Annotated in this window: 37 protein-coding genes and 1 pseudogene; 13 read left to right on the top strand and 25 right to left on the bottom strand. The window is 38.7% G+C overall.

From position 1 onward, the window contains the following. Nucleotides 1-137 precede the first annotated feature (137 nt). Nucleotides 138-998, bottom strand: coding sequence for a hypothetical protein (locus QSE00_RS21185; protein ID WP_286107408.1), 861 nt, complete (start codon nt 996-998; stop codon nt 138-140). Nucleotides 999-1246: 248 nt separating this feature from the next. On the opposite strand from QSE00_RS21185, the gene rpsO reads away from it, so the two are divergent. From rpsO to QSE00_RS21145, 8 genes are all read left to right on the top strand, one after another. Next, nucleotides 1247-1516, top strand: a complete 270-nt coding sequence (rpsO, locus tag QSE00_RS21180) for a 30S ribosomal protein S15 (protein ID WP_031442673.1) — start codon at nt 1247-1249, stop codon at nt 1514-1516. A 227-nt stretch (nt 1517-1743) separates the two neighbouring features. Further along, nucleotides 1744-3963, top strand: a complete 2220-nt coding sequence (locus QSE00_RS21175; protein WP_286107407.1) for a polyribonucleotide nucleotidyltransferase — start codon at nt 1744-1746, stop codon at nt 3961-3963. A 186-nt stretch (nt 3964-4149) separates the two neighbouring features. Next, on the top strand, nt 4150-5013 hold the full coding sequence (locus tag QSE00_RS21170; RefSeq protein ID WP_031442671.1) for a sigma-70 family RNA polymerase sigma factor: 864 nt from the start codon (nt 4150-4152) through the stop codon (nt 5011-5013). A 332-nt stretch (nt 5014-5345) separates the two neighbouring features. Further along, on the top strand, nt 5346-7547 hold the full coding sequence (locus QSE00_RS21165) for a B12-binding domain-containing radical SAM protein (protein ID WP_110355652.1): 2202 nt from the start codon (nt 5346-5348) through the stop codon (nt 7545-7547). Nucleotides 7548-7616: 69 nt separating this feature from the next. Then, entirely contained in the window at nt 7617-8852 is a 1236-nt protein-coding gene (locus QSE00_RS21160) for a DEAD/DEAH box helicase (RefSeq protein WP_110355651.1), read from the top strand. Nucleotides 8853-8952: 100 nt separating this feature from the next. Further along, a complete protein-coding gene (gene rpe / locus QSE00_RS21155; RefSeq protein ID WP_110355650.1) occupies nt 8953-9612 on the top strand; it encodes a ribulose-phosphate 3-epimerase in 660 nt (219 codons plus the stop codon). Continuing rightward, nucleotides 9612-10592, top strand: coding sequence for a YpdA family putative bacillithiol disulfide reductase (locus tag QSE00_RS21150; protein WP_286107406.1), 981 nt, complete (start codon nt 9612-9614; stop codon nt 10590-10592). Before rpe ends, QSE00_RS21150 begins: the two co-directional genes overlap by 1 nt. Nucleotides 10593-10801: 209 nt before the next feature. After that, nucleotides 10802-11968, top strand: a complete 1167-nt coding sequence (locus QSE00_RS21145; protein WP_286107405.1) for an IS4 family transposase — start codon at nt 10802-10804, stop codon at nt 11966-11968. A gap of 28 nt (nt 11969-11996) precedes the next feature. Here the strand turns inward: QSE00_RS21145 and QSE00_RS21140 are convergent, their stop codons facing one another. From QSE00_RS21140 to QSE00_RS21075, 14 genes are all read right to left on the bottom strand, one after another. Beyond that, the gene (locus QSE00_RS21140) at nt 11997-14687 is read right to left on the bottom strand and encodes a DUF5695 domain-containing protein (RefSeq protein ID WP_286107404.1); all 2691 of its coding nucleotides are present in this window, start codon (nt 14685-14687) and stop codon (nt 11997-11999) included. A gap of 53 nt (nt 14688-14740) precedes the next feature. Beyond that, on the bottom strand, nt 14741-17797 hold the full coding sequence (locus QSE00_RS21135) for a beta-L-arabinofuranosidase domain-containing protein (RefSeq protein ID WP_286107403.1): 3057 nt from the start codon (nt 17795-17797) through the stop codon (nt 14741-14743). A gap of 188 nt (nt 17798-17985) precedes the next feature. Continuing rightward, a complete protein-coding gene (locus QSE00_RS21130) occupies nt 17986-19605 on the bottom strand; it encodes a sodium:solute symporter (protein WP_110357325.1) in 1620 nt (539 codons plus the stop codon). Nucleotides 19606-19613: 8 nt separating this feature from the next. Continuing rightward, a complete protein-coding gene (locus QSE00_RS21125; protein WP_286107402.1) occupies nt 19614-20795 on the bottom strand; it encodes an aldose epimerase family protein in 1182 nt (393 codons plus the stop codon). A 12-nt stretch (nt 20796-20807) separates the two neighbouring features. Beyond that, entirely contained in the window at nt 20808-22319 is a 1512-nt protein-coding gene (araA, locus tag QSE00_RS21120; RefSeq protein ID WP_286107401.1) for an L-arabinose isomerase, read from the bottom strand. A gap of 15 nt (nt 22320-22334) precedes the next feature. Continuing rightward, nucleotides 22335-23036, bottom strand: a complete 702-nt coding sequence (locus QSE00_RS21115) for an L-ribulose-5-phosphate 4-epimerase (protein ID WP_110357328.1) — start codon at nt 23034-23036, stop codon at nt 22335-22337. Nucleotide 23037: 1 nt separating this feature from the next. Next, nucleotides 23038-24711, bottom strand: a complete 1674-nt coding sequence (locus QSE00_RS21110) for a ribulokinase (RefSeq protein ID WP_286107400.1) — start codon at nt 24709-24711, stop codon at nt 23038-23040. A gap of 172 nt (nt 24712-24883) precedes the next feature. Further along, on the bottom strand, nt 24884-26860 hold the full coding sequence (locus tag QSE00_RS21105; protein WP_286107399.1) for a glycoside hydrolase family 127 protein: 1977 nt from the start codon (nt 26858-26860) through the stop codon (nt 24884-24886). 386 nt (nt 26861-27246) lie between these two features. After that, a complete protein-coding gene (locus tag QSE00_RS21100; RefSeq protein ID WP_286107398.1) occupies nt 27247-30519 on the bottom strand; it encodes a CRTAC1 family protein in 3273 nt (1090 codons plus the stop codon). 23 nt (nt 30520-30542) lie between these two features. Beyond that, on the bottom strand, nt 30543-33890 hold the full coding sequence (locus tag QSE00_RS21095) for a VCBS repeat-containing protein (RefSeq protein WP_286107397.1): 3348 nt from the start codon (nt 33888-33890) through the stop codon (nt 30543-30545). Beyond that, entirely contained in the window at nt 33887-34474 is a 588-nt protein-coding gene (locus tag QSE00_RS21090; protein WP_286107396.1) for a hypothetical protein, read from the bottom strand. The genes QSE00_RS21095 and QSE00_RS21090 overlap by 4 nt, the downstream gene beginning before the upstream one ends. Before the next feature lie 10 nt (nt 34475-34484). Then, nucleotides 34485-37865, bottom strand: a complete 3381-nt coding sequence (locus tag QSE00_RS21085; protein ID WP_286107395.1) for a VCBS repeat-containing protein — start codon at nt 37863-37865, stop codon at nt 34485-34487. An 82-nt stretch (nt 37866-37947) separates the two neighbouring features. Further along, nucleotides 37948-39474 carry a RagB/SusD family nutrient uptake outer membrane protein gene (locus tag QSE00_RS21080; RefSeq protein WP_286107394.1) on the bottom strand — a complete coding sequence of 509 codons (1527 nt, stop codon included), beginning with the start codon at nt 39472-39474 and terminating at the stop codon, nt 37948-37950. 16 nt (nt 39475-39490) lie between these two features. Beyond that, nucleotides 39491-42442, bottom strand: coding sequence for a SusC/RagA family TonB-linked outer membrane protein (locus QSE00_RS21075; protein WP_286107393.1), 2952 nt, complete (start codon nt 42440-42442; stop codon nt 39491-39493). Nucleotides 42443-42670: 228 nt separating this feature from the next. Between QSE00_RS21075 and QSE00_RS21070 the strand changes: the two genes are divergently transcribed. Then, nucleotides 42671-43363, top strand: a complete 693-nt coding sequence (locus QSE00_RS21070; protein WP_110357330.1) for an NUDIX hydrolase — start codon at nt 42671-42673, stop codon at nt 43361-43363. Between the two features lie 54 nt (nt 43364-43417). Here QSE00_RS21070 and QSE00_RS21065 read toward each other — a convergent pair whose 3' ends face one another. Beyond that, nucleotides 43418-43783, bottom strand: coding sequence for a nuclear transport factor 2 family protein (locus tag QSE00_RS21065; RefSeq protein ID WP_286107392.1), 366 nt, complete (start codon nt 43781-43783; stop codon nt 43418-43420). 607 nt (nt 43784-44390) lie between these two features. Here QSE00_RS21065 and QSE00_RS21060 point away from each other — a divergent pair. Both QSE00_RS21060 and QSE00_RS21055 read left to right on the top strand, forming a co-directional pair. Further along, nucleotides 44391-44861, top strand: coding sequence for an Hsp20/alpha crystallin family protein (locus QSE00_RS21060; protein ID WP_110357332.1), 471 nt, complete (start codon nt 44391-44393; stop codon nt 44859-44861). 94 nt (nt 44862-44955) lie between these two features. After that, nucleotides 44956-45321, top strand: a complete 366-nt coding sequence (locus tag QSE00_RS21055) for an Hsp20/alpha crystallin family protein (RefSeq protein WP_286107391.1) — start codon at nt 44956-44958, stop codon at nt 45319-45321. 4 nt (nt 45322-45325) lie between these two features. Here the strand turns inward: QSE00_RS21055 and QSE00_RS21050 are convergent, their stop codons facing one another. The 4 genes from QSE00_RS21050 to QSE00_RS21035 form a co-directional block, all read right to left on the bottom strand. Next, complete coding sequence (locus QSE00_RS21050; protein WP_286107390.1) at nt 45326-46174, bottom strand: IS3 family transposase; 849 nt, start codon at nt 46172-46174, stop codon at nt 45326-45328. Next, complete coding sequence (locus QSE00_RS21045; protein WP_286107389.1) at nt 46171-46449, bottom strand: transposase; 279 nt, start codon at nt 46447-46449, stop codon at nt 46171-46173. Before QSE00_RS21045 ends, QSE00_RS21050 begins: the two co-directional genes overlap by 4 nt. Nucleotides 46450-46506: 57 nt before the next feature. Further along, on the bottom strand, nt 46507-47376 hold the full coding sequence (locus QSE00_RS21040; RefSeq protein WP_286107388.1) for a hypothetical protein: 870 nt from the start codon (nt 47374-47376) through the stop codon (nt 46507-46509). Between the two features lie 228 nt (nt 47377-47604). After that, complete coding sequence (locus QSE00_RS21035; RefSeq protein ID WP_286107387.1) at nt 47605-48330, bottom strand: hypothetical protein; 726 nt, start codon at nt 48328-48330, stop codon at nt 47605-47607. A 191-nt stretch (nt 48331-48521) separates the two neighbouring features. Here QSE00_RS21035 and QSE00_RS21030 point away from each other — a divergent pair, with 191 nt between their 5' ends. Together QSE00_RS21030 and QSE00_RS21025 are read left to right on the top strand one after the other, a co-directional pair. Further along, nucleotides 48522-49265 carry a hypothetical protein gene (locus QSE00_RS21030; protein WP_286107386.1) on the top strand — a complete coding sequence of 248 codons (744 nt, stop codon included), beginning with the start codon at nt 48522-48524 and terminating at the stop codon, nt 49263-49265. A gap of 325 nt (nt 49266-49590) precedes the next feature. Continuing rightward, the gene (locus tag QSE00_RS21025; protein WP_286107385.1) at nt 49591-50178 is read left to right on the top strand and encodes a thermonuclease family protein; all 588 of its coding nucleotides are present in this window, start codon (nt 49591-49593) and stop codon (nt 50176-50178) included. Between the two features lie 71 nt (nt 50179-50249). On the opposite strand, the gene QSE00_RS21020 is transcribed toward QSE00_RS21025, so the two are convergent. From QSE00_RS21020 to QSE00_RS25385, 5 genes and pseudogenes are all read right to left on the bottom strand, one after another. Then, nucleotides 50250-50855, bottom strand: a complete 606-nt coding sequence (locus QSE00_RS21020) for a DUF4468 domain-containing protein (protein WP_286107384.1) — start codon at nt 50853-50855, stop codon at nt 50250-50252. A 101-nt stretch (nt 50856-50956) separates the two neighbouring features. Further along, entirely contained in the window at nt 50957-54160 is a 3204-nt protein-coding gene (locus QSE00_RS21015) for a type I restriction endonuclease subunit R (RefSeq protein ID WP_286107383.1), read from the bottom strand. A 13-nt stretch (nt 54161-54173) separates the two neighbouring features. Continuing rightward, on the bottom strand, nt 54174-55424 hold the full coding sequence (locus QSE00_RS21010; RefSeq protein ID WP_286107382.1) for an McrC family protein: 1251 nt from the start codon (nt 55422-55424) through the stop codon (nt 54174-54176). After that, nucleotides 55417-56937, bottom strand: a complete 1521-nt coding sequence (locus QSE00_RS21005; protein ID WP_286107381.1) for an McrB family protein — start codon at nt 56935-56937, stop codon at nt 55417-55419. The genes QSE00_RS21010 and QSE00_RS21005 overlap by 8 nt, the downstream gene beginning before the upstream one ends. 27 nt (nt 56938-56964) lie before the next feature. Beyond that, nucleotides 56965-57061 (bottom strand): annotated as a pseudogene (locus QSE00_RS25385) (IS982 family transposase); the annotation flags it as partial.

Raw genomic sequence — 57061 nt, 5'->3', positions numbered from 1 at the left:
TTGCGTCTGATTATTGGTCTTCCAAACGACATTGCTTTTCATACCATTAAGATAAGAAAATCGATACTTTTTTTAAAATCATAAACAAAAAAAAGAGACTGCCTTTTTAGACAGCCTCTTTTTAATTGTGCTATCCCCTACTTATTGAACCTTCTTAAAAGAATTTCCTTGGTTTCTCCATTTGGAAAGGTCAACGTTCCTTTAGCGTCACAAGTGCCGTCCCCAAAATCGAGGCTAATAGCAGTATCGTTTTTAGCAATTTCCATTACCCCGCTAACAATAAACCTACAGGACAATTCCCTTCTAAGCAAGCTTTTGGTTTCCCTGGAATATACAACGCCCGTCTTATTGGTATAGCTGCCCTTCCCGGAAATAAGAAAAACATTATCGGTCCAAATCCCGGAACCATAACCCGCTACCCATTCCCAGCTTCTATTTCCTGTAAAACTGGCAACACTTCCATCCGGCCATACCCCGTTATAACTGGCTACTACATCGGACTGGGGGTTACCATTACCATTGAAACGTTTCCTCACCAAGGTTGCTCCCCCTGTCACAGCCACTCCGTTAAAAGTGAAATCCTCCAAAGAAAGAACAATGGTCTTGGTTGCCACATCCAGATCCTTGGCATAACTTAAATGGATTATTCCACTTAATAGATTGCCATTGGCCAGCTCGCAACCCTCTCCAAAATCTATGGCTGCTTCCTTGGTCTCATTGGTAACCACTGTTGTTATAGTGACGCATTCCGGCAAATAATTGGAAAGAAAGAACGATTTTGAGGTAGCCCTGATCTCCTCGGTGGCATACACATCCTCAACTATGCTGGCTATTTCCTCCGAAATTAAATCGGCCTCATCGCTAGCGACAAGTTCCGCCACCTCAAAAGCCGTATCCTCTTCCTGATTGTTGGACTCTTCATTGTTACAGGAACCCATTACCAAAAAGACCAATAGCAGCCATCCTGTTACGTTCAATTTTTTGAGACTTTTTTTCATCTGTTTTGATTTTAATGTTTGCAATAAGTAAAATTTCAATTCCATCGCCGGCCAGCGCTCAGATCTGTCATTACAATGAGGCAATAACATTTCTTTAACGTTTTATATTAGGACGAACTATTTTAAAAAAAGTTTAATCCACACTTCAAAAAACATTGGGATGGCTCTAGGTTTCTAAAAAAAAGTCTATCTTTGCCCCCTGATTGAAAATCAATCATGTACATAAAAATCATTAAAATAATATTGGAATGTATTTAACTAAGGAAGTAAAGGCCGAGATTTTTAAGAAACACGGCGGGGAAGAAAAAAACACAGGTTCCGCTGAAGGGCAGATTGCCTTGTTCACCCACAGAATCAACCACTTGACCGAGCATTTGAAAAAGAACCGTAAGGATTTTAACACCGAACGCTCATTGGTAAAACTGGTAGGAAAGAGAAGATCTCTTTTAGATTACTTGATTAAGAAGGATATCATTAGATATCGTGCCATAATTAAAGAATTAGGAATTAGAAAATAAGTTACCAAAAGGGGAAAGTTTTACTTTCCCCTTTTTTACAATATCAATATTATTGATTTCAATACTATTGTAAAGTCCCATAGGCATACCTTAGGGCACAAACAAAAAGCTTGCACATAGTTTTTCATTGGTCAACAACACACAACTACAACACAACAACACGTCTATAACAGACGAAAGACCATTGTTTAACAAACCTGTAATGAGACAGGTTTTAATTCGTATTTATGATACCAAAAGTATTTAAAGAGGTCATTGACCTTGGGGACGGTAGGGAAATTTCTATCGAAACCGGAAAATTGGCAAAACAGGCCCATGGTTCTGTTGTTGTTCAGTCAGGAAAATGTATGTTGTTATGTACAGTAGTTTCCAATTACAAACAAAGTGATGTGGATTTTCTTCCACTAACGGTAGATTACCGTGAAAAATTTGCAGCTTCGGGACGTTACCCAGGAGGTTTCTTCAAAAGGGAAGCAAGACCGAGTGACGGAGAAGTATTGACAATGAGATTGGTGGATCGCGTTTTACGCCCACTTTTTCCTAAGGATTACCATGCTGAAACCCAGGTGATGATCCAATTAATGTCCCATGATGAGGATGTTATGCCCGATGCTATGGCAGGATTGGCCGCTTCTGCAGCCATTCAACTTTCAGATTTCCCATTTGAATGTGCTATTTCCGAGGTGCGTGTAGGTCGTATTGATGGTGAATTCATAATCAATCCAACCAGAGCCCAATTATTGGTATCCGATATCGATATGGTTATTGGAGCTTCAGCAGATTCTGTGATGATGGTTGAAGGTGAAATGAAAGAAATTTCCGAAGAGGAAATGGTAGAAGCCATTAAATTTGCCCATGATGCCATTAAGGTACAATGTGCCGCCCAAATTAGGCTGGCAGAAGCATTTGGCAAAAAAGAAGTACGTGAGTACGAGTCGGAAAGGGAAGATGAGGAATTGGCCAAGAAAATCCACGACATGGCGTATGACAAAGTATATGCCATTGCAAAAGCCGGTTCGGCAAAACACGAAAGAAGTGCTGCCTTCGACGCCATAAAAGAAGAGATTAAAGCTACTTTTTCCGAAGAAGAATTGGCAGATTTCGGGGATTTGGTTTCCAGATACTACTACAAGGCCGAAAAAGCCGCGGTTAGGGACCTTACCTTGAACGAAGGACTTCGTTTGGACGGTAGAAAAACAGATGAGATTAGACCCATTTGGTGTGAAGTGGATTATTTACCTTCCACACATGGTTCCGCTATTTTTACACGTGGAGAAACCCAAGCTTTGGCTACGGTTACTTTGGGAACTTCAAGGGAAGCCAACCAAATAGATATGCCTTCTTTTGAAGGAGAGGAAACTTTCTACCTGCATTACAACTTCCCACCTTTTTCAACAGGGGAAGCCAGACCTATTAGAGGTACTTCCCGTAGGGAGGTAGGACATGGTAACTTGGCCCAACGTGCCCTAAAAGGGATGGTGCCAGAGGATTGTCCTTATACGGTCCGGGTTGTATCCGAAGTATTGGAATCCAATGGTTCGTCTTCCATGGCTACGGTATGTGCCGGAACTATGGCATTGATGGACGCCGGGGTGCAATTAAAGAAACCCGTGTCCGGTATTGCCATGGGATTGATATCCGATAGCGAATCAGGAAAATACGCTGTATTGTCCGATATACTTGGTGATGAGGATCATCTTGGGGATATGGACTTTAAAGTTACAGGAACTGCAGACGGAATTACTGCTTGCCAAATGGACATTAAAGTAAAAGGTTTATCCTATGAAATTTTGGTCAATGCCCTTAAACAGGCAGGAGCTGGACGTTTGCACATACTTGGTAAATTGGTAGATACTATTGCTACACCTAATGCAGATGTTAAACCACATGCTCCCAAGATGGTCACCAGAGTTATTCCTGGCGAATTCATTGGAGCATTAATTGGGCCTGGAGGAAAAGTAATCCAAGAATTACAAAAAACTTCCAAAACAACCATCGTTATCAATGAGGATCCGGTTACCGAAGAAGGTATTGTTGAAATACTAGGTACTTCACAAGAAGGAATCGATATGGTTCTTGCAAAAATAGAATCATTATTGTTTAAACCAGTAGTAGGTAGCGCATACGAAGTAAAAGTCATCAAAATTTTGGATTTTGGTGCCGTTGTGGAATATACGGAGGCCCCCGGTAACGAGGTATTGCTTCACGTATCCGAATTGGCTTGGGAAAGAACAGAAAATGTTTCCGATGTGGTAAACATGGGAGATGTTTTTGATGTTAAATACTTTGGTGTAGACCCAAGAACAAGAAAAGAAAAAGTTTCACGTAAGGCTTTATTGCCAAAACCTGAAGGTTATAAGGAAAGACCACCACGCGAAGATCGCGGTAGAAATGACAGGGGCAACGATAGAAATAGAGATAGGGATCGTAAGCCAAGAAGGGACTAGTTTTTAAATAACGGTCACAATACCAAAGCCATGTTTTACCTTTTTTAAGGTAGAGCATGGCTTTTTTCATGTATTTTATCTAAAAAAGCAAAATAAAACGGACCAATTGTAACATTTCCAACTTTTCAACGTATAACCTAATGCAGCTTATGCTTAATGCACATAATTTAGAAAGATAAAATTTCGATGAGACAGCTTAAAATTACAAAACAGGTTACCAATAGAGAAACTGCTTCTTTGGATAAATACTTACAGGAAATTGGTAAGGTAGATTTGATTACGGCAGATGAGGAAGTAGAATTGGCACAACGGATCAAGGCAGGTGATCAACGTGCACTCGAGAAATTGACCAAGGCCAATTTACGATTTGTGGTTTCCGTTGCAAAGCAATACCAAAATCAAGGTTTAACCCTTCCTGATTTGATCAATGAAGGTAACCTTGGCTTAATTAAAGCCGCACAACGTTTTGATGAAACACGTGGATTTAAATTCATATCCTACGCGGTTTGGTGGATTCGTCAGTCCATATTACAGGCTTTGGCCGAACAATCGCGTATTGTAAGACTACCTTTGAACAAGATCGGGTCTATCAATAAAATCAACAAGACCTTTGCCTTCTTGGAGCAAGCTCATGAAAGACAACCATCTGCGGAAGAAATCGCCAAGGAATTGGACATGACCGTCGAGGATGTAAAACAATCACTTAAAAATTCCGGTCGTCACGTCTCCATGGATGCCCCCTTGATAGACGGTGAGGATTCCAACCTTTACGATGTATTGCGTAGTGGGGAATCGCCAAATCCGGACAGGGAATTGTTGCACGAATCGCTTAGAACTGAAATAGAAAGAGCTTTGGAAACCTTGACCCCAAGGGAGGCGGATGTAATTCGCCTGTACTTTGGATTGGCCGGACAACATTCCATGACCTTGGAAGAAATTGGGGAAACTTTTGACCTTACCAGGGAAAGGGTTCGCCAAATAAAGGAAAAGGCAATTAGAAGGTTAAAGCATACCTCCAGAAGCAAAATCCTAAAAACATATCTTGGTTAATCCAAACAATTAAATTTTTTGTGCAATCGTCTTTCCCCATTGGAAAGATGCTGCAAAAATCGTAAATTGTGGACAGTAACAACAGTTATCATGACTGTTCGTTTTTTGATTGATGAATAAACTCCGGCTGATTACCGGAGTTTTTTTGTTTTACACCAAAAAAAAAACCCTACAAGTACTGTATTCATTGACATTTTAACAACTAATCATAAATAATTGCCCCCACTTTTTTAAACCGAAATACTCAATTTTCGGCAACTGCATTCCCTAAACAATTAACAAGTCCATTATTTGAAACACCCCTATCTTTGTATCATCTACATTATTGCACTATGGCGAAAGACCTCCTTTTAATAACCCCTCCCTTTACCCAACTGAACACTCCCTATCCGGCAACGGCCTATTTAAAGGGATTTCTGAACACCAAGGACATAAGTGCATTTCAAATGGATCTGGGGATAGAGGTAATATTAAAAATCTTCTCCAAAGACGGACTTCGTAATATTTTTGATTGTGCAAAGGCGAACAATTCCATAATATCGGACAACTGCCTTAGAATAAACGCCTTACAAGAAGATTATTTAAAGACCATAGATGCCGTTGTTTCCTTTTTGCAGGGACATAACGCCACCTTTGCCAGACAAATATGTACGCCCAACTTTTTGCCACAAGCAGGGAGATTTGATCAATTGGACGATTTGGAATGGGCCTTTGGGACCATGGGACATCAGGATAGGGCAAAACACCTGGCCACACTGTATCTGGAAGACCTGTCCGATTTTATGGTAGAATGTGTCGATGAAAACTTTGGTTTTAGTCGTTACGCAGAACGATTGGGAAGAAGCGCCAATTCCTTTGACGAACTATACCGGTATTTACAAAATGAAATCACTTATATAGACGAATTGACGCTGGACATTTTGGATAAGCGGATCAATACGGTCAAACCCAAGCTGGTATGTTTTTCCGTTCCCTTCCCCGGCAATCTGTACAGTGCGTTTAGATGTGCCCAATTTTTAAAACAACACTATCCGAAAATAAAAGTATCCATGGGCGGGGGATTTCCCAATACGGAATTGAGATCGGTTTCCGATACGCGGGTTTTCGAATTCTTTGATTATATAAGTCTGGACGATGGAGAACTTCCCTTGGAGCTGCTAACGGCCCATTGCCTGCTCCCCCAACGCACCGATAGCAATGCCCTTCTAAAGAGAACCTTTTTAATAAAGGACGAAACAATTTTTTACAATAATCTCTCCCCCAACACAGATTACAAACAAAGCGAAGTAGGTACCCCGGATTACACCGATCTATTGCTGGACAAATACATCTCGGTCATTGAAATTGCCAACCCCATGCACAGTCTTTGGAGCGATGGCCGCTGGAACAAACTTACCATGGCACATGGTTGCTATTGGGGCAAATGTACCTTTTGCGATATCTCCCTGGACTACATAAAAATATATGAGCCCATTGCCGCCAAACTGCTGGTAGACCGTATGGAGGAGCTCATTGAACAAACCGGGGAAACCGGTTTTCATTTTGTGGATGAAGCCGCACCCCCTGCACTAATGAGGGCTTTGGCTCTAGAAATCATAAAACGAAATGTAACCGTTAGCTGGTGGACCAACATTAGGTTTGAAAAAAGCTTTGGCCGCGACCTCTGTAAGTTACTAAAGGCATCTGGCTGTATTGCCGTTTCCGGAGGATTGGAGGTAGCCTCGGACCGATTGCTGGCATTGATCCAAAAAGGAGTTACCGTTGAGCAGGTAGCACGGGTTAACCGTAATTTTACCGAAGCGGGTATTATGGTACACTGTTATCTTATGTATGGCTACCCTACCCAAACGGTCCAAGAGACCGTAGATAGTTTGGAAATGGTACGGCAAATGTTCCAAGTGGGAATACTTCAATCAGGATTCTGGCATCAATTTGCCCTTACCGCCCATAGTCCGATAGGTCTCAACCCCGAAGATTACCATATTATTCCAGACTATCGGCCCATAACTTTTGCCAACAATGATATCCAGTTCACGGATACTACGGGAATTGACCACGGGAAGTTTAGTTATGGATTAAAAAAGTCCCTCTTTAACTATATGCACGGTATTTGTTTTGACCTTCCCTTACAGGAATGGTTCAGTTTTAAAATCCCAAAAACCTCCATTGCACCCAACTATATTGAAAACGCCCTTAAAGAGGAACCTGTATTAATCACCAAACCCAATGCCAAAATACTATGGTTGGGAAGACTGCCCATGGTGGAGACTATTTCCAAATCCAAAAAAGGACATACCTGGAAATTGCTCAAAATGGTCTTTCATGACCAAACCACTTCCATATCCATTACCATTGATGAGGAACAAGGGAAATGGCTCGGTAACACCTTGGCCAATATGATAGGCAACCATGGAAAAACGACCACCTTTGCACAGCTTAAGACCGACTTTGAATCGCAATTTGAAAATTTTGAGCTGTTCTGGTATTCCAAGCCCTTACAAACTTTAAGGGACCATGGTCTTTTAAGCTTGTAGGCCCAACCAACACATGCCTTGCCAATTTATCTTACCTTTGTACGCATCACTACCTAAATAGGTATCCATATGAATTTTAAAGAATTAAAGCTCAATAAACATCTCCTGAGAGCAGTGGCTGAAAAAAACTATGACGCCCCAACTGCCATTCAGGAAATTGCCATACCCTTAGTTCTGGAGAAAAATGACGTTATAGCCTCTGCCGAAACAGGAACAGGAAAAACGGCCGCTTTTGCCCTGCCCATATTGCAGCTGCTATTTGATAAGCAAGAGACTTCGGAAAAGGGCAAAAAAATTAAAGCATTGATAATAAGTCCTACCCGAGAATTGGCTTCCCAGATTCACGAGAGTTTTTTGGATTACAGCAAATACACGCATTTAACCTCAACCGTTGTATATGGTGGAACAAAAATAGAGCCCCAAATAGCTGCCTTAAAAAAGGGAGTGGATATCCTTGTGGCAACCCCAGGTAGATTATTGGATCTGCACAAGCAAGACAGGGTCAATTTGGACTATGTGGAAATATTGGTATTGGATGAGGCCGATCTAATGTTGGATATGGGATTTATAGATGACGTAAAAAAAATAGAGCGCCTCTGCCCCAATGACAAACAGACACTCCTATTTTCGGCCACTATGCCTTTTAAAGTGGTGCAGTTGGCCGATACCATATTAAAAGACCCCAAGAAAGTAGCCATCACCCCTACATCTTCCGCTGCGGCTACCGTACATCAGTTATTGTATTACACGCCAAAGCCCAATAAAATAGAACTCTGTCTTTACCTTCTTAGAAATACTATAAAGGGCAATATCCTGATTTTTAGACGCACAAAATACGGGGTGGAGAAGTTGGAAAAAACGCTTCGCAACAACAATTTCAAGGTAGATAGCCTACATGGAGACAAGTCACAGGAAGAGCGCCACGCAGCACTAGGAAAATTCAAGCAGGGGGTAACCAACATTCTTGTGGCCACTGATGTTGCCGCCCGTGGCTTGGATATTGACGACCTGGACGCGGTTATCAATTTCGATTTGCCAAATATACCGGAAACCTATGTACACCGTATAGGAAGAACGGGAAGAGCGGGAAATACGGGAACATCCTATGCCTTTTGTTCCGCAGATGAAAAGGGATATTTATCCATTATTCAAAAACTGATGCAAAAACACATCCAAGTTGTTGAAGACCATCCGTATCCCTTAGATCCAAAGGCCAAACCGCAAGTACATAAGAAACAAGGCAGTAAACATAAAAAAGGCAGGAAGTCCGTGGCCTCCAAAAAGAAAAAGAAACGTTGGTATTGATCGGGATCTTTTGGAGCATAGCAAGGTTGATCCTGTTGTGGAGCACACCTTTAAACATATCAATTCACTACCTTTGTAGAAACACTTATAGTAAATAATAATGGACAAAAAGATTATTGCCCCTTCCCTCTTGGCCGCCGATTTTGCCAATCTCCAGCGCGATATTGAAATGGTAAACCACAGTGAGGCCGATTGGCACCATATAGATATTATGGATGGTGTTTTTGTGCCAAATATCTCTTTGGGAATGCCCGTCCTAAAAGCAATTGCGGCCCATGCTACCAAAACCTTGGACGTACATCTAATGATCGTGGACCCGGATCGCTATATCAAGACATTCGCAGAATTGGGAGCCAATAACCTTATCGTACACTACGAAACCTGCCCACATCTACACCGTACCTTGCAAGCCATAAAGGCCGAGGGAATGGCAGCAGGCGTGGCATTGAACCCCCATACCAATATTAAGTTATTGGAGGATACTATAAATGACATAGATCTTGTTTGTGTAATGAGTGTAAATCCAGGATTTGGCGGACAAACTTTTATTGAAAATACCTATGAAAAAATTAAGGCGCTAAAAGAACTTATCAATAGAAAAAGTGCCCATACCCTAATTGAGATCGATGGGGGTGTTACCACTGAAAATGCCAAGCAATTAATAGATGCAGGAGCGGATATTTTAGTGGCAGGTAGTTTTATATTTAAGAGTGATAATCCCACCAAGACCATTAAGGAACTCAAAAAAATAGTAGGATAATGAAGATTTGGGATGTAGTAATTGTTGGAGGCGGACCCATTGGTATTGCCTGTGGCCTGGAAGCCAAAAAAAAGGGATTGTCCTACGTAATTATCGAAAAGGGGTGTATTGTTAATTCGCTTTATAATTATCCCCTGAACATGCAATTCTTTTCCTCTTCCGAAAAACTGGAAATCGATGAAATTCCTTTTATAAGCATAGAGGCGAAACCTAAAAGAAATGAGGCACTGGAATATTATAGACGGATAGTGACCTCCAACCATCTGAACATTACACTTTTTGAAAAAGTAAATTCCATCAAAAAAATGGATGGGCTTTTCCATATCGTTTCGGATAAGAATACATATTCCTCCACCAACGTAATTATTGCCACAGGATTCTACGATATTCCGAACAGAATGCACGTACCCGGGGAAGATTTAAAAAAGGTATCCCATTATTACAGGGATCCCCATTTCTATTCAAGTCAGAAAGTAGCGGTCATCGGGGCCAGTAATTCGGCTATAGACGCTGCCCTGGAATGCTATAGAAAGGGCGCGGAGGTATCTTTGATCATTAGAGGACCCGAGGTAGGCCAACGTGTAAAATACTGGGTAAGGCCCGATATCATCAACAGAATAGAGGAAGGCAGTATAAAAGTCCATTACAATAGTACCGTGAAGGAAATCAAGGAAGACGAAATTATTCTAAATACCCCTAGCGGTACAATTGCCTTGGAAAACGATTACGTCCTGGCCCTCACGGGATATAGGCCCAATTTCGCTTTCTTGGAAAAAATAGGGATCCAGTTGTCAGATGACGAAAAAAGACTTCCCCACTACGATCCGGAAACCATGGAAACCAATATTGATAATCTTTATCTGGCCGGTGTAATTTGTGGAGGAATGGAAACCCACAAATGGTTTATAGAAAATTCAAGGATCCATGCCAACATGATTATGGACCATATTGTAAGTAAGGTAAAAATGGGCTCTGCTTAAAAAATGCGGGTTTATAAACGTTTTTCCAATGTCCCTTGTATCCTCCATGACTCATGAACCTAAAGATCCTTTGGCTATCATAGATTACTAGTGATGCGTTAACTTTTTAAAATTTTATTCAATCCCTTTATACACGGGGAATTAAAAGCGTTCTTTGATTTTTTGATTTGATTTGGCGGATATCTTGGCGGTTTGTTAAAATGACCGTCATGAATTCTGGAAAATATGTTTTTGCCCAACTCCTTGAGTATGTAAGCAGGTACGAGTTCGAGAAATGTGTAAAAAGACACAACGGAGATTACAGGACCCGGGATTTCAACTGTTGGAACCAGTTCATCCAGTTGTTCTTCGGACAGCTGACTTCCAGGAATTCCCTAAGGGACATCTCGACCTGCCTCAGGGCCCACAGGAACAAACTCTACCACCTCGGCTTTAGTGGACACGTCAACCAATCGTCGCTGTCGCGTGCCAACGAGCGACGGGACTGGAGGATATTCGCGGAATTCGGACAGTACCTTGTGGACCTGGTCCGGCCAATGTATGCCGATAGTCAGGTCCCCAATGTCAAACTGGACAACGAGGTCTTCGCATTGGATTCCACCACGATTTCCCTTAGCCTTGCGCTGTTCCGATGGGCGCCCGGAAAATATTCTAGGGGAGCCGTTAAGGTCCATGCGCTTTTGGACCTGAGAGGGAACATCCCGTCCTTTATACTGGTAAGCGATGGAAAGTACCACGATAGCAACGTTCTCGACCTATTAGTGCCCGTACCTGGTGCGGTCTATCTAATGGACAAGGCCTACGTCGACCTTGAGGCGCTTTACCGAATGGATACGGCCGGGGCCTTTTTCGTCTCAAGGGCGAAGTCCAACATGGACTACAGCGTTGTGGAACAGAACTTCAACATTGATCCGGCGTCAGGACTGAGAACGGACAGAACGGTGACCCTTAACGGGCATAGGTCGAAAAAGCTCTACCCCGGACCCCTTAGGCTCGTGGAATACCATGACCAGGAAGGCGATGTCGATCTCCTTTTCCTGACCAACAACATGGAAGTGTCCGCTCTCGAAGTCGCCAAACTGTACCGCAACAGATGGCAGATAGAGACCTTCTTCAAATGGATCAAGCAGAACCTGGCCATAAAGAAACTTTGGGGGCACTCGGAAAATGCCGTCAACATCCATATATGGGTAGCGATCTGCACTTATTTGGTAGTGGCACACGTAAAACATTCCTTAAAAAGCGAGCTGTCTATTTATGAGATAATCCAAATATTAGGTATCTCCGCCATAGACAAGACTCCTTTGCAGGAGTTGCTCACCGAACCGAAATCAAATCAAAATGTCAATGAACAGATGAATTTATTTAGCGATTAAATTTTAACGCATCAGTACTAAAGAAGAATTATAATTCAATTTGAAAAGAAACATCTCTTAAAGGAATTTCATATGCCCCACTAAGTCTATTATAGGATAAATCCTTCTCTTTATTTATCCTTAAATAAGCATTGGGAGTAAAATCATCCTTTTTGGACAAGGTAAGGGTTACTTGTTTTGATTCTGTATTATAGGTGAACTTCTTAAACGCACCAGCATCCAGAGTGACCCATAAATCAATTGGGGCAATAAATATTTTGGATTTTGACGCAGTAGTTATGTCCACTTCAACAATATTTTTATTTATATGAAGATTTCCCCCAAAAGCTAACCACCCCAAATCCTTATCATGTGTCAAATACGTTGCCGAATTCACTGCATAACCGTAAAATCCAGAACCATAGTCTCCGGAAATCCCATCTATTTCCAGGGTTGACGGAAAAGAATGAAATGCAGCCGGACCAAAACCATCCTGGGTAATATTGGAGATACCACCCAAAAGTCCACCATACCCTACTTTCAACAAATACAAATCTTCCGGTGTTTTTCTAAATTGTGTTAACACTGGAATAGCGTTCAAGGAAGATCCATAATGATGTATTTGTCGTTCCACCCTAGACGTCTCCCCTGCCTTACCCCCATATAGAAAATCCCAATACCTTCGTGCATTACCATTGTAAGCCCAATGTGGCATGGTTGGCATATAGGCCAGAATAGCATTTAAAGTTATGCCTGCCTTATCATTATACCCAAAATAATCGGACCACAGGTACACCTCCTCTTGCCCCGTAGAATCCCAAGGCATTTCACTTCCGAAAGGGTAATCCAGGGCCCGCCAATAATTGGCCCTCTCCTTCATTTTTGCTTCCAACTCATTGCCCATTTTCAAATATCCCTCACTTTTTAGGTCGTTTAGCAAATAAAGGAATACAGACCCTTCCATCTGCCCAAAAACTGAGTAATATGGGGCCTGTTCCAACATGGCTATACTGGTATGGTATGCATTGTTCAAATACCATTCCCAAGTCCGGTTATCCACTAATCCTTTCCTGTACCTAGCTAAGCGGTACATGACCCAATATGCGGCGGTGACATGGGGATAGTTATAAGATCTTCCAGGGTCATTGGCATGTTCATGATTCCAGGCAGCCCAGGTTTTATAATTGATCCCATCACTATAGGTTCCTTTTGGTAAGGAATCCGGTTCGTAATAGAACACACTTTTTTTAACGCCATATTTATGGGGGCCCCCACTATATTGAATATCTCCCCATAAGGTAGAATCTATAAACTTTTGGATTTTTTGTATTTCACTACGCTCAGGCAGTACCAATTGCTTCATTATGGCCGCCAACCAACTACCGGCTCCGCCCTCATCACTCAGGCCACTGATCCATACCCTACTGTCCTCGGTTAACTTTCTTTTTGTATCATAATCATAGCTAATAAAAGAAGGGTTTCTATGGAAAGGGTCGTTGGGATCATTAAACCATTGTTCCGTAGCCAAAAAATGTCCAAAATCCTTTACTACCTCTGTTTCAGGTTTAATTACCTTATAGTTTACAGTTTGTTGTTTCCCATCCTCGTAGGTAATGGTCAACCGTGCCCTTCCCCATTTTTTGCCTAGTACACTATAGCTTTTCTGTCCCTTTGGCGTCTTGGCAACTTCTTTAACCTCCAAAGCTCCATTAGGTACTATTTCCAAGGATGTAACCTTTTTGCTATAATCAATAAATAATTGGGCTTTTACATCTTGGGGAACCACAAAGCCCGGGACCCCATTTACTACTGGAACTTTTTCCTCTACCAAAGTTCTTTGCACCTCTTTTATTCCTTTGGAAAGTACAAGTTTAAAAGAAAAATTTTTAGCCTCCTTAGGTTCCAATATCACTGAAGTTGGTGTATTCCACTGTTCCACTCCTTGCCATTCATTTTCAGCATAAGCCTTACTATAGACCATCCATTCATGGAATCCCTCAAAAACAATACTTCTTGGCGTGGGATCATCCAAGAGTGGCCTATAGGCTTCAAAAGACATGTTTTGAAGCGGTAAGACCAATAGAACCGGACCTTTCCCCGATAAGCGTTTCACCTCCAAATATCCAGCATCCATACCGATATAAGGGTCAAAAAATACATTTTGGGCATGGGTTTCAACCAGTGATTTGCCTTCCAATATATTATTAAAAATCATGGGTACTCCCAAAGCACCAATTTCGATGGATTTGCTACTCCTATTCCTTATTTCAAAACGAATTGCCAAATGGTCATTATCCAATTCATAAAACCTATGAACGCTTACAGGTATATCGGCAGGGAATGTATTTGATAAATCTGCTGCTGCCAAAATATTTCCAGAGACCTCCAAAGGTTCAACCTTAACTCGCTTGGTAGCCGTAGAATAACTTTTCCAAATTCCTTTGGCTTCCTTAATTCTTAAATTGATATCCCCTAAATGATATAACCCGTCCTTATCCCTAATTTCCAACCGATCACTAGGTGTAAAATCGAAATCCAAATTTTTATTGGGACGCAAAGCTGCCACTGTTTGCGAGGCCTTGACCAACTTTAACTGAAAGTCCGGGGTAGTAAATTTTTGATATACATCGGCTATGCCAAGTGTAGGTTCCTTGGCCTCTACCTTACTCCAATAACCTTGTGCCTTAGTGAAAAAGCCAACCATTATAAATAGTACCGTGCAAAAATATCTAAATTTCATATGCCTTGTTTTATTCGAAATTGAAATCAACCTCTCATTACGTAAATTCCCAATTATTTAAGTATTACATCCAGATATACTGAATGCCGCCCATAAGTTTCATAAAAAGGTTTAAAATCCACTCCATCAATAGTAAATTCCAGTTTTCCCGATTTCTCCTTAATCGATCTACCAATATCTTTTGCATCCAAAATTACCTTACGCCATTCCTTACTGGGACCAGACTCTTGGGCCGCCAATAAAACGGGGCCATAAAATAAACTGGCTATGTTTTCTTGATCCATAACTGGGTCCAAATGAAATTGAAATGGCATACTAAGTTCAATCCTGTCACCATCTTTCCAATGACCACCTAAAGAAAGGTAGCTTCCGGGGACAGCATTTGCCATTTGTTTCTTGTTATTTATTTTTACAAAAAATCCTTTGGTCGCCCATTTTGGCACACGAACTTTTATATCAAATTCTCCTTCCCCACGTATTGTCAATAGGGTTTGATCTTCATTAGGAAAATCGGTTGTTTGTTCTATGGTTACTTTTTTTTCGGTCCAACTTAAGGTTGAGGGCACAAATAGATTAACAAAGAGAGCCTTGTTATCCGAACTTCTAAAATAGATTGAATTCTGAAGCTTTGTGCTACTTTCAAGGGCCGTACCATTACAGCAGGTAAAGCCTTCCATATCAGGATTGCCAAACTTCTTGACCGAACCTGGTCTTAACGGAACATGATAGGTATTTGCTGGACTATCCTCTGCAACGGAGGCAAGAATATGGTTATATAGTCCACGCTCATAATAATCCATTAGCTCTGCTCGCTGATCAAAAAGAAAAAGATTTCTCGTTAATTTGAGCATATTATAGGTAGCGCAAGTTTCATTCTGCCCACCAGCCGATAGCCCATTTTCATAAATCGTAGCCGGCTCACTGATAAAACATTCCGCGTTGGCAGGATTACGGGCCCCAGCTACCCCCCCAATACTATACATGTAACCATTAATGGTTTTATTCCAAAAATTATCCGCTATTCTATAATATTCAGGGACATTTGAATCCCTATACATTTCAAGAGCCCCCATCATTTGGGGTATATGCTGGTTGGCATGCAATCCGCGAAAGGTATCCACATTTTTAGCCAAACCATGTGAGTGTTCCGCATTCCCAAAGAAAACTTTAATGTTATCAAATGCCTGTGCCAGCTCTAAGTATTTATTTTCATTGGACATCCTATAAAGACGTGCCATAACTTCATTCATACCTCCAAACTCTCCTGCTATATAGGTATTCCACATACTGATAAGTGTTTCGGTCGTTAATCGACTCATACGTGTATGAACCCAACTTCCCACCCCTTTGGCAATTTCCAGTGCTTTTTCATTACCACTCACTTCGTATATATCAAGTAGTCCTGCTAAAATTTTGTGCAAGGTATAATAGGGAGCCCAGATTTTGGTATTCCCTGTGCCATAGGTAGCACCCTTTTCCAACATAATAAATTGATCGGGAGGATAAGCGCTTAGGTATCCCTTACCCCAATTCCAGTAATCTGTTCGGATACCTTCAACACTTAAGTCGGAATCAAAATCCATTTTACCCGGTCCAGGAGGTACCTTTGCAGGATCTGAAACATGTTCGCCTGAAGTTTCTATCGGTTGTCCGGACATCTGGGATAATTGGTAAAGGACATTGACCATGTACTTCATTTTTTCCGAGAAATTTTCTTGGAGTTCCTTGTTGTACCCTGTAGAGGCATAAGCTTGGGCAACAGCGGTAAGGTAATGTCCCGTAGCATGGCCCCGTAGTTTGGTTTCCTGGCTGTCCCAAACGCCCAATGGCTCAGCCCCTTCGGGTTGTTCCTGTCCAAAGGCGTTCCTAAACATATAAAGAAAATTATCGGGGTTTGTTTGGGCAAGTTTTGTGATAAACTTATCCCGGTTTTCTATAAATTTTGTACGTTGCCCATGAACATTATTGTTTAGTGATACCTGATCAAGATCAAACACTTCCAGTTCCCGTTTGGGGGTAGCCGGTACTTTCCCGTCTTTCACGTTTACAATGGCCTTAGGCCTTATTTCTGAACCAGATATAATACCCTCAACGGTATTTGTCCTGGGCGAGAGTACTTCGGTATTATCTTTTGGCGAGGGCCAAATTACCCTTACATTGCCCTTCTTGATCCCTTTGCTATAAATTCCCTTTACATAAGGTGGAAGCTGTGGGAGAAACCCGACTTGCGTTTCAACTTCAATATTTTCAACACTTTTCAAGTATTCATTATAAAGCTGAGGAGTCCCTTTAGGAAACATGGGGAGATCACCGTCAAGTTCAACCTTTGTACCTACAACGGCTCCATCATCCTCCAGTGCATTTTTATATATTCCCGCTATTTGCTTTTCACCCAAGGGAATTCTGTAGATTCTGAAATCGTGTACTTTCGCATTTAGGGAAGTGGCCTCGGAGCGTATTGATCTGCCTATGTAGAGCAAATTATTTTCACTTGAATTGGAATCGAAGAGCTGTTCCCATCCAAGGTTTATATCGTTCACCTTTTCAACAAGATTTCCATTGATGTATGTACTTAGAGACTTGGAGGGAGCATCAATAACAATTGCCAAATGATTCCATTTATCAACCTCCAAGGGAGGTTGCCCTGACAAATGGATATTTCCGTTTTCAGAAGCTATTTCAACCTGGTAAGCTTCTTTAGTTTCAATTCCCCTTGGTGCGACAAAAAAATGGGACTCATTGTTTCCAAAATCAAAAAAAAACTGACCGTTCTCCGAAGAACGTAGGTAGATCCATCCTGTAACGCTTATAGATTCCTGCTGTGCGATAGCTTCCCCTGGAATAGTAACAAAAGCTTTGGAATTTTTGGTTAAGGAAAGTACTTGTCCAAACTGATCATCATTAATAAAATGAACCCCGGAATCATCAATTTGACCGTGTAAATTATTCCTTGACCAATCCTTTACATTACCATCAAATAAATAACGGACAATCAACGCTGTTTCGCCTATTCCGTCCAACATCTGATTACCAGTTTGGGCTACTAAAGTTGATGTAAACAACATTGGACAACTTAGTATTACTATAATAAATAATTTGTATGTTTTCATAACTAAATCCGTTTCTCCTATATTTAAAAATCTATAGTTATTGGGGTTTTATCCACAAAGTTTACGGCGTTCTTAAAATCCATCCCCAACCCTCCAATGCTTCCTTGTACATTTAGGCAAGCTTTGGAGAACCAAAACTCTCTTCGGAGATTAAGCACCCCATTCATAAAAACCAATGATAGATATTCCTACTTACCATTAAAAAATATCATCACCGCTATTACAATTAAAATGATCAAAATAGAAATAGCTATATCGACCCAGCTATAACTACTTTTATTATTATTCTTCTCCTCTTCCGTAATTGTGCCAAAAGTAAGATTCACTATCTGTTCCCTGTCCGGTGCTTTGGTAAGTAAACTTACCACAACCAGGAATATCAGACAGAACAAAAAGAACCATGCCCCGAAACTGAGAAAATTCATATCCCCTAAATAAAACAAAAAGCTATCCGGGTCTAAATTTTCTTTAATTAGTTCTAAGGCGATTCTAAAAAAGGCGACCACAATTCCCATAATCAAGGTTGCAAATGCCCCGGTAGCATTAATCCGCTTATAGAATATTCCCAAGATAAATACAGCGGTTATCGGAGGCGCAATATAAGCTTGTACACTTTGAAGATATTCGTATAAAACCCCTGATATATTGGCCATTATCGGAATCCATATAATCCCGACAATAACTACAAAGACCGTCGCAATCTGTCCTGTACGTACCAACTTCTTTTCAGGAGTATTGGGCTTTAATTTTTTATATATATCAACTGTAAACAAGGTTGAACAAGAGTTGAATACCGAGGCCAAGGAACTCATTAAAGCTGCCAACAATCCTGCAGCTACCAATCCACGTAATCCTGAAGGCAAAAGGTTACTCATTAATACAGGAAAAGCTTCATCCGGACTGTCCCAATGCAACTCTCCTCGCATTTTGAGGGTCAAGGCGATAATACCAGGAATCAGGAATAAAAAGACAGGCAATAATTTCAATAAAGCGCCAAAAATAGTTCCCCGTCTCCCTTCTTTGATATTTCTTGCCGTTAGTGTTCGTTGCACAATGTACTGATCTGTACACCAATACCAAATACCAACAATAGTACTGGTGATCAATAGGGACGGCCAAGGAAAATCAGGGTCGGTAGCTGGCCTCCACATATTAAAATATTCCGGCCCCAAGGTTTCTTGCATACTGCTCCAGCCTCCAACTTTGTCCAAACCTATATAGGTTAGTACGGCTGCCCCTAAAATTAAAAGCACCGCTTGTAAAGTTTCCGTATAAACAACGGCCCGCATACCTCCCAATACGGTATAAATACCTGTTAGGATTACCGTTGCGATTGCTCCGGTCCAAAAATCAATCCCTAAAAGTGCTGCTACCACTACCCCTCCTGCATATATGGTAACGGAAATTTTTGTAAGCACGTAAGCAATTATAGAGAAAATGGACAATACCCATCTAGACCTAGCATCAAAACGCTTCTCTAAAAATTCCGGCATGGTAAACACGCCACTTCGTGCATAAAAGGGTAAGAATACCCAGCCCAAAATTAATACCACCCAGGCCTGTATTTCATAAATCAATAAAGGCAATTTATTACTGGCTCCTGTACCTGCAAGGCCCACCACATGTTCCGAGCCTATGTTGGAGGCAAAAATGGATGCTCCTACAACAAACCATCCTATATTTCTACCTGCCAAAAAATAGTCTTCGGTGTTCTCTTCCTTTTTTCGGATTACCCAAATGGCAATCCCTATAAGGACTAAAAAATATAAGGATATACTAATCCAGTCTAAGGTATCCAATGGTTGCATGTTGGTGGTTATTTTGTAGAAAATTTAAAAGTAGTTTTAGTGGTGTACCTATCTCCCGGTACCAAGGTTACGGATGGGAATTCCGGTTGGTTGGGTGAATCCGGATAGTGTTGTGTTTCCAAACAAAAACCCGAACGCAAGGCATATGTTCCGCCGTTGGGTGCCGGCAGAGTACCATCCAAAAAATTACCGGTATAAAATTGAATCCCCGGTTCCTCGGTAAGTACCTCCAAACTGCGGCCCGTTTCTGGATGATAAGCCTTGACCACCGACCTATAACCCGCACTTTGGCGGTTCAACACCCAACAATGGTCATATCCCCCGCCCAGCTGAAGTTGTTCATTCTCAGCATCAATATCTTTTCCTATCAACTTGGCCTTTCTGAAATCGAAGGGCGTACCTTCCACAGATGCCAATTCCCCGGTAGGAATCAAACCACTATCAACAGGAAGGAATTTATCCGCATCTATTTCCAATACATGGTCTAAAATTGTTCTTGAAAAATCACCTGAAAGATTAAAATAGGCATGTTGCGTTAAATTGACCACCGTTGTTTTATCGGTAACCGCTTCGTACAATACTTCCAAGCTATTATCCGTATTAAGAATATAGGTGACCGTAGTTGTTAAGTTGCCTGGAAAACCTTCCTCCATATCAGCACTCACATAGGTTAGTTTCAACTTTATGGAGTCATCGCTTTCTTCAATGGCAGCATCCCAAACCCTTTTATCAAATCCTTTTTCTCCCCCGTGAAGGCTATTTTCCCCATTATTTTGTGCCAAGGTATATTCTTCACCATCAAGACTAAACTTACCTTTGGCTATTCTATTTCCATATCTTCCTATAAGTGCCCCAAAAAAAGGATTGTCCTTTTCATATTGGGTCAGATTATTGAATCCCAACACTACATTTTTCATGTTTCCCTCACTATCCGGGGTTCTCAAAGAGGTGATTCTTCCGCCGTAGGTGATGATATCCACTTGGATTCCATCCCTATTTTCCAGGGTATATTTAGCTACATTTTCACCTTCGGCAGTAGTGCCAAAATCACTTTTTGTAATGCTTTGGGATTTTTCCATTTGTTCTGGTTCCAAATTTTCTCTTTTCGTTTTATTGTCCTTACAACCGTTATTTAGAACTAACAGAGTTCCAAATAAAAATATGGACAAAGGTGTTTTGAATGTTCTCATACTATCCGATTTTTACATTTTATGTTGAAATAAATGGTAATAGGCCTCATTGGCATTCAATTGGTCCTTGAACTGCCTTATGGTGGTATTCTTATCGATTACAACAAGTTCTACCCCAGCCATTTCCGCAAAGTCCTCGATGAATTCCGTTTTTACCGCTTGGCTATAAACGGTATGATGAGCGCCTCCAGCCAAAATCCAGGCCGTTGCCGCAATTTCCAAATCGGGTTTCGCATCCCATAGCACCCGTGCCACGGGTAATTTGGGTAATTCTCCCATTGGGGCTACCGCCTCCACTTCATTGACAATTAACCTAAATCGATTTCCTAAATCAACCAAGGATACATTAATTGCAGGGCCGGCCGGGGAATTGAAAACCAAACGCACTGGATCCTCCTTACCGCCGATACCCAACGGATGTACTTCGCAAGAGGGTTTTTTATCGGCTACGGACGGACAGATTTCCAACATATGCGATCCCATTACATATGCTTTCTGTGGTGTAAAATGATAGGTATAATCTTCCATGAACGATGTTCCGCCTTCCAAGTCAGAGGCCATTACTTTCATTGCCCTCAACAACGCGGCAGTCTTCCAGTCACCTTCCCCGCCATAGCCATAACCATCGGCCATTAATCTTTGGGTGGCAATTCCAGGTAGCTGTTTCAACTCGCCAAGGTTTTCAAATGTATCGGTAAAGGCATTGAATCCGCCTTCTTCCAAAAAGGCACGTAAGCCCAATTCTATTTTTGCCGCATCGATGAGGGATTGGCGTTTGCTACCAGATTCCAATAATTCATCTGTTAAGTTGTACTCGGATTCATATTGGCTTACCAGGGTAGCTACTTCCTTATCTGAAAGCTTATCGATGATTTTGGTTACATCGGACGAATCATAACCGTTTACCGAAAAACCAAATCGCAATTGGGCTTCCACTTTATCGCCGTCGGTTACGGAGACTTCACGCATATTATCTCCAATTCGCGCCACTTTTAGATTCTGAAACTCGTTCCAACCTAAGGCGACCCTACTCCAGTTACCTAACTTTTCCTGAATTCTTCGCTCTCCCCAATGTCCAACAATTATTTTTCGCTTTTTACGCATCCGAGTCATCATGTGGCCAAATTCACGGTCGCCATGAGCGGATTGGTTCAAGTTCATAAAATCCATATCAATGGTTTCCCACGGAACTTCTGCATTAAATTGAGTGTGTAAATGGCACAAAGGCTTGGTAAGAATAGACAGACCATTGATCCACATTTTAGCCGGGGAAAAAGTATGCATCCAGGTAATGACCCCAATACATGCCTTATCGGCACTGGCCTGTTGGCAAACCTCCGCTATTTCATTGGGTGATTTTACCGTTGGTTTATATACAATTTGCACCGGTATATGGCCAGATGCATTAAATTCCTTTACAATGGTCCGTGAGTTCTTTGCTACTTGATCCAATGTTTCAGGTCCGTACAAATTCTGACTACCTGTCAAGAACCATATTTCCTTATCCTTCGTCTTTATACCCATAATAGTAATTGCAATTTATTGTCCGTAGTAGGCATTATTACCATGCTTACGTTCGTAATGTTTTTTAATTAAAGAATTTTTTAACCTTGGAGCATTTGGATTGATCTGTAAGGTTAAATATGCCATTTGGGCAACGGTCTCCAACACCTTGCTGTTATAAACGGCTTTTGCCGCTGTTTTCCCCCATGCAAACGGACCGTGGTTCCCAATAAGCACCATTTCCACTTCTTTAGCAGATAAACCACGTTCCTCAAAGCAATCCAATATCTGTATGCCCGTATTATGTTCGTAATCCCCTTCAATTAGACTATCCTTCATAGGCTGGGCACATGGAATATCGGCTGTAAGATGATCGGCATGTGTTGTCCCAAAAATAGGTATGTCCTGTTGGGCTTGTGCCCAGGCAACCGAATAGGTGGCATGGGTATGGGCTATTCCACCAATGTGGTCCCAGTTTTTATATAAATAGGCGTGTGTTTTTGTATCCGATGAAGGCCTTAAAGCCCCTTCCACAATAGAATTGTCATAATCTAGAACAACGATATCCTCTGGTTTCAACTTTTCATAGGGAATACCACTGGGCTTAATGGCAAATACCCCATTTGCTCTATCCACGGCACTTACATTACCAAAGGTATAGATGACCAGCCCAAGGTTGTTCAACTCTATATTGGCCTCATAGCATTCCTGTTTTAAATAACTGTATTTTGTATTCATTTCAATTCTTTTTTATGGTACTTTCCATATAGATTCCGAGATTTTCATAGGATAATATTGATTTTTCAAATTCCTTGACCGCCTCCGGTTCCGGATAATATTCTGCCTCATAATCACTGCCCAAATGGGCACTGGCTTCAATAACATTGGGATAAATACCCGAAGCTACGGCAGCATATATGGCAGCCCCCAAAGCTGGAGCCTGATCGGAGGCTGCCACTTTGATGGGCATGTTCATTACATTGGCCAAAGTCTGCATGATAAATGGCGATTTTCTTGCAACGCCACCAATGCCTACAACCGATTCTATTTTTATACCTTCCTCCTGAAACCGATCGGCAATTTTCTTGGAACCGAAACAAATTGCATTGATCAAGGCCTTAAAAATATGCGGAGCCTTTGAACCCAAGGACAAATGGGAAATGGCACTTTTCAAATTTTGGTCTGCATCCGGTGTTCTACGTCCATTGATCCAATCCAAGGTTGTTGGAATACTTTCCGATAGTGGAATGGCTTCGGCGGCATCAGAAAGTTTCTTGATAAAATCACTTTCTATTTCCCGTTGCAGATCTTCCTTTTGTTGATGCGAAATTATATCGGAAGTCATGATCAAATTGTCAATCGGCCAGGCCAGTACCTCTTTAAACCACGCCAATAAATCCCCGAAGGCAGACTGCCCGGCTTCAAGTCCAATAAAACCGGGAAGGACAGAACCATCAACCTGACCACAAATACCCCTAATAGTCTTTCCATTTACTTCGAAGTCCTTTGCTACTATAATATCACAGGTGGAAGTACCCATCACCCTCACAAGGGTATTTTCGTTAATTTTGGCACCCACAGCGCCGGCATGCGCGTCGAACGTTCCAACTGCGATTACCGTGTTTGTGGTCAAACCCAACCTTTCCGCCCATTCTTTACTTAAATTTCCAGCAATTTCATTGGAAGTGTATGTCTCATCATACAAGTTGGCACGTAATTCTGCCAAGTACGGATGTAAAAGCCCCAAAAATTCCTTAGGGGGCAAGCCTCCCCAGCTTTCATGCCACATAGCCTTGTGGCCGGCAGCACAACGACTGCGTTTAAAGGTTTTTAAATCCTTGTTTTCAACGAGGATATAAGTCATTAAATCACAATGTTCCATCCAGGTGTATGCTTCCCTTTCAACTGCTACATCCTCTTCTACAACATGTGCTATCTTCGCCCAAAACCACTCCGATGAATATATTCCTCCTACATATTTCGTATAGTCCTCCCCTCCCCAGGTTGCTGCCAACCCGTTAATCTTTTCTGCTTCTGCTATGGCCGTATGATCTTTCCATAGGACCATCATGGCGTTAGGGTTCTCCTCAAAACCATCTACCAGGGCCAAAGGCGTACCATTCTTTGCTAGGGGCACCGGGGAAGAACCTGTCGTGTCAATACATATACCTTTAATTTCCGCTGGATTCACTTTGCTTTTTGTAACTACGGCGGATACTGTTTTTTCCAACCCTTCTATATGATCCAATGGGTGTTGCCGAAATTTATTTTGAGACGGTTCACAATATTTTTTTTCGCTCCACCTTGGGTACCAATATATTTCTGAAGCTATTTCATTTCCATTTGATGAATCTATTAGTACAGCCCTTACGGAATCTGTACCATAATCCAATCCAATTACATACCCTTTCATTTTTTGATTCAATTTTTTCGAAGTAAATATAATTATTTGACCGTTATAAAGTGTTATAAAAACACTTATTGTTAAGTTCCATTAAACCTCAGTATGGTAAACGAGTTGTTCTTTGGTAATATATTTACTTTTCCATTGGAATTTTATATCTATTTCGATTTTGTTGGTTTTCTTACTCTCCTTTTGGAATCCATACCTTCATTTTGCCAACTCCCCTATTGGACCATGCATAGTAAGGAATAGCTTTGAATTTGCCATCTTTAATCGTATTGACACCACCCAAAAGATTTTGTTCCATTTGAACTTGAAAATTATTTTCCAAAGGCACTGTTATATCATCGAAATTATTTTTATTATCAATTTCTTCAACTGCATAAACCAAAGGACCGTATTCCAATGCAATTTTACCCCTGTTCTCTGCAACTTTAGAGGAGGTCTCGACCATACGAACCTCCATAGGAAACTTTAGTTCAATATTCTTACCATTAATCCTTTTCCCAGGAAGGGTAACGTAACCGTCCAAAGAATTTACAACCTCTTTTTGACCATCTATAAACACCTCAACCTTATTAGGGATTACATTTACATAATCATACAGACCGCCGGGAAGCACCTCATTATTCGCCCAACCTGGAATACGCATTTTAAGGTTAAAGTCCTCACCTTTAGTTGCTATTACATTAATATGGACGTTTCCGTTCCAAGGATAGTTTGTTTTTTGGGTAATATCAATACTATTATTAGGAAGGTCAATTGTTGCCACATTTGAAGCATACAAATTAACATAAATGTCATCCTTGTTTTTTGAATAGATAAGACCGGGCATTGCCGGTAAAAAACGTACAACATTTGTTGGACAACAAGAACAATCAAACCAGGATTTCCTAGTGGCCGCCCCTTGGTTAAATTCATATTTGCCATCAGATTCCAAGGCATTTGGATAGAAAAATTCAGTACCACTTAAAGAAAGTCCGGAAATCAATCCATTGTACAGTGTCCGTTCAATTACATCAAAATATTTTACATCCCCTGTTAGGTTGAACATTCTATGGTTCCAATACACATCGCCAATTGAGGCACATGTTTCGTTATAAGCCGTTAAATTTGGTAATTCATAGTTTTCGCCAAATGCCTCACCGTCATGCTTGGCCCCAATACCACCTGTTAGATACATTTTCTTCTCTACCATATTCTTCCATAAATTGTCAATGGCCCTATGATATGCCGTATCATTTTTTAAGGCAGCAATATCGGTCATGGCAGCATACATATAGACCGCCCTTACAGCATGGCCCACAACTTCCTCCTGATTCACAACCGGTTGATGATCTTGAGAGTAGGGACCGAACAATTTGTGATTTTCAGGATTGCCCCTATTGTCCAAAAAGTATTTTGCCAAATCTAAATAGGCTTCCTTTCCAGTTACTTCATAGAGCTTTATCAAACCTGTTTCAATAATCTGATGCCCGGGGACCGCAGGAATTTTTCCCTCCCCATCACCAAAAGTAGCAACCATTAACTCTGCATTTTTTAAGGCTATATCAAGAAAGTTCCTTTTACCAGTGGCCTTAAAATGAACTACGGCGGCCTCATACATATGTCCTGCGTTGTACAATTCGTGACTCATAAAAAGCGACTCCCAACGCTTTCCTTCCTTGACCTCTACCCATTTAGCGGGAGGTTTTGTTGGATTAATAGTTCTCCAGGTTGTTAGATAACCATCAGATTCCTGACCAATTTTAACAATATCGATCAAAGAATCCAATAATTTCTCCAAGGGTTTGTTGGGGGCACTTATCAATGAATTGGAAGCACCCTCTATTACTTTATAAACATCGGAATCATCAAAAGGCATTACTCCCTTTACCGGCCCGTCCATTTTTCCACCCGCTATCAAAAAATTATCAAAACGACCTTCTTCCTCACATTTTTCAATGGCATAGGCTATTGTCTTTTCTTGTACCCTTTTTATAATGGGTAACCAAAATTCATCTGTTAGTTTTACGTTTTGAATGTTTACAGGAGTTAATTTATATCCAGGGCCCTGAATGCTCTTAGCAGGCAATGTAACTTCTACTTTTTTTTCTTTGCAACCTGTTAGTGCTAGAAGAATGGTCAATGTAAATACCGGGAATAGTTTCCTTTTCATATCATTTAATTTAAAACATTCGATTTAAGTTGTGGCCAATTCCCCTTCCAATGCAATTCTGCTATTTTAAGTTTAAAGATTCCTTTATTCATATCAGTACTGCAAAATGACCATAAATATGTTTACTTATTTTTGGAGTATTTTCAATAGGACCAAGATCTACAAGGGTTGATTTATCCTGTGCATTTAACCCAAAAGAAGTAAATAGAAAAAAACAACGCTAAATCCAATACTTTTAAACCTCATGTAGTCAACTCTCAACTCTTGATTATGGAAAAATTCCATTAAAGTGTATTTTCAACACTTGTAAATAAAGTGAAGTTTTGCCTATTCTGCAAATAATTTTTATTAAAAATGTCTTATTATTGATTTCTAGCTATTTATAGTCAGTTGGAAGTGAATTTTCTACAAAACATTTCAATGGCGGCATCATTGTTTGCAACAAGCAATAACTGCTTGTTTTTCAATTTGATACCCTTGATATCCCTAGCCATTCCTTTCACAGAAAAACCACTTTCATATGGTTCAATATACTTCCAACTTCCTTGGTTGTTACCCAACAGAAGATTACCATAAGAAACATCCTGCTTGCCCAAGGATGGGGTAAAGCCTGAAAAATTACCTGCCGCTAAAATATCCATTATACCGTCTGAATTAAAATCTCCTGTCAAGAAGGCATAAATGGGTGCCATTTGTACTTCATGTGGTAATGGTTTGGGTTCATAAACCCCATCTTTATTTAAATATACAGTAGACAGCAGTGTCTGAACGCTCTTGATTTGGGCAGACTTTAAATCCTTTTCGGAAAAAGCCTCTTTTAAACCATCCTTGGCAAAAGTTTCATAGTCCCTATACCGCTTTCTGACCAAAGGCATCTGTTTTTTCAATTCATCCAAGGAATTATAGATCCATTCCCTATCATCATGATAGTAAGCTATAATAGGATCAATAGACCCATTTTGATCCCAATCTTTAACAATCAAACTCAAGGGTTGGTCTTTTGACGCCTTCCAGGAACTATTTACCCCCAAATTGCCCACCAAAATATCCATCCTGGAATCTCCATTGATATCTGCCCGGTGAACGCTATTCCATAAACCCACGGAATTGGGTAATTTCTTTTTCGATAAAACCGAATCTTCCTTAAAACCAATGAGGGTAATTGGCATCCACTCCCCTACTACTATCAGATTTTCTTCCATTGAATTCCAATTGGCATCTGTAACCATACCCAATTTTTCCAGTGTCTCAATTTTAAAACTGGGCGTTTTATTTATGTTTATACCATTATTCCAAAGAATATAACTATCAGGGGACACCCCATAACTTCCATATTCGGATCTTGTTCCTACAAATAAATCCACCTTACCATCCTTGTTAAAGTCTCCTACTTCAACCACAGATCCATTGGATTCCGGTAATTCTCCCAAATATTTATTAAATGCTCCACTGCCATCGTTCAAATACAATCTATCCAAATATTTTGAAGAATCTTTAGTGTAAGCCCCTCCACTTACCACATATAAGTCTTGATCCCCATCATCATCAGCATCTAAGAAAATGGCATCTACATCCTCTTGACCCCTATCTTCCTCTATAATTTGAACAATTACCTTTTTAAAATAATTTGATTCCCCATCCCTTATCTGTTTATACAAAGCACTTGCCTGCCCTTTTGCGCCAGTAACGAAGAAATCTTCCAATCCGTCATTATTGATATCACCTGTGGCTATTTTTGGACCTTCGGTAGAAATCTTATGGGGAATCAAATATTCATTTGCAAAGTCATCAAAATCATCCTCCTCATGCACAAAATCAACGACAGCATCCTGAACCCTTTCAAACCACTTAGGACTGTTTCCCTTAATTTTTTGTGCAGATGAACTATTTTTATATTCAATTACCAAATTTTGGTTCACAGGAACATCCTTTAGTTCTTGTACACGACCGTTATTCCATAGGATTTTCACCTTATCAATTATTTTTTCATTACCCAGGCCAAACAGTAAATCATCATGGGATGAAGATAACCATCCCCTCACCGGGCTCATTTCTTGAACAATTGTTTTACCCGCAACCTCCATCACTATTTTTGTCCCTACTCCGTTTCTATTTTTTGTATCACCCCTTAATTTTATTTTCAAAAAATTATTGCCCATTATTTTTTCAGCATTGTTCCTGTATATGGAACTAGGTTGATTGAGATTATTGACGACCAGGTCCAAATCCCCATCATTATCCAAATCCCCGTATGCGGAACCCATTGAACAACCCAATAAATCCAAACCCCATTCTTTGGACACATCTTCAAATGATAGGCTACCCGTATTTCTATAGGCGTAATTGGCAACCTTACCTTCGGGCATCATCCGGGCCAGCTCCAAAGATGATTTTTGTTCTGCCGATGCAGTATTGTAATTATAATTAATGTAGTTGAGATCATTGGGCCTTCTCAATATACCATTGGTTATAAAGATGTCCTTGGCCCCGTCATTATCGTAATCCGCCAAAAGAACCGACCAGCTCCAATCGGTCGCATCAATTCCTGCCATTTGTGAAATCTCACTAAACTGTGAATGGTCCGCAAAAAGGTTCCCCCTGTTAAGATGTAACATGTTGTGCGGAAACTGGTCAGAATACCCAAACTTCTTTTTAAACTGATAGATATCATAGGGATCTGCACCTGAGGATTTTTTTCTCGTCACTTCATCATGAGGTTTCATATCCAGCGTCATAATATCCAAAAGCCCGTCATTATTGATATCTGCAATATCGCTGCCCATGGAAAAAGTACTTGTACTTGTTGTACTCCCTTTTACCGCTTCCTTAAAAGTACCATTGCATTGATTGTAATATAGGTAATCATTATCATGAAAATCATTTGACACATATATATCGGGACAACCATTATTATCCAAGTCGGCAATGGATACAGATAATCCGTAACCCGTTGCGCCACCAAAAATACCAGCCTCATCACTTATATCGAAAAACTTACCCTCTTGGTTTTCAAATAATCGGTCTCCCGCCAAACTGTCCCTAACAGCTCTTTTCCCTACATCGACATAGACATCCAAATCATGTATGGAGTGATTTAATTGAAACATATCCAAATCTCCGTCATTATCGTAATCAAAAAAGGCTGATTGTTGACAATATCCCTTTAAATCCATTCCAAAATCTGACGCTTTCTCCCCGAATGTTCCATCCCCATTGTTTAAGAATAATTGATTCTCACCCTTAAACATATTCCCGTCCCATAAATAATTGACATAAATATCCAACCAGCCATCCTGATTTACATCCACTACGGTAACGCCTGTACACCAAATCCCTTTTCCCATGGGCCCTGAAACCCCAGCTTGTTCAGTACGGTCCTCGAATTGCAGACCACCTTTATTAAGGAAAAGCTTATTGGACTCCTGATTGGAGGTAAAGTAAATATCTACTAGACCATCATTATTAAAATCGGCCAAAGCAACACCGCCACCATTATGGGCATATAAATAAGTGTTGATATTAAAGCTATCACTTTCCGTGACTGTATTTGTAAAATCAAGTTGGGTCTCGTTTGGCATTAATTCAGTGAACAACTTGGTTTGCTCTTTACAGCCCAAAAGGCACAAACCAATCACCCACAAACAAATTCGGACTTCCATAAACGATTTTAACTGCTCCATAGTCAAGGTGCCTTCTCAATTCTTATAAACTGTACATCTTCATTGTTTTTGGCTACTAAAAAATAGTCTTCTCCCTTAATCTGCAATTCTTTTATATCACGAACTTGTCCATTTATTCTTAGACCAATTTCACTGTTGCGGACAGGCTTAAAGGATCCCTTGCCATCATTTAGAAGACACAAACCATAACTGGCATCATATTTCCCAATTTCCGGTTTTACTTCCCAAAGGTTTCCTCCCAAAAGAATATCCTTGAAACCATCTCCATTAATATCCTTGGAAACAATGGCATAAATTGGGGAGTATTGAGCCCTTAAAGGCAATGGCTCTAGCTCCAATCCGTCCTTGCGGTTCCAGATCACAGCGGATTCAAGATAATTTACTTCACTAACCAAGGATGAGGAAAGCTGTTCTTTGGTAAAAATCTCATCAATATGTTTAAGTTTGTAATCCTCATATTTTAAAAATCTTTTCTTTAAATATGGAAGTTGGGATGTTAAGTCATGGCGTAGTACCAAAGGATAGGACTCTTCCCCATTGTATGTACATATAATTTGTTCTATGGTACCATTTTGATCAAAGTCGTTTATATAGCAAGCTATGGGCTTATCATCCGTAGCCTTAAACCTACTGTTTAGCCCATGGTTACCAACAAGGTAATCATCGTCGCCATCGTTATCAAGATCAACGGCCTCTATGGTATTCCACCAACCTGAAAGTGTGGAAACCCCATCCATATCAGTTTTATCAAAACCAATTTCAGTCTGTTGAAAAAGTTGAATCGCCATCCATTCCCCTATCACTATTAAATCCTGTTTCCCGTCATTATTAAAATCTGACCAAACAGCATCCTTTATCATTCCCAACTCCTTTAGGCCGGGGGCAATTTCCATTGTAACATTCTTAAAAACACCTTTACCATTATTCTGTAAAATATATCCGTTTTGGGGAATTCCATAATTTCTATTCCTAAGTCGCACACCAACAAAAAGATCCAAATCACCATCATCGTCGTAGTCTTTTGCAATCACGCATGAGGTACTTTCATATGAAGATGTAGGTAGGGTTTGCCCGGATTTTGTAAAGAAACCCTTTCCATCATTTAAATAAAGTCGATCGCCAAGAGCCGATGAAGTATTTGGATATTCGTTTCCTCCACTCACCACATAGATATCCTGGTCCCCATCTTGATCAGCATCAAAGAACAATGCATCCACATCTTCAGAACGCTTGTCCTCTTCAAAACCAGCGTTAGCCTTTAAAAGCAACCTACCTTGTTCTGTCTGTAAAAAAAGTTGACTTTCAAAACCAGCTGCACCGCATAGAAATACATCTTCCAGACCATCGCCATTTACATCTGCCAAAGTCATTTTAGGGCCTTCCGTAGAACTCATTTGAAAGACCATACCATCCCTATCAAAATCACTGAAATTATTCTCAGTATGTACAAGACTTCCTATTTCCCCACCAGGAACTGTTATCAACTCAAAACCTAAATGGGAACCCTTGTTTGTCGTTGCCTTCACAGCTTGTATCTGAGTTTTCGATTCCACTATTTCAATCTTTTGATTGGCAGCTATGTTCTGTGTTTTTGATGTTTTTCCGGTAGGCCATTCCACAATGATCGAATCTATTTGAGTTTGATACTTAAGGCCAAAATTTAATACAGGGTCCACGGAAGACTGAAATCCTCTACTAGGCATTTCCCTTAAGATCTGGACTTCCCCTTTTTGGTAAAGAGACACCTTTGACCCAATGGCGTAAGTGTTCTTATCCGCCCCTTTTAACTGAACCTGAAGATAGTGCGGTTTTGGAGAAACTTTGTCTGCATGATTCCTATATACAAAGGCCTCCGTATTTACATTATTGACTACAAGATCCAAATCCCCGTCATTATCCAAATCGCCATAGGCCATACCGTTGGAAAAGCCTGGCTTATGCAGCCCCCAGTTCTCCGTTATATCTTGAAAGCCAAGTTCTGGTCGGCCAGAATAGGCCACATTGGAAATAGGCTTGGAAGGTATGATATCTATTAACTTTTTATAGTTGACGCCTTTTTCTGTTATTATACTTCTTGCCACCACCTCGCTTGATATATAATTTAAATAATCTTGATTGAGTATGTCTTGGAAAATCCCATTTGTCACATAAACATCCTTATACCCGTCTAGGTCAAGGTCTGCCATGAGTACACTCCAGCTCCAATCTGTAGCTTCCATACCTACCAACCTAGAAATTTCACTAAAGGAAATATCGTTATTGGCATCAATACCATTATTGACATGGAACATATTTCTCGTGAACTGGCTATGATACCCGTTCCTTATCTTGCTTTTATAATTATTCCAACTTTCAAAGGACATGGAGGTTTTAATACGTGATTCCTCCTTGGGTAGCATTTCGGTAACAAAAATTTCAGGGAAACCATCATTATTGATATCGGCCTCATCTATTCCCATCGAAGCCATGCTAATTGAGGGCATTTGATGCTCCAATTTCTCGGAAAAAGTTCCGTTCTTATTATTCATATAAATATAGTCCCGCTCAAAAAAATCATTACAGACATACATATCTTGCCATCCATCGGCGTTTAGATCCGTCACTATAACCCCTAAACCAAAGCCTATAGTACTGCCATATATGCCAGCCTTTGTACTTACATCTTTAAAATGACCATTCACATTTTCATACAATCTATCCCCGTTTATGGAATCTCTTAGGTGACGTTCATTCTTATTAATACTGAAAGAGCCTATAGCCCTAAAAGAATTGTTAATAATATAGGCATCCAAGTCTCCATCGTTGTCATAATCAAAAAATACGGAATGGGTGGAAAGTCCGTTGTCATTTAAACCATAATATTCCGAGCTTTCGGTAAAGCTTAAATCGCCATTATTTATAAAAAGCTCATTTTGCTTGTCATCACCATCAATATCTCCTGAATTACATACATAGATATCCAAAAGGCCATCAGAATTCACATCTACCATATTCACTCCTGTGGACCAAGATCTATTTCCCTCAACACCGGCCTGTTTAGAAATATCCGCAAACTGAAAATTCCCTTTATTTAAATAGAGCTTATTAGTTTGCAAATTGGAAGTAAAATAAATATCCGATAATCCATCGTTATTAATATCCCCTATTGCAACTCCGCCTCCATTATAATAGTTCCTATAGGTAAATACATTAAAATCCTGATCATATTCTAAGCGGTTGACAAATGAAATGCCCGTCTCCTTATTATGCATCAACTCAAATAGCTTTTTGGACTCCTTTATTATAGGTTTTTTGTCACAGCCAACAAACAGTAGAAGTCCAGTACTAAGGCATAAAATCAGATTCTTCATAGTTTATCCTCGTTTAAATTGGTCAAGTCCACATACCACAGATTAATAATTTGCCCACTCGCATCAGGATAAACAGTAATCCTTCTGTTCCCCTTGACCTTTACATAAATATCCTCTTTGTAAAAATTTGGACTTTTTATCTTAAAAGTTTTTCCTCCATACCATTTATCCATTAAATTAAGTACGTCCAACAAAAGACTATCCTTTTCAAAAATACCATCCTTAAACTTAGCGTTCTCATAATATATGGCCGCGTTCATTTCATTTATAGAATCGTTCTTAAATTGGGGATAAAAAGTCAAGGTTGCCGGATATGTCATCTCCTCCAATTTACATTGCACCCAATTGGGACTTTTTTGCCCTCCTTGTTTAAAATGCCCTTTAACGTTCATATCAAAACTATACGTTCTGAATTCCTTAAAGGGCATTTTTAGGTACAATCCTTTAAACAGGCTATCTTCACGTATTTTCTTAGCCAATTCCTTTTTTTCGTATACTTTATATTTAGCCTCGTTAGACCTATTACAACCTAAGACACCAATTAATAAGGTAAAGCCAATAATTTTAAGAAAACGATATCCCACTTTTAAACATTTATTTTTGATTCCCCAAAATTGATAGGCTATCATTAATTTTTAAAAACACAGTTACTCTTTCGTGACCTGCAATAATACTTTTTACATCGCGAACCTCCCCTTCCACGAACAATCCGGATTGGCTAGATCCAAAGGCTGAAAAACCTCCATTACCATCGCCTCTTAAAAAAAGAGCCCTATTACCATCATAAATACCTACCTCAGGTTTTGACCAATGAAAATTACCGACCAGAAGAATATCTAAATTTCCGTCCAAATCATAATCGAAAACTTCTAAGGCATAAACTGGTGAAAATTGGGCTTCTGAAGGAAGCTTTTGCTCCTCATATTTACCTCTTCTATATAAATAACATGTAGTAGCCGTATTATATACTTCCCTTATGCTTGATTTTTGCACCAATTCCGGTCCAAAAATATCTTCCACCGTCTGTTCCCTATAGCTCTTAAATTTTAAATATTTTTTTTTCAAATATGGAAGTTGTGAAACCAGATCTGTTTTTCCTATTAAAGGGTATTCATTTTCTCCTTTGAAGGTTGTTATGATATGTTCTGTTTTCCCATTGGCATCAAAGTCATTTAAATACATTCGAACCGGCTTGTTTGGACTAGCTTTGAACCTTGAATTTAAGCCGTGGTTTCCAACAACCAAATCCAGATAGCCATCAGAATCCAAATCGGCAATTTCTATGACATTCCAGAAACCATTGCTGTGCTCTAAACCAACTTCTGGAGTAATATTTACAAAGGAACCCCCATTATTTTGAAATATAGTAACAGGCATCCAATCCCCTACAACAACCAAATCTTCATCACCATCATTATCATGATCGAACCATTTAGCATCTGTTATCATTCCAATTCCAAATAGTTCGGGCGCCAATAATTCTGTTTTATTGGCAAACTGGCCCTTCCCATCATTTATAAGTATATAACCGTTGACCGGCATACCGTAATCGAAGGATTTGGAACGGGTTCCTACAAACAAATCCTGATCACCATCCTTGTCAATATCAGCTGCTATAACACAGGACGAGTTCTCGTAAAAATTGGTAGGTAGATTTTGACCGGATAGAACGTAGTTACCGTTTCCCTGATTAAAATAAAGCCTATCTTTCAAAGATGATGAAGTTGATGGGAATTCGTTTCCGCCACTGCACACATATAAATCCAAATCACCATCGTTATCGGCATCAAAAAAACAAGAACCGGCATCCATACTGGATTTATCATTTTCAAAGCTAAGTTGGGGCTTAATTGTAAAATTACCTTTGTTGTTTTGAACAAATAAAACACCTGTCTCCCCTTTTGCCCCACCTATATAAATATCAGCTCTATCATCATTATCAACATCGGCTATTGACATTTTTGTGCCCTCTGCAGATTGCATATGGAATAACAAGGGGTTACGATCAAAATCATTAAAGTTTGATTTCTTGTAGTAATAGGCCAATCCTTTGTTGTCATTTTCTAAATTGAATATTCCCTTGCCTACTGATCTATGGCTTTGCACTATGGGAATGGCATTTTCATTTAGTTGTTGGGCAAATGAAATTATTTGATCCACCTGAACATCTTTTTCTATTTCAACGGATAGATCTGGCCATTGGATTCGGATAGAATCAACTTTTGGGTTTATTCCAAGTCCAAAGTGTAATCTATAGTCTACTGATGATTGGTAGCCCCTCATTGGTGCCAGTTCTTGATATAGTTCCTTACCGTCCTGATATACTGTGACCTGGCTTCCCATGGCGAAGGTGTTTTTTTCCGTTCCCTTTAGTGCTATGGTCAAAAAATGATGTTCGGGCCGCAAAGTTTCCGCATTATTACGATAAACCGATGCTGGCATATTAACATTATTCATTACTAAATCCAGGTCCCCATCATTGTCCAGATCGGCATAGGCAGACCCATTTGAAAAAGTAGGTTTCTCAAAACCCCAATTTATGGTCTCATCCGTAAAGGTAAGGTCCCCGTTATTCCTGTAGGCGAAATTAGGCAAAGGGGTAGATGGTATGCTGTCTATAAGCTGTTTAAGAAAACTGCCCCTCTCCTCAAAAAGACGGCGCGCCGTTATAGGGTCTGCATAAAAATTTAAATAGTCCAAATCTATAAGATCTTTATAGATACCATTTGCCACAAATATATCTTTTAGCCCATCATTGTCCAAGTCCGCAATTAATGCTCCCCAGCTCCAATCTGTAGCTTCCACTCCCGAAAATCGTGAAATTTCACTCATGAATATGTTGTCCCCTTCGTCTTTATATCCTCTGTTCAATTGAAGGACATTCCTGGGAAACTGCCTGTAATATCCTGCCTTCATATTGGCCTGATATTTATTCCAATCCTCAAAAATGGCTTTAGTCTTTAAACGGGCTTCTTCCTTAGGCAGCATTTCGGTTACAAAAATTTCTGGAAACCCATCATTATTTATGTCGGCCATATCTGCCCCCATAGACCCCAAACTTATTTCACCAATACTACCCTCTAAGTCTTCAGTAAACGTTCCATCCTTATTGTTGATATACAAATAGTCTTTTTCAAAATAATCGTTGGATACAAATATGTCTTGCCAACCATCCTTATTGAGGTCCCCGATGGTTACCCCTAAACCGAAACCTATAGTGCTACCATAAATGCCTGCCTGCTCACTAACATCGGCAAAAACAGCCCCGTCATTCCTATAGAGTTTATTTCCTCCATAGGGATCCCTAATCAATCGCCTATCTTTTTTTAAATCATAATTGCCTATTGATTTTATTGAATTGTTCAGTAGATACATGTCCAGGTCACCATCCTTGTCATAATCGAAAAAAACAGCATGGGTAGAAAACCCATAATCCGCTATTCCATACTCTTTGGCCATTTCGTGAAAAACAGGGTAGGTACCTGTTTTATCCAACCCTCTATTGATGAAGAGTTCATTATTTCTTCTTTCACCTTCCGGTTTTCCAGACTTACAAATGTATATATCCAGCAATCCGTCTCCATTTACATCTGCAAAACTAACCCCGGTTGACCACACTCCTAAGGAGTTGAGCCCACTTTCATCTGTTACATCCTTAAACTCAAAATCTCCCTGATTTAAATACAGTTTATTCGAAACCATACCCCCTGTAAAAAACAAATCTTGAAGCCCATCATTGTTTATGTCGGCAATAGCAACCCCTCCACCATTATAAAAATTACGATAGGTATAGGTATTAAAATCTTCGGTATAGGTTAACTCGTTTTTAAAATCAATATTGGTTCTGGATTCAGGTAAGAAGGTAAAAAGTGTTGTTTTATTGGTTCCGGTTTGTACATCTCCAAAATCCTTCTTACAAGAAATGCAGATCAATGATAAAATGAATATAAAACTACACAAAACCTTTGTTTTCATAAAATAGTCTCTATAAATAGGAAAGACACCTAAAAATAGTGTCTTTCCTCATCAAATTAACTAACAATAATTCTTAATACGGTTAATATCCAGGATTTTGAACTAGATTTGGATTACCGTTAACTTGATCTGTAGGAATTGGGAAAACTTTTTTATTTGGATCAGTAAGGGTTTTCTCCCACCATTGGGTATCAAATCTGTTAAACCTGATCATTACCGTTCTAGCCTGACATTCAAATGCCAATTCTCTTTGAATCTCATCATAGAGGGCATCTTCAGTCAAGGGGTCAATAGCACCCAATCCTACTCTGTCTCGCACCTGTCTCACAAGTTCAACAGCTTCGGAACTTGCATTGTTTTCTCTCCAAAGTGCTTCCGCACGCATAAGCACCACATCTGCATATCTTACTGCCGGAAAATCATTTTCCATTGCGGTTCCGATACCATTTTCAATTTTAAATTTTCCAATACGCGCCCCAGATTGACTGAAGGCCTTAGGGGTTAATTCATTAATATAGGGAGTGAAAATCAATGGTGGTCCATCAGGCTCAGGATTACCTTTTGAATCAACCTCAATAGCCCCATTTGGATCATTTATAGGTTCACCTGAACTAGTGTATTGTTGACCTACAATAAACATTTGCTTCCGACCATCCGTTTCTTCAAAGGAATTATAAAATTCTTCCAAGGCCGTATAGCCATTCCATGGTCCATTTTGCAAATCATAGGTTTCCTTGTTCAAGGGGTGTAAAGTTTCCATGTGCAAAGCGAAACCGGCCCCACTCGACTTGGAATAAGGAACAACAAAAATATTTTCATTGGATCCCTCGTTTCGTATTTCGAAATTATCCAAGTAATTCGGCTCCAAAGAAAATTGCCCACCATCTATAATTTCCTGTGTGATGGCTGCTACCTTGCCCCATTGTGGCGTGCCTGTATACGTTTCGGCATTTAAATATACCCTTGCCAAAATACCCATTGCGGACCAACTATTTATCCTTCCGTACAGTTCACCTTTGGTTCCTGATGGTAAAAGTGGAATAAGTTCTTCCAATTCTGCTACAATATAATTAAAAACCTCTTGTTTTGGTGTTCTTGAAGGGCTTGCTTCTGCTGTCGCAAAGGTGGTAACCAAGGGAACATCCCCAAACAAATCCATTGCCATATAAAAATAGAGAGCCCTAAGTGCCCGTAATTCATTAACAGCTGCCTCTGAATCGGCTGCCGATGCTTGAAACTCTTCAATGAGCCTATTACACGTAGATACTCCGCTAAAACATAAGTTCCAGGCACCATTAATATCTCCAGAATTGTTTTCCCATTCATGCCTATGTAGCCTCGCCCAAAGACCACCATCATCCCAGGGTCCAAATTTTGCTGGGGCTGCACTCGTTTCTGTTGAGAGCTCCTGAAGATTGAAATAGCTTCCTGCATATCCCTTTAATGGCTCATAGGCCGTTAATATGGCAGCAAGTTGCGTATCTGTGGTAGTGTACTCCGTTTCAGGCGTTAAATCACTATAAATCTCAGTTTCAAGATCAGTACAGGAGATGACCGTAACACAAACTAGGACACCAACAATTATCGATTTCATTTTAAATGTTTTCATTTTGCAAGTTTTTATATTAAAGTCCTATATTTAAACCTAAACTAATTGTCTTGGTACGGAAATATGAATTTCTATCATCAACACCGGGTGCCAAAGGCGAACCATAAGAGTAATGAACCTCGGGATCCACACCAGTGTAACCGCTTATTACAAATAAGTTTTGACCGGAGGCATATAGTCTAAAACTTTTTATAGCAGAAGATTTTCCAACCTCAAAGTTATAGCCCAAGGTAATATTGTCCAGCTTTAAGAAATCAGCTTTCTCTACATAATAGCTGTTCCAACTTTCAGGCTGTGTCAGTTCTGGTAAATAATACTTTGTCCTTACGGGGTTGTAATTATTGGAGGCAGCAGGAGATTCATAATAGGCCCTATTAATGTTTACCAAACTATGGCCAAAAGCACCTCTCATAGTAAAATTCAAATCCAAATTCCTATAATGGAAGGAATTGCTCCAACCAATTTCAAAATCTGGCAAACCATTACCTGCCACTACGGCATCATCCTCTTGGTTAATGGTTCCATCTCCGTTTCTATCGGTGATTATTCTTCTACCTTGATCATCCAATCCTTCAAAAGTAGGAGCCATTATGTCTCCAATCTTTTCTCCTTCCTTTACACGAATCACCAAAATGTTATTCAGTCCAGGGGCACCAAGGTTTCCCAAGAATATTTGCTCCCTATCACCATCCAAACTTACAAGTTCCGTATTAAAGGTTGAAAATGTAACTCCTGTATTATACGAAAAGTCTTGTTTTTGGATTACTGCGCCATTCAACGCTATTTCTAGGCCATTCGATTTTAATTCACCGATATTCAACAAGGTATTGGGGTAAAAATTAGGCGGTACAGGTACGCTAACGGATTGTAATACATCTGTTGTGTTTCTGCTATAAAAATCAATAGAACCGTATAAACGGGAATCAAATAAACCAAAATCAAGCCCCATGTTCGTTTCTGCCTTTTCTTCCCATTTAAGATCTGGATTGGGATTTGAAGCAAAATTTACACCCTGTAAATAACGGGTGTTGTTGAAATAGCTCCTAGAACCCCTGGACAGTCTTGTGCGGCTTTCATAATTCTCATTAGGCAAATTCCCTGTAATACCGTAACCGGCACGAAGTTTTAAAACACTAAAAGGAATCTCGAACATTTCCGCAAAATCCATACCCCCACTAATTGAGTAAAAGTTACCCCATTGTTCATTGATACCAAATTTGGAAGACCCTTCCCTTCTTATGGAGCCACTAACAAAAAACTTATCCTCAAAATTGAACATGGCCCTTCCAAAGAACGAAATCAATCTCGATTCTTCCTTTTGACTGTTCATACCGGCAAATGCATCACTTCCCGTAGCCGTACCCAGTCCTAATTCCAGAGCGTTGTAAAGTAATTCATCTGTTATAAAATTGGTATTAAACGCGTTAAAATTTTCAAACGAGAACTGCTGCCAGGAATAACCGCCCAAAAGCGACACTTTAAGCCCATTGAAGTTTTTTTGGTAATTGGCCGTTAATTCAAATAATTCATTAAGCCTATCCTCCGACTCTTTTCTAGCCCGCCCCTTCTGACCTGATCCTGCTGAAAACCGAGTTTTTGAGGAAAAATACTGGGAACGGAGGTCACTCTCATACTGTAAGGAATAAAAGGCAGAAAAGTCAAAATTATCAGTAAGCTTATACTTCGCTCGTATATTTCCCAACATGGTTTTAAAGGTGCCCTCGTCCGTAACTTCATTGGCGATTCCCAAAGGGTTATGATATTCTGGAGTACTTGGCTCCCAATAGCCATTTGCTGCATCACCACCTATATAAACCGGGGCTGTTGGATCCGCAATAATTGCAAACCGAAGTGATTCATAAGGTTTAAATTGGGCATTTTTTTTCGTTACACCCCCATTAAGCGTTAAAATTAACTTATCATTCATGGCACGCTGTTCAAAATTGAACCTTGCGTTTAATTGGTCAAAACCCGTACCTAGTGCAATGCCCTCTACATCCCTATAATTAATAGAGGCCCTATAATTTCCATTGGCAGTGCCATTTGAAATTGCCAAATTGTGAACATTTGAAATTCCCGTTTGTGTCAATAAATCCAGCCAATCAGTTTTATAGCCATTGTCAACTCCACCAGCCTCAACAAATTGTTCTGGAGTAGAATTGGGAACAAATTTGGCCACACTTTCCATTGCTAGATAAGTATTGTACTCTATTCTAGCAGCACCAACTCCAACCGCTTTTTTGGTTGTTACCAAAATAACACCTGAGGCTCCCCTAGTTCCATATATTGCTGCTGCGGAGGCATCCTTAAGAACTTCTATCGATTTAATATCATTTGGATCGATCAAGGCCAAGGCACCACCTACCACTCCGTCTATAACTATTAAAGGTTGGGAATTGGCCCCAAAAGTTGATAACCCCCTTAGACGTATATTATAACCTGCATTGGGATCACCACCCGGTTTCGCAATAGATAAGCCGGCCACTTTACCTTGCAGTAACTGAGCAGGATTACTAATGTTACCCTTATTAAATTCTTTGGAATCAACACTGGCTACGGCGCTGGTTATTTCCCTTCTTTCAACAGTACCGTATCCGATACTGGTGATGGTAACCTCATTTAGTTGCGTAAAATCCTCTTCTAATGAAACATCAATTGTTGATTGTTCCAAAACGGGAATATCAATATTCTGGAACCCTACATAGCTAAATTGAAGAACGTCTGAAGGAGATGCTTGTATGGAATACTTTCCATCGAAATCCGTTACAGCACCAATCGTTGTACCTTTGACAATTATACTGACACCCAATAAAGGTATATCATCATTAGCATTAACCACCGTACCCTGAATGGTACGTTGAGTTTGTCCAAAGCTAACTAAGGTAGTCATGAATAATAGAAATGTCAATATCCCAACAGTCTTGGGAAGTCGAAATTTAAATCCGAAATGAACTGGTTTTTTTTTCATAAGTGAGTCTGGTTCGTTATTAAGTGTGTTATTTACACCTGTAAATAAAGCAAAGAAAAATGACATATGCAAGGGTCCAACATAAATATGTGTAGTTTTAACACTTTTATTTCACACCTGAAAATCAATATTTTGCAGCTATCGGTAATTTAGCTTTTAAAGAATAACTAGTTTTTTTGATAAGGAATTATCCTAATCTTGTTAAATTTGCCCCACAAAAATTCAACAATGGTATTAAATCATTATAATAAAGAAGACAAGGTTCTATTAGCGGTTGATTGTATAATTTTTGGATTTGATAAAGAAAAATTAAAGATTCTATTAGTTCAGAGAGACTTTGAACCGGAAAAGGGAAATTGGTCCCTAATAGGAGGTTTTCTTAAAAAAGAAGAAGATTTGGACAAAGCGGCCACCAGGATACTAAATCATTTGACCGGTCTGAACAATATATATATGGAACAAGTATATTCCTTCTCCAAAGTGGATCGTGATCCTGCTGAAAGAACAATTTCTGTTGCCTATTATGCCCTCATCGATATCGCTTCCCATGACAAGGAGCTTTTAAAACAGAATCCCATACAATGGTTTAACCTAAAGGATGCACCTAAGTTAATTTTTGACCACGGCCGTATGGTAGAACGGGCAATGGCCAGGTTACGTAGAAGGGCATTAAACAAGCCCATAGGTTTTGAACTTTTGCCAAAAAAATTTACAATGCGCCAATTGCAAAAATTGTACGAAGCCATATTGGATACTAAGTTGGACAAACGAAACTTCATTAACAAGTTCAATTCCTTGGATATATTGGTTAAGTTGGATGAAAAAGATATGAAATCTTCCAAAAAAGGGGCATTCCTATTTCAATTCGATGAGGAAAAATACAATCGTAAAGTAGAGGATGGTTTTAATTTTAAGCTATAAACATTATAGTTCATTGACCCTTTAGGTTGGAATTGGGCTGAATATCCCGTTACATCATTCCATAGGATAATGATCAACATCTCCATATATCAATTTCCAGATCCCATCGCGTTTTTCCCATACAAAGGTGTTTGGCCCTTGGGATTGAGAAATTGTCCCATCTTTGGCAACAAGTGAATCGGTAAATATAAATGAAGAAATCGCGTGATGATTTCCTATAGGAATAATTCTTACATTTTTCCATTCCGAATCAAAGCTTTCCAAGGATGCCATGAAGGCTTTAGTGCCTTCCCTGACGTTATCATATGCAATATAATTTCCATCTGCCAACATGATGAATTCTGGCCATAATAGATCTACAACCCCATCGGAATTCAGAGTTGTATCGGCCATATGAAAAGCATCGACCCTACTTTTCACTTGTTCAATTAAGGCTACTGAATCAATCTCTTTGACTACTACTTTTTTGTTGCAACTTAGTGGTAACCATAGCAAACACCAAAGGACCTTTAAAAGAATTCGAAAATTCAACTTTTACCAATTTTAATTAAATTTATCTACAACAAGGGTATAGGTGGAAGCTGTACTTAAATTCCTCCTATAGGTCTAATTTACTAAATCTTTTTTTTTGGGGTCAATGCCATCCCTTTGGCATTGATACACTATTATGTTATTACAGGGATCTCGCTGTTACAACGTTATAGGTTCCAAGCACCAAATCCTCATCCATAAAAATTGAGGGTGCCTTTTCACCAGAATCTTAAAAAATAATTCTCACTCATTAATTTAACCCCTTTGTTAGCACATGACATTCAAATATTTGATTATAAAAAATTGTCATTATCACGCAACTTCATTATGTCAAATCGGCATGATTTTAAAACTTTATTAATAATTTTTTTCTGAATTTCTTAAAAGAATTTTAAAAATTTATCAATGGAACAGGGCCCCCACATTTTGGCATTTTATTTGTCCGATATTTTTCAGATTATTTGAATTATTGTTTAACCTAAATTTTTTTGTAATTATGGGCAATCTAGTAACAACAAGAAAAAATGGCAGTAAGGTAAGCACAAATTCGAATGGCCTTAGCTATCCAACATGGTCCTCTTGGTTGGATGAAGCGTTCAATTGGGAACTACCTTCAGTTTTTACTACAAATTATAATTCCTTGCCCGAAGTAAATATCAGGGAGACCAAGGATGCCTATTTTGTAGATATGGCGGTACCAGGATTGAAAAAATCAGATTTCCGTATCAATTTGGATAATCAAGTGCTTTCCATTTGCACAGAAGTGGAAGAAAACAACGAACAGAAAGAAGACAACTTTATCCGTAGGGAGTTTGGCTATTCTTCTTTCAAGCGTTCGTTCTCACTACCAAAAACGATAAACGAGGATGATATCAATGCGAAGTATACCGATGGGGTATTGAGCATTCACCTGCCCAAAAATGAAGAGGCTATCCAAAACCCCGCCAGAACTATCAAGATTTCATAAGAGTCTAGTTTTAAAAGGCCGGTATTGCCGGCCTTTTAATTAATTCAATCGTGTTTACGTAATAATCGAATAGGAACTTTAAATTATCTTAAAAATGAAAGTATTTGGAAAAAAAATAGGAAAAGACCTTAAAATCCCACCGTTTATAGACAACTTTATCGGGAAACTTTTACCTAACAAAAACAAGGATAACGAAGAGCTGGTAACAATTCCATCGACCAATATCAGTGATGAAGAAAAAGCTTTTGAACTCTCGCTCGCTTTGCCGGGATTGGACAAGAACGATGTTAACATAGAAATAGAGAACGAGTGCATTATAGTAAGTGCCCACAAAGAACAGAGCAGAGAGGAAAAGCATAAAAACTGGGTGCGCACAGAGTTTGTAAGCAATTCGTTCTATAGAGCCTTCGGTCTACTACACTGCTCCCCATCTGTAAGACAGATTAAAGGTATTCCTTAGTTTATCATGATGCCAATTTTTTAGCATTATAAATTTGATCTGGCGGCACTTTCCCTATTTCGGTATGCCTTCTTTTGGTATTGTAGAATTCGACATACTCCCTTACCATTTGATAAAGGTCCAGACCACCATTGGGCGGGTTAAGGTATATCTTTTCGTATTTGATGGATTTCCAGAAACGTTCGATATAGATATTGTCCAATGCCCTCCCCTTACCATCCATGGATATCTGGATGTCGTGCCCTTTGAGCACCTCTATGTACTGGGTACTGGTATATTGGGATCCTTGGTCGGAATTATGTATCTCCGGGCTGCCATATTTGGCAATGGTGTCCTCCAAGAGTTCTATGCACCATTGTTTGTCCATCGAGTTCGAAACGCTCCAGTTCAGTATCTTTCTACTGTGTACATCGATTATGGCGTTCATGTACATGAACCCGCGTAACATGGGTATATAGGTGATGTCGGTCTGCCAGACCTGATCGGGCCGTTCTATTTTAAGGTCCCTGAGCAAGTAAGGGTACTTGTAGCTCTCGGGATCCCTGATAGTGGTCCTGGGCTTTCTGTATATGGTCCGTAGGCCCATGAGCTTGTACAGCCGTCTTGCCCTTTTTACATTGACACGGTACCCAAGATCAAGGTTTAGGTAATCTGTCATTCGCTCCACCCCATAATAGGGGTGTTCCAAGAAATGTGCATCGATCTCTTTCATGAGCTTTAGGTTCAACATACTCTCACTTCTGGGCCTGTAATAGAGACCGGAGCGGTGGATATCCAGGAGCTTACATTGTTGGACAAGATTTAGCCTTGGATGGGACCTTACCACCTTCTGTCTTCTTTCGGTAGTGCTCATTTGCCCAAGGCTTTCTTTAAAAAATCGTTCTCCACTTGCAACTGACCGATTTTATTGTAAAGCGGTCCGGTCCCGGAATCGGGATCTTCTTTTTCAGCTTTTGGCCCGAAGGCCAGATCCGCATTTTCTAAAAACTCGCGTTTCCAACCTGATATTTGGTTGGGATGCAATTCGAATTTGGCCGCAAGCTCTTGCAGGCTGCTCTGCTCCTTTATCGCCTCAATGGCCACTTTGGCCTTGAACGATGAACTGAATTTTCTTCTAGATCTCTTCATATTTGACAGGGTTAAATTACAACTTAACTTGCTGTCCTAAATTTGGGGAGTATTATACTAATCCACAACTATATTGTGCTTTCTTAGTTTACTAGCTAGTTTTTCTTCAAGATTTTCTAAATCATTATTATTAATCTCAATTAATTTAAACTTATACTTAGCATAGAGGCCTAATTTATTTTTTTTTCTTTCTGCATATCTTTCATTTTCCTCTAAACCCCAAAATTCAATATATAATTTTTGAGATGGAATGTAGAAATCGCAATACATTTCTTCATCAATATTTAATTTTCTTTCATAAGCATGGGCTATGCCATTTTTATATAAAAAATCATCGATAATTACTTCCGCTCGACTCCTCACATAATGCCCATCAGGTGTTCTATAATTAGCAGGGAATTTTTTTCTGAAATCATCGGTTTCATTTATCTCTTTTTCCTCCTTGACTAAATCATCAACATTTCCAGTTGCTTCGTTTATCAGTCTTATGAAGTGCTTATTGTCGGTTAATTCTTTACTCCAAACAACATAAGGTTTTCCATTTTGGGCTTCCATTTGTATTGCTCCATTTTTTAAACCTGGTTCTGTACAAATCCAGCCACCTCTATCTTTTTCGATCCAACCTAGCTCAGATAAAAATAGATTTACCTTTTGTCTTGAAATCTCATATTGATCTCCAATTTTAGTAACATTTAAAGTTTCAGAGTAATCAGTAGTTTGATTCAGGTCAATATTTATTGGCCATACAATATACTCCCCGAATTTGGGATTATATTTAATATCACCTCCTGCCATCCTGCCTTCATTTGTTAAATTCCATTTATCATCTTTTTTATATATCCAATTATTATTTGAAAGAATTTTAAACAATTCATTAGTTTCGATTCCTCGTTCTTTAGATAAAGCAGTAGCTGATATTTGTCTCATATTACAAAAACGTATATGGATAGTAAATATTATGAATTATGTTTTATATGCATTTCATGGAATAGTTATATTTGAAGTAGAGGTTAATAGGCAATTTTTCTATTAAAATTTGAAAAATGTAGTGATTTAGAAATAGTATAACCATACTAGATTTTATCACTTAGCTATAAGGCAAGAATAGCGTTAACTCATTATGAGATAAGGTTGTAAATCTTTGCAAAGTATTCCCTATTCATCAAAAAAGAAGTCATGTATTTCTATGATATTTCCCCGTTTAATTTGAATTAAATTTTTGGTTTCCTTTAAATAAATACCAAGGGATTTTTCATTGTAAATAAATTTCATTTCTTCATTGTAATCGGTAGTTACGTACATGTCCCCAGAAAGTTCATAAAAGGGAATTGTAGTTTTGCTTTTTACTTTTATTCCTTTATTTACAATTTTACCATCGGTAAGTTGTTCCCTAACAAAAGTATCATTTTTTTCTCCCGAGGCAACTTTGGTATAGGAGGTCATCATATTGATCCATTCTTTAGAATCTATTAAAAACCAGCGTACTTTATCAAAGTCTATACCGAATTCATTTATCCAACCATAGCTGGTAAAGCCAAGCAAAATTTGCTTTTTTCCATCCAACTCCGGTTTGTCCTGAGGTACAAATTCCTGAATTTTAAAGGAGATTACGGATGTTTCCGACATGTCCTTTAACTTTTTGCCGTTAAAATCCAGTGTTTGCAAAGAGAAATTAACCAATTCCGGATTATTGGACAAGATCCATTCGGTTGCGGTTAACTCCGCGCGTTCCTTCATCTGCTCTACCGCTGCAATCCCGGCACCAATGGCCAACAACGCTCCTGCCCCAGCGGCTATTGCGGCACCATTATCTTGGGCGTGTGTATTCTTTGGGACTAAAAAAGTGATGATAAGTAAAAATAATAAGGTAACTTTTTTCATAATTTGATTTTCTGAATTAGATGATTGGTTATAAATTTTACTCTGTAGTGCAATATTATCAATAGGCAAGTTAATTACAGTTAACCCGGAAGCAATGCGGAAAACCGCAATTGCGTGCAGTAATTCTGCATTAGTTTTGAACCGGGCGATATTGCCAAACATGAAATCAATATTTAATCTAAAGTACTTTTATGAAAATTAAGTCTATAGTCGTATTATCCTCAATTCTTATAATATTGGGGAGTTGTAGCAAGGAATCTACATCAGATGAATTTGAACAAGCCAATGGGAAGGTAGCCGAAAAATTAATTACTCGGATGGATATGATATCTGTTCAGGATTCAGAGGAAAACGCATCCTTATTTATTAATTATGATTCAAAAAACAGGGTCAGCAGTTTTACCGACGGTTACGATTCTAACGTTCTTGTCTACGAGGATGACGAGCTGTCTACCATTTCAGGCGGAAGTGAACCGCTGCAAACCAGTGAATTTTATAATATGCCTTATGATATTTTTCAATTTGGAGAGGTTCTAGAATACGATTCTAACAAGAACCCTTCGATTATAAGGCTACTTGAAGAAGATTATGAAGGGAGTATACAGGAATTTAAGGTAGATGTATCTTACGACCCAACACCTAACCCTTTTTTCTATACCCTAAAAGCAGCTGGTGCTATTGCCGTATTGGATAAGGTCCAATTCAATATCGGTTTGTCTACTCAATCACCAGACCTCATTCAAGCTAGAAAACTGTTGCCATTGAACAACATTAAAAAAATAGTAGTCACAGATGTTGAGCGCGGATCAGTTACATTTCAATTAGTTGCGGACTATGTTTATGATGAAGATGATTACCCGATTTCCGCCACCTTCACAGCTATTTCTGAAAATGATGGCACTAGTATTTTCTTAAAAAAATATGAGTACAAATAACCCAATTATAGTCTTGAAGTAAAAATAACTATCTCAATACTTCGGATTCCAATAAAAGCTTTATTATCGTAAATAAGGATACCCCTTAGAGGGTATCTTTTTTATATTATAGGTTGGTAAGTTGGACAAACTCCTTCATTTTATATAGGATTCGCTCCCCAATTTCTCTTTCCTTTTATAATGCAAAAATTGGAATCATTATATTACGGAAAGGCGCAAGGGATACCCAAATTTTTTCGTTTTATTTGTGATATACGGCCATTCAATTTCTATCGAGTAGCATTGATGTTTTTTTAAATAAAATTTGAAACAGTATAATTGCCTTATGAGGAAGCCAAAAATAGAATTAATTAAATCCATTGCTATAGTAATCTTACTTGCATTTATCTCTATTTCTTGGGGTAATATGCAAAACAGTTCAAAACAACTGGGTGAGAATTTTACTTTGAGAGATCAGGAAAAGGAAAAGTTGGTCGAATTTTCTGAAACTGACACTACCAAATTAAAGCACTTAAAAGGCAAAATCATAAGGATCCTTGATGGTGATACTGTAGAAATGCTTTATGGAGAATTACCTATTAAACTTCGATTGGAACATATTGATGCCCCAGAAAAAAGAGGAAAACAACCTTTTGGGAATAGGGCTAAACTTGCAATTTCTGACCTATGTTTTGGGCAAATGGTTAAAATCCGATCCGATGGTAAATTTGATCGCAATGGAAGATTGATCGGGGTTATTTTTAATAAGGACAGCTTAAATGTGAATAAAGAAATGGTACGCCTGGGCATGGCTTGGCACTTTAAAAAATATTCGGATGACATGAGCTATGACGAACTGGAAAGAGAAGCACGAGCCAGCAAAGTTGGCTTGTGGAAGGACCCCAACCCTATAGCGCCATGGGATTATAGGTAAGATGTTATTTGGTAGTTTACAAATTATAGCCTTCCCTAAAAATGAAGCCTTAACCTCTAGGTATAGCTATATTACCAGGCGTTTTTTGATAGCTCAGATTCAACAAATGTTCGAAGATTTTCAGATAATGGAAAAAATATTCCATTAATTCGTTTCATCAAATAACCATCCTCTTTCATGTATTTTTTATGCAGCTCTTCAGGGTCATTAAGTAATTTGGTTATTTTTCTTTTTTCACTCTTAGAAGTCCTATCATTTTTTAACGCATTTTGAAGCTTAAGTATATATTCATTTTCAGAATATGCATAAAAACTTTCAATTGACTGACTTAAATCCATAATTCCTTCATGCACAAAATCATTAATCACAAGCCTATACCTTCCTTCTTTGATTGAAATATTAAAAATAAATTTTAAGGTTTTCCACAATGAATTATAGGCAAGGGATGTTTGACCTTTTAAAATTATTTTATTCTTTAAATCCAATTGAATTACATCTTTGGCAGAATTAAAATTAAGTGCTATCCATTCTTTTGCTAAATCATGTATTTGTTTTTCAGTCCCATTAACCTCATAAACTTGATCTAAATAAACTGTTCGATTTATAGAATCAAATACTATTTGACTGAATATAATTTGAGTTGATAATAGAATTATAATAGAGAGTATTTTTTTCATTATTATAGTTTTAGACTAATTTTAGTTGAATTATCAATATTTGAAACTAGTTGATACCTGACACAGGATTTATGACTTAGTAATTTTCTAAGCTAAATTTATTATATAGCTTTTTGATATATACTCTTCCCGCCACCAAAGTAATTGGAGTAAATATGTTGATAGACGTTAGCTGTTTTTATTCCAACTTCTTCATCGGAGTAGGAATCTTGGGGCAAATACAGCAAGTTGTCATAAATAGTGCTTTTTACCTGGGCTTTTATTTGTCTACTTTCTCTCCATTTTTCAATTTTAAGCTTTTCGGTCTTTAATACATCTAATGTTTTAGCTGCTACCTTCTTGACTTCTTTTAATTCTTTATCGGATAGCTCCTTACCTTCCTTCAGCAAATCAAAAATGGCAAGTGTTTCCTGATCTTGTAAATTTTCTCTAACGACTCGTTGTTCCTCAAACGATAAATCCTTTATGAAGGTATTTAGGTTATCAAAGGTCCTAACAGTATCCTCTAAACTCTTTCCCCGGTTATACTCGTCTATTATTTCTTTATAGCGCTCGTAAAACTGAATACGGAGTGGGTTCTCTTTTAGCATTTGCTCCAAACGCTGCTCAATAGCTTCTTGCAAATTAAAAACCAGGGTGTTTTTTCGTGGTGTTTTGGCAAAGGCCGCTTTTAGCTTGTCAAAATCCAATGATGATAAATCTACATATACTTCTTCCTCATCCTCATTTACTTCTGGATTTCGTATAACAACACTGTCACTGACTATGGCTTGTAAATCCATGATAATTTGTATGACGTCTGCCGATTTCACATTTTGGTTTAAAGCAGTGTATATTGCTTCAATGGCATTATAATCTTTAACATGTGGCTTAAGCTTTTCTGAAGGAAATAATGCTTTATATTTTCTAAACACGTTACGAGCCATCATTTCAAAGGTGGTACGTGTTGTTTCATTTAAACAAACACAATCTGTCGCATCTTTTATTTTTGCGATTTTAGACATGGGTTTCGCATCTTTTAAATCCTGAAGCGAAAAATTAAGTTCTTTCAAATAAGCCTTTACATCCTTGATCGATTGTTCAATTTCAACACCTTCCAAGGGCTCAACAGGTTTTCCTTTTGGTTTTCCTTTGACACCAGTTTTATCCCCTTCACCATAAATAGTATAGGCATGTTCCAATTGCTTGTAGACATTTCCATAATCTACAATTAAACCATTTTCTTTTTCGTCATCGTAAACTCTATTGGCCCTAGCAATAGTTTGCATTAACGTATGGCCTTTTATAGGTTTATCCAGATACACCGTAGATACACAAGGTGCATCAAAACCAGTAATCCACATGGCGCAAACAATGGCTAGACGAAAAGGATTGTCTTCATCCTTAAATTCTTTCTCTAAATTGCGCTCTACAATCTTTCTGCGATGAACTTCAATATCTAAATTCATTTTACGGAATTTATCTACTTCGTTTTGCTCGCTGCTCACTACCACACAAACTTCAGTTTCTTTTACTTTGTTGTATTTACGTTTTAGCTCCTGTTCTTCTTGTTGGTCTTCGGCATTTTTAATCCGTTGTTCCAATTCTTTTAAATATTCCGGCCAATAATCTTGTATGAGTTCATACATTCTTACAGCTGTTGGCTTATCCAATGCCACGTACATGGCTTTACCTTGATAACCACGTTCGTTAAAGTGCCACACCAAATCCTTGGCAATGGCATCCAGTCTAGGTTGTGCTGTTAGTATGGGATAGTCTCTATTGAAAAGGTATTCCAATTTTTTCTTTTGGTCATCATCCAGGTCTTCATTTTCAAAAACCTCAGCCATTTTTTCATCCAGTTCTGGATTCGTAATGTCCAACTTTTCACCCCTATTTAAATAGCGCAATGGTAAGGTGGCTTCATCTTCAATGGCGCGTTTAAAATCGTAAATAGATACATACTCACCAAAGATGTTTTTGGTTAGCTCTTCCTCTTCTTTAATTATTGGTGTTCCTGTAAACCCTAGATACGATGCGTTTGGCAAACCGTGAAAACGCATGTTTCTGGCATAGGTTCCAGATTGTGTTCTATGGGCCTCGTCGCTAATTACAATCACGTTTTTTCGTTCTGTAATTAAAGGATATTCGCTTTCTAGTTTAGGGTCTATGGAAAATTTGTGAATTAGTGTAAAAACGTATCTATGATTCTCTGAAAGCAACTCGCGTAAATGCTCACGACCAGTCATCCCTTTTTTCTTTCCGGCAATCACATTTTTATCATTCACCACACCAACGCCAGAAAAGGTATCATACAACTGATTTTCTAATTCGGTTCTATCTACTGCAATTAAAAAGGTGTAAGAACCCCCTAATTTCCGATGGATTTTTTCGCATAAAAAGACCATTGAATAGGATTTACCAGAGCCTTGTGTATGCCAAAACACTCCAAGTTTACCCTCTAAATCTTCAATATTATGGACATTTTCTATAACCTTGTTTACACCAATGTATTGATGGTTTTTGCACATCAGCTTTACCACATCGCCATGGGAATCATCAAAAAGCAAAAAGTTCTCGAAGATATCCATGAAGCGTTGCTTATCACAAGTGCCACGGAGCATGGTGTCTAAACTCACTTCACCTTCCTCCTGTTCTTCAATACGTTTCCAATCGAGAAAGTATTTAAAAGGGCTTGTTATGGTGCCTACCTTGGCATCTACACCATTACTTAATATGATGAACGCGTTATTATGAAACACCTGTGAAATGGTGTCTTTGTAATCTTTTAAATTATCGTTATACGCATGTCGTAAATCTTGATGATGCGCTTTAAGTTCGAAGAATATTAACGGAATACCGTTCACAAAACCAATCACATCCGGACGCCTTAAATAGAGCTCGCCAAGAACCTCTAGTTGTCTTACTGCCAGAAATTGATTGTCTTGATAGTTGTTAAAATTAAAAACCTTTAATTTGGTTTTTATGAGTTCATCTTTATCATTGGTGTAACTTACAGGGACCCCATTTTTTAACAGGTCGCTTTTTTCTTTGTTTATTCTTGGTAAGGTTTGGTCTGCTACGTTTTGAGTGATGCGTTCTATAGCCTGCTCATAAGCCAACTCTGGAAGATCCGGATTTAAATCTTTAAGTGCTTGCAACAAATAGCGTGTTAAAACTACTTCACTTTTATCTTCTCTTCCTAATAAACTATCCGGTCCAAATGACTCATTACGCCAAGCAGTAACAACGGTCCAGCCCAACTCTTCCAAGACTTCTTGAGTGGCGCTTTCTATTAAACCATCTTCGGAATATTCGTAGCTCATAGTTTTATTTTAATCAATTAAGCCAATTTTTAAATTGCTCACTTATGTTCTCTTGCCAATTCTTTATATTGTTATTGACTTCAACAGTAATCACACTACATTCTTTCTCTAATGGATGACTGGTAGTCGGGTCTAAAAATAACCCATGTCGTTTTTCGTTTTTAATTCCTGGATAAACTAAAGCTACTTTTTTCGCCTTATAGTATTCGTGGTAAACGTACATCTGTCTTAAATCATCAGGTGATGGGTTATATCCACTCAAATTTTTCCATTTGGTATCTAAAATAAAACTTTCTTCTCCGTTTTGTATCCAAATATCCGGTTTCATACTAGATCGATTTCCTCTTTCTGGTTTCCAAAAATATTTAGTTGTTTGCGCTGTAATTTGAGACTGATTCTTTTTGTGTTTTCTTAAACTCTTAAATATGAATTTCTCCCAAAGTAAATTCATATCAAACATAAGCGCTAAGACATTATTTCTACCCTTACTAATATCCGGATGATAATGTAAAAGCAACAATTTGGCAATTTCTATACCCTTTTTATAATGCTCTGTTTTTCTATTAAAAGCGAAGTTATTAAAAGTTGATTCTGTTACTTTTAAATCTGGCATTTCTGGGAAATTCAATAGTAAAGAACCAATTCTGCTTTGTAAAGAAGCGTTGGTGTTTATATGCTTTATGAGTTGAATAGTTTTGTATAAAATAAAATGTAATTGATGGTCTACATCATAAGAAGTATGACGAACATAAAACCGTTCTTGGTGGGTAACGTTATATTGAATGTGTTTACTAAACTGCAAACTTCCTTTTAATGCAGATACATTGCCTTCTTTTTTTCTGTATTTTTTGACTAAACCAGAATGCAATAAATACTCAACTTCTTTAATAAATAGCTCAAAATATAAATCGAGTATTGTATTCGGTTTTATTTTTAAATTACTTGAACTTGTTGATTTAATATCAAAACCACCAACAGACCGCATCATACCTATTAAAATATCACGCCATTTATTTTCTTCTATTTTAGAATTTGAACTTTTATCTGCTTTAGGCAACACTTCAATAAGGGTTTTACCTATTTGAATAACACCAACATATTCGTTAAACTGAACTCCATTATAGATTAATTTGAAAAACGGAATTCCAGAACCATAATAATGCTGTAAAGCTTTAAATTGGTCTTCAGAAATTCGTTTTTCACCCATATCTAAACGAAGAACTTCATGTTCAAAAACAACGATATGTCTATTTTCATTACTCAATAGAACCTTTCATTAAAAGTTGAATGGCTTTATCAAAAGACATATCAACATTGTCAATTTTATAATTGTGCTCCCTATTTCTGTAATCTATGATTTCATAAATATCCCTTTCTTCAAAATCACTACTGCTTTCATGATCAAAATCTGCAAAAGCATCGGTATTTTTATCCCAATCTTTTTTGTTCACAAAGCCTTTTCCTAAAACCAGACCTATTTTTCCAAAATCTCCAAAAAAGTATTCTTGTAACAATGGGATGATGTTTTTATAGAATGCTTTTAAAATTTCTTCTGCTTCATCTTTACCTTCTTCTACCATAAAATAGGCATGACCAATGATATGATCTTTATCTAACAGCTTGTCTATACGACTATTAATTGTTTTAAGAAGCTCAGAAGCTTTATAATTATAGACTGTATAATCTAATTGAGAAAGACTATAATCTGGTGGCATTTCTTGAAAACTGAAACGTCTTCTTAAAGCAGTATCTAAAGCTTCAACGCTTCTGTCTGCTGTATTCATAGTTCCAATAATGTATAGGTTTGGTGGTACACCAAAAGATTCTTTACTATATGGAAGTGTAACTTCTAAAGACTCATTATTACCTAAGCGCTTATCCTCTTCTATAAGTGTTATTAATTCTCCAAAAATTTGAGAAACATTTCCTCTATTTATTTCGTCAATTATTACAACAACGGGCTCGGCATATTTACCGTATTCCTTTATTGAATTGTTATAAACTCCAGCATTAAACTTTGTTAAGTTTTCTTTATCATCAATAACCTTAATTTCCTTAGATTCTTCAATTAAGTCTTCATTGGGCTGAAATTGATTTGATTCGTAATCTTTTAAGCCTCCAAATACAGCATAAAACTCTGTAATTCTTGGAGTGATTTGTACAGCATCCCTAACCTGACTTAAGCTTTTTATTTCATCAATGCTTTTAAAGGTGTCGTATAACTTTTGAATATTTTCTTTGGTTAAGGGAGCAGAGCTCTTTGCAATTGAATCCTTGGCCCTTGCAATAATAGAATTATTTCGGTTTATCTCTTTTACTTCTACCTCATTTCCTCTTAATGTTTTATAAACTGGAGGTTTGTTAGTATCAACCAATAAGGAGAGGTGATTAATAAAAGAATCGTATAAATCATCAAATGTATACTCCCCAGATTCTTCGTTAGATTTAATATATTCATTGTAACATAAATTTGCTGCATTGGCACAGGCTTTCTTAAAAATACCTGATTCAATATCATATTTTAAAAAGCTATCACTGTCTTCAGGCTTTTGAGGCTTAATGCCTTCTATAAAGTCCTCGTAATTCATGCTTTGGTGAAATGTTGTAAACAATATTCGACCTTTCCTTGATAAAGTGTCAAATTCTTTCTTTATTACTTTTCTGTCTTGTTTAAGGTCGAAATTTGGATTTATTATGGATATAGCTTTATTTATAGTATGATATGTTTTGCCTGTTCCTGGAGGGCCAAAAAGTATTTGGTTTAAAGGTGAATCCATATAATTAACGTGAGTTCGATATAAGGACTATCCAATTCTTTGAAGGTTGTCTATATTGATGTTTGGTTTTGTTGGGTAAAAGGCATATGCAATGAGTCCGGAAACCATATTTGTGATGAAGTTT

Source organism: Arenibacter flavimaris (genome assembly GCF_030291335.1).
GTDB lineage: Bacteria > Bacteroidota > Bacteroidia > Flavobacteriales > Flavobacteriaceae > Arenibacter.
The sequence above is the reverse complement of the archived record's forward strand: the minus strand, read 5'-3'. Positions and strand labels throughout refer to the sequence as shown.

Coding starts and splice junctions, on each gene's coding strand:
- QSE00_RS21185 (WP_286107408.1), bottom strand. CDS start 998: ATGAAAAAAAGTCTCAAAAAATTGAACGTAACAGGATGGCTGCTATTG.
- rpsO (WP_031442673.1), top strand. CDS start 1,247: ATGTATTTAACTAAGGAAGTAAAGGCCGAGATTTTTAAGAAACACGGC.
- QSE00_RS21175 (WP_286107407.1), top strand. CDS start 1,744: ATGATACCAAAAGTATTTAAAGAGGTCATTGACCTTGGGGACGGTAGG.
- QSE00_RS21170 (WP_031442671.1), top strand. CDS start 4,150: ATGAGACAGCTTAAAATTACAAAACAGGTTACCAATAGAGAAACTGCT.
- QSE00_RS21165 (WP_110355652.1), top strand. CDS start 5,346: ATGGCGAAAGACCTCCTTTTAATAACCCCTCCCTTTACCCAACTGAAC.
- QSE00_RS21160 (WP_110355651.1), top strand. CDS start 7,617: ATGAATTTTAAAGAATTAAAGCTCAATAAACATCTCCTGAGAGCAGTG.
- rpe (WP_110355650.1), top strand. CDS start 8,953: ATGGACAAAAAGATTATTGCCCCTTCCCTCTTGGCCGCCGATTTTGCC.
- QSE00_RS21150 (WP_286107406.1), top strand. CDS start 9,612: ATGAAGATTTGGGATGTAGTAATTGTTGGAGGCGGACCCATTGGTATT.
- QSE00_RS21145 (WP_286107405.1), top strand. CDS start 10,802: ATGAATTCTGGAAAATATGTTTTTGCCCAACTCCTTGAGTATGTAAGC.
- QSE00_RS21140 (WP_286107404.1), bottom strand. CDS start 14,687: ATGAAATTTAGATATTTTTGCACGGTACTATTTATAATGGTTGGCTTT.
- QSE00_RS21135 (WP_286107403.1), bottom strand. CDS start 17,797: ATGAAAACATACAAATTATTTATTATAGTAATACTAAGTTGTCCAATG.
- QSE00_RS21130 (WP_110357325.1), bottom strand. CDS start 19,605: ATGCAACCATTGGATACCTTAGACTGGATTAGTATATCCTTATATTTT.
- QSE00_RS21125 (WP_286107402.1), bottom strand. CDS start 20,795: ATGAGAACATTCAAAACACCTTTGTCCATATTTTTATTTGGAACTCTG.
- araA (WP_286107401.1), bottom strand. CDS start 22,319: ATGGGTATAAAGACGAAGGATAAGGAAATATGGTTCTTGACAGGTAGT.
- QSE00_RS21115 (WP_110357328.1), bottom strand. CDS start 23,036: ATGAATACAAAATACAGTTATTTAAAACAGGAATGCTATGAGGCCAAT.
- QSE00_RS21110 (WP_286107400.1), bottom strand. CDS start 24,711: ATGAAAGGGTATGTAATTGGATTGGATTATGGTACAGATTCCGTAAGG.
- QSE00_RS21105 (WP_286107399.1), bottom strand. CDS start 26,860: ATGAAAAGGAAACTATTCCCGGTATTTACATTGACCATTCTTCTAGCA.
- QSE00_RS21100 (WP_286107398.1), bottom strand. CDS start 30,519: ATGGAAGTCCGAATTTGTTTGTGGGTGATTGGTTTGTGCCTTTTGGGC.
- QSE00_RS21095 (WP_286107397.1), bottom strand. CDS start 33,890: ATGAAGAATCTGATTTTATGCCTTAGTACTGGACTTCTACTGTTTGTT.
- QSE00_RS21085 (WP_286107395.1), bottom strand. CDS start 37,865: ATGAAAACAAAGGTTTTGTGTAGTTTTATATTCATTTTATCATTGATC.
- QSE00_RS21080 (WP_286107394.1), bottom strand. CDS start 39,474: ATGAAAACATTTAAAATGAAATCGATAATTGTTGGTGTCCTAGTTTGT.
- QSE00_RS21075 (WP_286107393.1), bottom strand. CDS start 42,442: ATGAAAAAAAAACCAGTTCATTTCGGATTTAAATTTCGACTTCCCAAG.
- QSE00_RS21070 (WP_110357330.1), top strand. CDS start 42,671: ATGGTATTAAATCATTATAATAAAGAAGACAAGGTTCTATTAGCGGTT.
- QSE00_RS21060 (WP_110357332.1), top strand. CDS start 44,391: ATGGGCAATCTAGTAACAACAAGAAAAAATGGCAGTAAGGTAAGCACA.
- QSE00_RS21055 (WP_286107391.1), top strand. CDS start 44,956: ATGAAAGTATTTGGAAAAAAAATAGGAAAAGACCTTAAAATCCCACCG.
- QSE00_RS21050 (WP_286107390.1), bottom strand. CDS start 46,174: ATGAGCACTACCGAAAGAAGACAGAAGGTGGTAAGGTCCCATCCAAGG.
- QSE00_RS21045 (WP_286107389.1), bottom strand. CDS start 46,449: ATGAAGAGATCTAGAAGAAAATTCAGTTCATCGTTCAAGGCCAAAGTG.
- QSE00_RS21040 (WP_286107388.1), bottom strand. CDS start 47,376: ATGAGACAAATATCAGCTACTGCTTTATCTAAAGAACGAGGAATCGAA.
- QSE00_RS21035 (WP_286107387.1), bottom strand. CDS start 48,330: ATGAAAAAAGTTACCTTATTATTTTTACTTATCATCACTTTTTTAGTC.
- QSE00_RS21030 (WP_286107386.1), top strand. CDS start 48,522: ATGAAAATTAAGTCTATAGTCGTATTATCCTCAATTCTTATAATATTG.
- QSE00_RS21025 (WP_286107385.1), top strand. CDS start 49,591: ATGAGGAAGCCAAAAATAGAATTAATTAAATCCATTGCTATAGTAATC.
- QSE00_RS21020 (WP_286107384.1), bottom strand. CDS start 50,855: ATGAAAAAAATACTCTCTATTATAATTCTATTATCAACTCAAATTATA.
- QSE00_RS21015 (WP_286107383.1), bottom strand. CDS start 54,160: ATGAGCTACGAATATTCCGAAGATGGTTTAATAGAAAGCGCCACTCAA.
- QSE00_RS21005 (WP_286107381.1), bottom strand. CDS start 56,937: ATGGATTCACCTTTAAACCAAATACTTTTTGGCCCTCCAGGAACAGGC.